Below are 55,426 nucleotides of genomic sequence, written 5' to 3'. Positions count from 1 at the left end.
ACTCCTGAAGTCTTCAACCACTGCTGCGCCCAGAAGGACAGGTCGCGGCCCGAGGCCTCCTCCAAGTGGCGCAGCAGATCCCCGAACGTGGCGTTCGACCACTGGTGCTCCTGGAAGTGGCGGCGCACCCCGGCGAAGAAGTTCTCACGGCCCACGTAGGCCTGCAGCTGCTTGAGCACCGAGGCCCCCTTGGCGTAGGTGATGCCGTCGAAGTTCTGCTCCACGGTCTCAATATCGGAGGCATCCGTGGAAATCGGGTGCGTGGTGGGCAGCTGATCCTGCTGGTAGGCCCAGGCTTTCTCCACGTTGGCAAAGGTCACCCACGCGGTGTCGTACTGGGTTTCCTCCGCCTGGGAAATCGCCGCCGACCAGGTAGCAAAGGACTCGTTGAGCCACAGGTCATCCCACCATTGCATGGTCACCAAGTCGCCGAACCACATGTGCGCCAGCTCGTGCAGGATGGTGTCTGCACGGCGCTCATACTTGTAGTGCGAGGCTTGCGACGTAAAGACGTATTCATCGCGAATGGTCACGCAGCCGGCGTTCTCCATCGCGCCGGCGTTGAATTCCGGCACGAAAATCTGGTCATACTTGCCAAAGGGGTAGGCAAAGCCGAAGTTGCGGTGGTAGAAATCAAAGCCCTGCTTGGTCTCCGTGAACAAGCGCTCGGCGTCGAGCGATTCCAGTAGCGAGGGGCGGCAGTAAATGCCCAGCGGCACCTCCACGGACTTAGCCGGTGAGCCCTCCGGGTGCTCCGCCAAGGTGCCGGTCCACGTATCCGTCACGCCCACATACGGGCCCGCACACAGGGCAATCAGGTAGGTCGACAGCGGGTAATCCACCGCCGCGCGCACGGTATTGCCTGAACGCGTGATGGGGGAGTTCGTAATCACCGTCCAGTGCTCTGGGACCTCGAAGGTCAGCGAGTACGTCGCCTTCAAATCCGGCTGGTCAAAGCAGGCGAAGACACGCTTGGCGTCGGCAGTCTCGAACTGGGTGTAGAGGTAAGCCTCGCCGTCGACCGGATCGACGAAGCGGTGCAGGCCCTCGCCCGTGCGTGAATAGCGGATTTTCGCCACGACCTTCAGCTCATACTCTGCCACCTGCAAACCCGATAGCGGGATCCCGTACGTCGGGTCATAAGCACTGGTGGGCAGGGGAGCGCCGTTGAGGCGGACCTCGAGAAGCTCGTCACCGCGCAAGTCAATAAACGTAGAACCGGCCTTCTTAACTCGGAACTTCACCACCGTGGTGGAGGTGAAATACTCCTCTCCGGTGAGGTCCAAGGCGACGTCGTAGTGGCTTACCTCCACCATGTCGGAGCGCTGCTGGGCTTCCTCGCGGGTGAGGTTAATCGAGGTCATAAGGTGCATCTCCTCTTTCTCTGTACCTAAAGTCTCTGCACCAGCGTAGTCACCCGCCTAGGGTGGGGTGCCAAAGACCACACAAACAAAGGAGATTTACTATGGCTCAACAAGTTACGTTCTGGTTCGACTGCTCATGCCCCTTCGCATGGCTAACCTCGCGCTGGATTAAGGAGGTGGAGAAGGTCCGCGATATCGAGGTTACCTTCCAGCCGATGTCCCTGTCCGTGCTCAACAAGGGCCGCGACCTGGATCCGGAGTACATGAAGATGATGGAAGCCAACTGGGGTCCTGCCCGCGTGGCGGCCAAGATTGCCGTGGAGGCCCCGGAGAAGGTCGATGCCTTCTACACCGCGATGGGCACCCGCATCCACACGGAGGGCCAGGGCGGCAAGAAGGGTTACGGCGCCTACGACGACATCATCAAGCAGGCGCTTGACGACGTCTCCCTCCCCGCCGACTTCGCCTCCGTGGCCAACACCGAAGAGATGGATGAAAAGCTCACCGAGTTCCACAACCGCGGCATCTCCGAGGTCGGTGATGAGGTCGGCACCCCGGTGGTGAAGTTCGGTGATACTGCCTTCTTCGGCCCGGTCATCACGCGCGTTCCCACCGGTGAAGAAGCCGGCGAGCTTTTCGACGCCTCCGTGCGCCTCGCCCAGTTCCCCTACTTCTTCGAGCTCAAGCGCTCCCGCACCGAATCCCCGCAGGTTTAGTGCGTGGGATGGCCCACAGGCCGGTAGGATGTGGGCCATGCGCGTTTATTTAGGAGCAGACCACGCAGGGTTCGAGACGAAGAACGTCATTGCCGAACACCTGAAAAAGCAGGGCCACGACGTCATTGACTGCGGTGCCCACGAGTACGACGCCGAGGATGATTACCCGGCATTTTGCATCGAGGCCGCGCTGCGGACCGTCAACGATCCGGGCTCACTCGGCATCGTGTTGGGCGGTTCCGGCAACGGTGAGCAGATTGCCGCGAATAAGGTGAAGGGCGCGCGCTGCGCCCTGGCGTGGTCCCCCGAGACCGCCCGCTTGGCTCGTGAGCACAACAATGCCCAGCTCATCGGCATCGGTGGCCGCATGCACTCCGAGGAGGAGGCACTCGCCATCGTGGATGCCTTCCTTGATCAGGAATGGTCCCGTGCTGAGCGCCACCAGCGTCGCATCGACATTCTTGCCGAGTACGAGCGCACCAACATTCCGCCGGAGCTTCCGGAGGCTTAGTTCATTTCCTTGGGGTGAGTGCCGCCACGGCCCTCTTCCCCAAGGTCAAGATCAGTAATCGCAGCCATCTCGGAATCATCCAGCTCGAAACCGAAGACATCGAAGTTCTGCGCGATGCGCTCCGGGTTTTCGGACTTCGGGAACACGATGACGCCATTTTGTAGGTGCCAGCGGATGATCACCTGAGCGGGGGAAACGCCATATTTCTCGGCGGGCTCGGTGATTTCCGGCTGCTCGAAGAGATCCGTCTTACCCTGACCTAGTGGACCCCAGGCCTCGATGTGCACCTGGTGGGCGCGGAAGGCATCGAGCTCGCGCCAGCGCTGCAGGTAAGGGTGCAGCTCTACCTGGTTGACCACGGGGGTTTCATCAGTCTGGGTTTCCAGCTGGTCCAGGTGCTCTAATTCGAAGTTGGAGACGCCGATGGACTTGGCCTTGCCGGCCTTCTTTAGCTCAATGAGCTGCTTCCATGCGTCGACGTACGTGCCATTGTCCGGGCAGGGCCAGTGGATGAGGTAGAGGTCCACATAGTCCAGTCCTAGCTTTTCCAAAGACTCGTCGAGAGCAGCGGCGGCATCAGTCTGGCGGTCATTCCACAGCTTCGTGGTGATGAACAGTTCCTCGCGTGGGATGCCAGACTTAGCTATCGCGCGGCCCACGCCTTCCTCGTTGCCGTAGATGGCGGCGGTATCGATGTGGCGGTAGCCCACCTTGAGGGCTTCGAGGACCAGCTCCTCGGTTTTATTGGGGTCAACCTTAAAGACGCCGTAGCCGAGCTGGGGGATGGTGTTGCCGTCGTTGAGTTCAATATTCGGTACTGTCATGCGGCCCACTCTACGCAGAGCTTGGTCACCCGCGCAGAAAAGGAAAGTTATGGGCTACGCGAATCACCGGAGTGCTCCGAGTGTGGAGTAGCGCCACAGAATCAAAAACGACTAAAGCCGCACCGGCTAGCTAAAATAGGTGCTCAGTGCAGCTTTTGTGGAGGGAATGACGGGAATCGAACCCGCGTCTTCAGCTTGGAAGGCTGAGGTATTAGCCACTATACGACATTCCCACAACCGACGATCTCCAGCTTTCAAAGCCTCGACTTTGAAAGCCATTGTTTCGGCGTGCGCACTACTTTAGCGCATACGGGCGCTGAAAAGAAAATGGGAACTAGAAAGGGGTAAAGGACGTTATTTTGGATAGGTACATAATCCCAACAACACACAATTCGACTCTTTAGTGAAAGTGGTGCTTTCGTGAGCTCGTTATTGCTCCTTATCCTCATCGTCGGCGGCGGCGCCTGGTTCCTTTCTTCGCGCAACGGGAAGAAACAGCAAGAGCTGCGAGAATCCCAGCGTTTTGAGGATGCGATGGCGGATGCGCGCCGCTGGACTGAGCGTTTGGGTGGCCAGGTGATGAACTTGAGCGGTACGGATACCGCCTCCCAGCAGGCTATGGCGGATGCCTCTGAGCGTTTTACCGCGGCCAATTCGGCAATTTCCCGCGCCACAACCGTCAAGCAAGCGCACCTAGCGCGCGAGTCCGCACTGGAGGGGCTCTATTATGTGGCGGCCGCGCGTGAGATTATGGGCATGGATCCGGGCCCGGAGCTGCCACCGCTGGAGGGCCAGCGCCAGGCCGGCAAGGTGACGGAGACCCGCACGGTGGAGGCCAACGGGGAGACGCTGACGGCGTCGCCAAGCGCATCTGCAGAAACCCCCAACTACTACCCGGGTGGTGTTGTCGCAGGACGCCCGGTCCCGGCCGGCTGGTACTCGCGCCCGTGGTGGGCTGATGCATTGACCACCGGCGTGTGGATGGTGGGCTACTCCATGATGTTTAACGCCATGTTCGCCGGTATGGCGGGAGTGGGCTACTCCGCCGCAGCCGCTGAAAGCGGCGACTGGGGCGGAGACATGGGCGGCGCCGAGGGTATGGACGGCGGCGCCATGGATGGTGCCGGTGACGCCGGGGGAGGCGAGGAGGGCGGCTTTTTCGACGGCCTGTTTGGTGGCGACGGGGGCGATGGCGGAATGTTTGATTTCGACTTCGACTTCTAGCGCTAAAGCTGCCCCTGACGTGGGGAAACAAAGTTTAATTGGGGCCGGTGTTGGGATAGTCAAGCAGCTATCGGTACACTAGCCCCAGTATGAAGCGCAGCTGCGTGCGGAACTTCCGGGCGCAGAGGCTTTCCATACGGGGCGTGGCGCAGCTTGGTAGCGCACCTGCTTTGGGAGCAGGGGGTCGCAGGTTCAAATCCTGTCGCCCCGACGTATGGGGGCCTGGACACTCATCCAGGCCCCCTAATTTCATCTTTGAACGATCACAATCAGGAGAGTTTCTCGTGAAGACCACCGTAGACAAGCTGAGCGATACCCGCGTCAAGCTCACCGTCAACGTTCCGTTTGCTGAGCTGGACAAGGAAATCGATCAGGCCTACGCGGCGATCGCGCAGCAGGTTTCCATCCCGGGTTTCCGTAAGGGCAAGGCTCCGCGCCAGCTTATCGACGCCCGCTTTGGTCGTGGCCCCATCCTCGAGCAGGTCGTCAACGACATGCTGCCGTCCCGCTACGAGCAGGCCGTTGAAGAAAACGATCTCAAGGTTATTGGTCAGCCGGAGATTGACATTGCCAAGCTGGAGGACAACGACTTCGTCGAGTTCACCGCTGAGGTAGACGTTCGTCCCGAGTTTGAGGTGCCGGACTTCTCCAAGATTTCCGTCAAGGTGCCGGCGCTGGAGACTTCCGAAGAGGACGTCGACAAGGCGCTCGAGGACCTGGCTTCCCGCTTCGGTGAGCTCAAGGACACCAAGCGCAAGATGAAGACCGGTGATTTCGCTATCGTCGACATCACCACCGAAGTTGATGGCACCAAGCTAGATGAGGCTTCCCACGAGGGTATGACCTACCGCATCGGTGACGACAACCTGATTAAGGGTCTCGATACCGCACTGCGTGGCATGAAGACCGATGAGGACAACGAGTTCACCACCACCATCCAGTCCGGTGAGCACGAGGGCGAAGAGGCCACCGTGAAGGTCCACGTCCAGCAGACCAAGGAGCGCAAGCTGCCGGATCTCGACGACGAGTTCGCGCAGATGGCCTCCGAGTTCGACACCATCGACGAGCTGCGAGAGGACACCAAGTCCCGCGTCGAAGAGTCCAAGAAGTCCGAGCAGGCTGCTGCCATCCGCGATGAGGTCCTGAAGGCCGCTCTGGCAGAGGTTTCCTTCGAGCTGCCGTCCTCCATCGTTGATGAGCAGGTTCACGCTCAGCTGCACCAGGTCATGGGCCAGCTGGCTCACGACGAGAAGGCTCTGGCCCAGCTGCTTGAGGCACAGGGCACGACCCGCGAGGAGTTCGACGCTGATGCTCGCAAGTCCGCTGAGGAATCCGTCCGCACCCAGCTCTTCCTCGACGCCCTGGCTGAGATCGAGGAGCCGGAGGTGTCCCAGCAGGAGCTGACCGACCACATCCTGTTCACCGCGCAGTCTTACGGCATGGACCCGAACCAGTTCATCCAGCAGCTGCAGTCCAGCAACCAGCTGGGTAACCTGTTCTCTGACGTTCGCCGTGGCAAGGCCCTGGCAATGGCCATCTGCCGTGCCGAGGTCACCGATGAAGAGGGCAACAAGGTTGACGTTGACCAGTACTTCGGTGAAATCGAAGAAGCGGACGCTGCTGAAGCTTCCGAGGAGAAGTAATCTCCCGCTTGTAACGCGCTGCTGCCACATGTGTGGTGGCGAGCGCGCATGAAACCCCGGATTCAGGTAACTCAAGGATGAGCCTGAATCCGGGGTTTGTGTCATTGTGAACGCCCTCTAGGAGTCTTTGAGTACTTCGTAGAGGGCGCGATGGGTGTTGGCTGGGGATACCGCTAGCCGTTCGTGGCTCTAAAGGCCTCGTCGGTCAACTGCAGGAAGCGCATAACGTAATCCTTGACAAAGTCTGCGGTGCGTTGATTGAGATGTCCGGACTCTTCGAAAAGGGTGGGGGATTGGCCCAGAAATACTTCGGGCTGACCAGGGAGCGGCATATCGAAGTAGGACAGGGCGAGGCGAAGGTTCTTCTGTGAACTGTAGCCGCCCATGCGGCCTACAGAGTGGCTAATGATACCTGCGGGAAGGTTCTTCCACGCCACATCTGAGTTGGGCTTAGAGCCGATGTCCACTGCGTTCTTGAGGCAGGCAGGGATAGTGCGGTTGTTCTCTGGCGTAATGAAGAGGATCCCGCTCGAGTTCTTGATGGTCTCGCGAAAGGTGGTGTACTCAGCCGGAGTGGGCTTGTCCGTGACGGCGGGGTCATCGTAGTCGAAGTCATAGAGCGGCAAGTCACGGATTTCCACGATGTTTGCCTCGTAGTCTTCAGGGATCATCGTGAGCACCTCGTGTGCAATCTTGCGTGCAAATGACTCTCGGCGCAGGCTGCCGACGATAACGCTGATACGTGGGGTGGTCATGGTAAACCTTCTTTCTTAGTTGGGTGTAGGGAGACGTGGTCAAGGGAGAAAAGGCTTGCAGCCAAAGGCCGGTGGTGGGCCGGCAGCGTGGGCGGCGGTGAGGAAGCCATCTACTTTGTCTCCTTCTTCATGGCGGAAGTACAGTTCGATGAGCCCTAGAAGACCCCCGAGGACGGCCTCTCGTGCGGCGGATGTATTCAACAGCCGCATGGCTGCGGGTTGGTTTCCTTCGCGGATGGCTTCAAACAGCGCGATGGTCTCAAGCCAGCTTCCTTGGTCCGGTCGCGGAAAAGGTTTAGAAATCCCAGTCATCATCACTCGTTTCTTCAGCAGTACCAATGACATAGGAGGAACCAGATCCGGAGAAGAAGTCATGGTTCTCATCTGCTCCGGGGGCTAGGGCCGCGAGGATTTCTGGGTTCACTTCCGTTTCTTCGGGCGGGAAATAGTCCGGGTAGCCCAAATTCATGAGTGCCTTATTGGCGTTATAGCGAACGAACACGGCTACATCATCCATGAGTCCCAAAGGCTCATATAGCTCGCCGGAATAGTCCAGCTCTAGTGCATAAAGCTCTTCGAGCAAAGAAATGGTGAAATCATGCATTTCCTTCTGCCGTAGCGGGGTCGTGGATTCCAAACCGCGCTGATACTTGTAGCCCGAGTAGTAGCCGTGCACTGCCTTGTCACGCAGAATGAGGCGAATCATGTCTGCCGTATTTGTCAGGGTGGCGTGGACAGAAAAGTGCAAGGGAAGATAGAAACCCGCGTAGAGAAGCAATGAGGAAAGGAGCGTCGATGACACCTTGCGTTTGAGTGGATCCGGCCCAAAATAGTGCGCGAGCACTTTCTTGGCGCGTGCCTGGAGAAGGTCGTTATTCACCGCCCAGCGGTATGCTTCATCAATTTCCTTTGTACTGCTCAGGGTAGAAAACACTGAAGAGTATGAACGGGCATGGACTGACTGCATGAAGGCGATGTTGGTATACACGGCCTCCTCGTGTTCGGTGCGGGCATCTTGAATCTGACAGATTTCTCCCACAGTGGCCTGGACAGTATCCAGGGTGGTGAGTCCCGTGAACACCCGCATGGTGAGGTTGCGTTCCTCGGGCGTCATCTTCTGCCACGCCGGGAGATCATTAGAAAGCGGGACCTTCTCTGGCAACCAAAAATTGGCGGTGAGACGGTTCCACACTTCAAGATCCTTGTCATCGCTCACCCGGTTCCAATTGATGGCGCGGATGCGGGCTGAAGGATCATGCCGGTAGCTCGGCGGGGTAACTGAAATGCTGGTTAGTTCAGCACTGTTCGATGTTGAAGACATAGCTTCCTTCTTTCTGAGTGAATGGTTGTAGACAAGGGGAGGACCGTGCTCCTACAAAGCACAGGAGACGCAGCCTTCGACCTCGGTTCCTTGGAGCGCGGATTGGCGTAAACGGATGTAGTAGAGGGTCTTGATTCCGGCTTTCCAGGCATAGATTTGTGCCTTGTTGATGTCTCGCGTGGTCGTATCAGCGGTAAAGAACAAGGTCAGGGAAAGTCCTTGGTCCACGTGTTGGGTGGCCATGGCGTAGGTGTCGATGATTTTTTTGTATCCCACGGCGTAGGAGTCATCGAAATACTCCAGGTTGTCGTTGGTCATTTCCGGCGCGGGGTAGTACACGCGCCCCAAGCGGCCTTCCTTGCGTATTTCAATTTTGGAGGCAATCGGGTGGATGGACGCGGTGGAGTCATTGATGTAGGAAATTGATCCAGTGGGTGGAACTGCCTGCAAGTAGGCGTTGTAGATGCCGTCTTGCATCACTTGTTTCTTGAGCCGTAGCCAATCCTCGCGTTGAGGAATCTGCACGCCTGCTTCATGGAAGAGCTGTTTTACGTGTTCAGTGGCTGGCACCCAGTCTTGGTCGATGTATTTGTCAAAGTAGGCGCCAGTGGCATAGGTGGATTCTTCGAAGCCTGTGAATCGTTGACCTTTTTCAACCGCGAGTGCATGGGATGCGCGGAGCGCATGGTAGGTCACCGTGAGGAAATAGATATTTGTAAAGTCCAGTGCCTCGGCGCAGCCATAAGGAATACGCTGTGAAGCAAGGAAGCCGTGGAGATTCATTTGGCCCAGACCAATGGCATGCATGGAGGCATTTCCGTGAGCGATGGAAGGAACAGCTTCGATATTCGTCAGGTCTGAAACCTTCGTGAGGGCACGTACTGCGGTTTCGACGGTCTCCCCAAAGTCCGGTGATTCAAAAGCCTTCGCAATGTTGAGCGAACCTAGATTGCAGGAAATATCCTGGCCGACGGTGGTGTAGTCACCCGAAGCTCCGTAGGTCGATGGCGTGTTGACCTGGAGGATTTCACTACACAGGTTGGACATATTGATATGTCCTTTGAGGGGATTAGCGCGGTTGACCGTATCCTCAAAGAGGATGTAGGGGTATCCGGATTCAAACTGAAGCTCAGCCAGCGTGGTGAAAAACTCGCGGGCCTTAATGGTCGTGTGAGAAATTCGCGGATTGGCAACCAACTCGTCGTAGCACTCGGTGATGGACATGTCAGACATGGCTACGCCGTACTCGCGAGCGATGTCATACGGGCTAAAAAGATGCATATCCTTGTTCTCTTTGGCCAGCCGGAAGGTTATATCTGGAATAACAACCCCCAGCGAAAGAGTCTTGATGCGGACTTTCTCATCGGCATTTTCCCGCTTGGTATCCAGGAAGCGAAGAATATCTGGATGGTGCGCATGCAGGTAGACGGCTCCAGCGCCCTGCCGGGCGCCCAATTGGTTGGCATAGCTGAAGCTATCTTCGAGAATCTTCATGACTGGGACTACGCCGGAAGCCTGGTTCTCTATCTTTTTGATTGGGGCTCCGGATTCGCGCAGGTTGCTCAGCAACAAGGCCACTCCACCACCGCGCTTTGATAGTTGCAGTGCAGAGTTCACGCTGCGACCAATGCTCTCCAAATTGTCTTCGATTCGCAGGAGGAAGCAGGAGACCATTTCGCCGCGCTGGGCTTTGCCTGCGTTGAGAAAAGTAGGGGTGGCGGGCTGGAATCGTCCTGTCATGATGTCATCCACCAGCTTTTCTGCGAGCTCTTCGTCGCCCTGTGCAAGGTATAAAGCTGTGGTGGCGACGCGTTCTTCGTAGCCTTCTAGGAATCGGGAGCCATCAAAGGTTTTCAGTGCATATGAAGTAAAGAACTTAAATGCGCCGAGGAAGGTGCGGAACTGGTGCTTAGCTCGATGAGCTCTGTCATACATGGCGCACAGAAAGGCGTCATCATAAAGCTCAAGGAAATCCCGCTCGTAGTACTCGTTATCAACCAACCATTCCAAGCGTTGCTTGGTGGAATCGAACTGATGCATGCGGGGAGCGACATGGTGCGTGACATAGTCTTGTGCTGCCTGAATGTCCTTGTCAAACTGGATTTTTCCAGAAGCGTCGAACAAGTTCAGCTGCGCGTTGAGTGCGTGGTAGCTCTTGCGCTTGCCGACACCGCCGGCATTGTTTGCTGAAGCGGTGCGGAGCGTAGTGCCATGAGGTTGTGTGGGGGTGGCATCGAGAGGCCACATTGTGTCTTCCAATCTGTGTGATGCGGATGGGTTCTTCATCTTGCGGGGGATTAATGGGGTGTCATCGTTAGCTGCTTTTGCTGCTCCCAAAACTTTTGAAGGCCCTGCTTTACGGCGGCAATGTCCTTCTGGGTGCCGAGAAGCTCGAAGTGATACAGCTCCGGTACGTGGCACTTGGCGGAAATGATGCGTCCGGCGACGCAGTAAGCACTTCCGAAGTTGGTATTCCCTGAGGTAATAACGCCCCGGATAAAGGAGCGGTTGATTGGGTCATTGAGGAAGTCGATGACCTGTTTGGGGACTGCGCGTTTGAGCGAGCCTCCGCCGTAGGTGGGAACGATGAGTACGTACGGGTGTGAAACCTGGATCATCCCGGTTTTCTTGGGGCGCAGTGGAATGCGCACCGCGGGTCTATCTAAGCGTTCGACGAATCTTTTTGTATTTTCTGAAACGCTAGAAAAATACACCAAATCTGGTGAGTCTGACATAGCAATCCTGCTCATCCTGGCCTTAGCCATAAGTGGGATAGGTGATATTCGAAAAGACTAACTACGCAATGGCGTAGTTGCAACTACGGCCCAACGTAGTTTTGAAAAGGGCAGGTGAGAGTAGGATTAATGCAAAGGGGAAGGTCTAACGGCTGTGGTGTGCTACAAACACTGCGTCGGTAGCTGGGCGTCCAAGCACTACCCACTGAGTGCTGCCGGCCACCTGTATTTCGAGAGAATCTGAAAAGGGCGCTCCCTCGCGCGTGCTAAGAACAGCCCCTGTGACAATGCCGCGCTCTTCAAGGAACTTCAGCAGTTGTGGGTCGGAATCAGAAATGCGTTCCACGGTCACTTGCGGTTGCGCACCGCTGTCGGTGAGACGGTGCGCACTGGGGATTGTGATCTGTCCATCAACCGTAGGGATAGGATCGCCGTGCGGATCCCTAGTGGGGTAATTAAGGAACTTATCTACACGTTCTATGAGCATGTCGGACACCGCGTGTTCGAGATTTTCGGCTTCATTATGGACTTCGTCCCACGTGTAGTCCAATGCTTGAACCAAAAAAGACTCAAGCAATCGGTGGCGGCGCACCATGACCAATGCGTACTGCCTGCCAAGTTCGGTTAACTCCACAGAGCCATAGGGCGTGTGTGACACGAGCCCTTGCTTCGACATTTTGCGCACTGCATCGGAAACCGAGGAGAGCTTGAGTCCCAACTGTTTCGCTATAAGTGTGGCGGTAACGGGCTCGGACGACCATTCCTTTAGCCCCCAGATTGCTTTCAAATAGTTCTGGGTACTGGTGGATAGCTCGGAAACAGACATGAGCAAATGTTAACCCAGCTTCCGTATGCGCCTTTGGTGCTGCGCCCCAACGCTCATAGCGAACAGAGGCCAAGTTTGAGAGGAATGCCGGTAAGGTGGGGCCAGTTAAAGCATTCTTCACTTGAAGGAGAACCATTAATGTCTGAGAAGATTTCAATGAACTCGTCGTCTACGGGTATGAATCTGAGCGATAGCGTGTATGAGCGCCTGCTGCGCGAGCGCATTATTTTCCTGGGAACCCAGGTGGATGATGAGATTGCCAACAAACTGTGCGCCCAGATCCTCCTGCTGTCCGCAGAGGACCCCACGCGCGATATTTCGCTTTATATTAATTCGCCGGGTGGCTCGGTCACCGCGGGCATGGCCATCTACGACACGATGAAGTACTCGCCGTGCGATGTGGCTACGTATGGCATGGGCCTGGCCGCTTCGATGGGCCAGTTCCTGCTCTCCGGCGGCACCAAGGGCAAGCGCTACGCCCTGCCGCACGCACGCATCATGATGCACCAGCCTTCCGCTGGTGTGGGTGGTACCGCCGCAGATATCGCCATCCAGGCCGAGCAGTTCGCGCAGACCAAGCGCGAGATGGCTGAGCTCATCGCTGAGCACACCGGCCAGACCTTCGAGCAAATCACCAAGGATTCGGACCGCGACCGCTGGTTCACCGCCCAGCAGGCCAAGGAATACGGCATCGTCGACCACGTCATCGAGTCCGTCAACGGTCCTATCACCAACTAGGGAACAAGGAGCTTTATCACTATGTCTAACCTTCAGATGCCTTCTTCCCGCTACGTTCTGCCGGAGTTCATTGAGCAGAACGCACAGGGATCGAAGACCACCAACCCGTATTCCAAGCTCTTTGAAGAGCGCATCATCTTCCTGGGCACCCAGGTCGATGACACCTCCGCCAACGACATCATGGCGCAGCTGCTGGTCCTCGAGTCCCAGGACCCGGACCGCGATATCACGATGTACATCAACTCCCCGGGTGGCTCGTTTACTGCGCTGATGGCTATCTACGACACCATGCGCTACGTCCGCCCGGACGTGCAGACCGTGTGCCTGGGCCAGGCGGCATCCGCAGCGGCTGTTCTGTTGGCCGCCGGTGCTCCGGGCAAGCGCGCTGCGCTGCCGAACTCTCGTGTGCTGATTCACCAGCCGCGTACGCAGGGCACGCAGGGCCAGGTGTCGGACCTTGAGATCGAGGCCAACGAGATCGAGCGCATGCGCCGCCTCATGGAGGAGACCCTGGCTGAGCACACCGGCCGCACTGCGGAGCAGGTGCGCATCGATACTGACCGCGACAAGATTCTTACCGCGCAGGAAGCCGTTGACTACGGTCTCATCGATACCGTCTTTGATTACCGCAAGCTCAACGCCTAAGTAATCAAGCTTAAAGCCCCGCTGTCTAGTAGATAGCGGGGCTTCGGCCATGCTTAGGCTTCGTAGGGCGGCAGGATGGCCTCGGGGGACTCGGGGAGGATCTGGCCGCCGTCAATGATGATGGTCTGGCCCGTTATGTAGCCTGCTTCGCGGGAGGCGAGGAAGGCCGCGGCGTTGCCGATATCGCGCGGGGAACCTAAGCGGTGCATAGGGACGGAGCGTGCCATTTGGTCGAGGTACTCCTGACCCTGGCCCTCCAAACCCTCGGTGAGGATGTTGCCTGGCAGAACACCATTGATGGTGATGCCATCACGGGCAACTTCCAGTGCCGCGGAGCGCATGAAGCCTTGTTGTGCGGCCTTCGAAGCGCCGTAGTGCGCCCAGCCTGGGTAGCCGGTGTGCGAGCCGGTGATAGACGTCGTGATGACGATGCGCCCGTAGCCCGCTTTCTTCATGTAGGGCAGTGCTTCCTGCACCACGGTGAACGTGCCGTGCGTGTTGATGGCGAACATGGCGTCCCATTGCTCGTCGGTTATGTCCTCGAGCGGGCAGTTGGGGAAGACACCGGCGTTGGAACAGACGATGTCGATGCGGCCATAGCGCTTGACGACGTCCCTGTAGAGGTTGCGGACGGAGTCGCGCGAGGTGACGTCGACAAGCAGGGCGTCCGCCCCGAGTTCTTCGGCAGTCTTCTGCGCGGCCTCGAGGTTGAGGTCAGCGATGACGACGGTCGCGCCGGCTTCGCGTAGAGCGCTGACGATGCCGCGGCCGATTCCGGCGGCGCCGCCGGTGACGATGGCAACGTGGTCCTGAAGATTAAACATGTACTGCTCCTAAGCGGTTGGGGCTGTGTGCCCCTCCAGCCTAGGCCGCCACGGTCTGGGGTGCTGTCTGCTTGGTGGTTGCCGTGTAGGCGCGCACACCGATGAGGGAGATTGCGGCCAACACAGCGGTAGCGCCGGCGAGGGTGTAGAGCCCCGTTGGGGTCCAGCCGCTTTCGAGCAGATAGCCCGCCAGGATGGGAGCGAGGGTAGCGCCCACGCGAGCGATGCCGATGGCAGCGCCCGTACCCGTGGTGCGCAGCGCCGAAGGGTAAGCCTCCGGGGTGACGGTGTAAAGGCCGGAGATGCAGGCGTTGAGGGTAAGGCCTACGCCGACTCCGAGGGCAAACATGAGGGAAGGCACGGCGGTGGAGTTAATGAAGCCGACGAGGACGACGGAGGAGATAAGACAGAAGACGATGAGCAGGGGGCGGGCGTCGATGCGCGTGGTGAACAGGCCGAAGAGGATGGCGCCGATAGCACCGCCGAAGGAAAGCATGATGCCGCCGATGATGCCCTGCTGGGCGGTAAGGCCCTCGGCGGTAAGAAGCTTCGGGGTCCACTGCGAGGTGAAGTTGTAGGCAAACATGATGAAGCTGAAGGCCAGCCAGAGCTTGATGGAGGTGCGCAGGAACTGCGGCGAGACGAGGTCCTTGTAGGAGGCCTTGTGGCTGGTGCGCGGGCGGACGCTGACCTCTCCCGTGAGGCCGAGTTTGGCGGTGATGGTGCGCACCGTGTCCATGCGGCCACGGGCGGCGAGGAAGTCTGCGGACTCGGGGACGAAAGTAACCGTGAGGATAAGGGCGGCAACTGTGAGTGCTGCGCCAACCCAGAATATGGGCTGCCAGGTATCGAAGGAGGAGGCGACAACGCCGCAGAAGGAGGCACCGAGGCCATAGCCGGAGGCGTAGATGGCGACGGCCAGGCCGCGGAAGCGCAAGTTGGAGTACTCGCTGACGAGCACGGTGACACAGACAAGGACGCCGCCGACGCCAATGCCGGTGATGAGGCGGCACAGCAACAGCAGGCTAAATGTAGGCGCGAGGGCGGTGAGCACGAGGCCGACGAGGTCAATGACGAGCGAGACCGTGATGAGGGTGGTGCGTCCAAGGCGGTCAGCCAACGGGGCGAGGAAGAGCGAGCCAAGGCCGATACCGATGAGAGCGGAGGACAGGAGCCAGCCAAGGGAAGAATCGGACAGCGCGAACTCTTCGCTGACGGTGCCGGCGCCGAAGGCCATGGCCACCATGTCATAGCCGTCGAGGGCATTGAGGAAGAGGGCAATGGCGATGATGAGCCATTGGCGTGAGCCCATGGGGGAGCGGTCGATGAGTTCGCGGATGTCCATGAGAATCTTTCTGCTGATAGAGCGGTTTCGATGTAAGTTAGTGAACCGCTCTGTCTATGTCTACTAACTGCCGTTTTAAATTCAAGGGCGCGCCGCTGAGTGAGGAATAGCGCTCGAGTCTGAGTGGTTTACTAGAGTGGAACAAACTGCGGTAAAATCGCCCCACCATAACCCCAGAGAAAAGAGTTGAAAGGCCTTCATGGCACGTATGCAAGAAAGCGCTGACCTGCTCAAGTGTTCCTTCTGTGGAAAGAGTCAGAAGCAGGTGAAGAAGCTTATCGCCGGCGGCGGCGTCTACATCTGTGACGAGTGCATCGAGCTCTGCAACGAAATCATCGAGGAGGAGCTCGGCGCGGCTCAGGCCGAGGCGGACGAAGAGAAGGAGATGCGCCTTCCGCGTCCTTCGGAGATTTCGGCTTTTCTGGATAAGTACGTCATTGGCCAGGACCAGGCCAAGCGCGTGTTGTCGGTGGCTGTGTACAACCACTACAAGCGCATCAAGGCTGAGGAGGCCGCGGGCCTGGAGGGCCGCCGGAAGAAGGCGCAGGATGAAGAAGTTGAGATTTCTAAGTCCAACATCCTGATGCTGGGCCCGACGGGATCCGGTAAAACCTACTTGGCGCAGACCTTGGCGCGTTTGTTGGACGTCCCCTTCGCCATCGCGGATGCCACGAGCCTGACCGAGGCTGGCTACGTGGGCGAGGACGTCGAGAACATCCTGCTCAAGCTGCTGCAGGCAGCGGACTTTGATGTGGAGCGCGCGCAGCACGGCATCATCTACGTCGATGAGGTGGACAAGATCTCCCGCAAGTCGGAGAATCCATCGATTACCCGCGATGTGTCCGGTGAAGGCGTCCAGCAGGCGCTGCTGAAGATCCTTGAAGGAACCGTGGCGGCGATCCCGCCGCAGGGTGGGCGCAAGCACCCGAATCAGGAATTCATCCAGTTGGATACGACGAACATCCTTTTCATCGTGGCCGGTGCTTTTGCGGGCTTGGATAAGGTGATTTCGGAGCGCGTGGGCAAGAAGGGCGTGGGCTTTGGCGCCAAGCTGGAAACTAAGGATGAGAAGGAATCAGTCGACTTCTTCTCCCAGGTGCGTCCGGAGGACCTGGTGAAGTTCGGCCTCATCCCCGAGTTCATCGGCCGCCTGCCGGTGGTTGCCACGGTGGATAACCTGGACCGCGAATCGCTAGTTAAGGTGCTCGTGGAGCCGAAGAACTCGCTGGTCAAGCAATACCAGCGCCTGTTCAGCATGGATGGTGCGGAGCTGCACTTCGAGGATGAGGCGCTGGAGGCAATCGCCGAGCTCGCGCTCGAGCGCAAGACCGGTGCCCGCGGCCTGCGTGCCATCATGGAGGAGCTGCTCGTGCCCATCATGTATGACCTCCCAGACCGCGAGGACATCGCCAGCGTCCACATCACGCAGGACTGCGTGACTGACGGCGGCGAGCCGGAGTTCGTGTACTCGGACGAGGCGAAGGAATCCGCCTAAACGGCATCTCTTAAAAGGCATCTTCAAGGCTGAAGATGCCTTTTGTGCTGTCTACATGGCGTTTTCAGGTCTAAAAACGCCTTCTGTCAGATGCCATCTGCCTGTTGGGGCAAAGGAACCAGATGAATGGGACCATGTAGCTGTGGAGTGAAATTGTGACCTGGGCTTGTGCTCAGGCCGGCGCGCAGATGGTTCCTTTACTTTGGTTTCTTTGCTCGCGCGGTGCTGGGGAGAGGGCTCTAACCGTAGAGTCCCCGCCGGCGCGTCATTCGTAGAGGCTCGCTGACGCGTCGCCCTCGTCCTCGGTGGAGTAGACATCCAAGGGCGCGGACTCAGCATCGAGCTCGGTTTCGTTCTGGGTGAGGTAGGACTCGAAGCCGATGTCCGGGATGTTCGCCGTAAGGAAAGCCAGCACAGCATCGACCGCCATGCGGTGCAGCCCCTCAGTGTTGTTGTGGGTGTACATGTTGATGTCGAGCAGGTTGCTCATCATCGCGTGATTCGTCACCCGGTACATCGAGAGCGCAGAAATCAGCGTGAAAATATCGTTGGCGGAAATTCCCGGGCGGAACGCGCCGGAATCTTGGCCCAGCATGAGCAGCCTGTCGAGGTGGAGGGAGATCTCGGACACGTCGACAAGCGCCTGCGAGGACTCCAGCACACTGTGGGAGGATTCCATCGTTAGCATCCGGATGGCTTCGGGGTTATTCACATGTTGGCGGAACAACCAATCCACCAAGGTGCGCACGCCCTCGACTGGGACAGCAGAATTGATCTCGAGGCTGCCCTCTGGCGGGTTGAGGCGCCGCGCTGCCGCTGCCAAGGCTTGCTGGTAGAGCCCCTTCTTATCCCCGAAGTAGTAGTGGATCATGCGCTTGGACATCCCAGACAGCTTCGATACGGTCTCGAGCTTGGTTTCGGCATAACCATGCTCCGAAAACTCCGATATCGCAACATCGATCACGTGCTCAACAGAGCCGGAGTCGACCGATGAAGTCTCAGTGCTCATGGAAGGTCCCGTCTAGTCGATGGATATGCGTACAGTTGTCCACTATGCCGAAAAAAGACGGCCGTGGAGCTCAAGTACAAAGAACTCGCATCTTTCGGGGGTAAAATCACACCCCACGGGGGCGAAAAACGGGACTAGGGTGGGAAGGTGAATACCCAGCCGAAAGGACTCGCACATGACTGCATCGAAACCCGTCAAGATCACCGTGACCGGCGCCGCCGGCAACATCGCCTACTCTCTGCTGTGGCGCATCGCTGCGGGCGATGTCTATGGCAAGGACACCCCGGTGGAGCTGGCTTTGCTGGAAATCCCGGACGCCGTGGGCGCCGCTGAAGGCGTGGCCATGGAGCTTAATGACTCTGCTTTCCCCCTCCTGCGCGGCATTACCGTCACCGATGATCCGAACGTGGCCTTCAAGGACACCAAGGCTGCTTTCCTCGTCGGTTCCCGCCCGCGCAGCAAGGGCATGGAGCGCGCCGACCTGCTGGAAGCCAACGGTGCCATTTTCACGGTCCAGGGCAAGGCGCTGAACGACGTCGCTGCGCGCGATGTCCGCGTCCTCGTCGTGGGTAACCCGGCCAACACCAATGCTTATATCGCTGCCAACAGCGCACCGGACCTGGACCCGAGCCAGTTCACCGCGCTCATGCGCCTGGACCACAACCGCACCCAGAGCCAAGTCTCCCTCAAGACGGGCGTGCCTACCGCGGAGCTGACCAAGGTTGCCGTGTGGGGCAATCACTCTGCCTCCCAGTTTCCGGACCTGACCTTCTCCAACGCCGAGGTTGATGAGACCTGGTACAAGGAAGAGATGATTCCGAAGGTGGCCAAGCGCGGCGCTGAGATCATCGCCGTGCGCGGTAAGTCTTCAGCTGCCTCCGCAGCCTCTGCCGCGGTGGATCACATGCACGATTGGATCCATGGCACCGAGGACTGGCGTACCGCAGCCGTCGTCTCCGATGGCTCCTATGGCGTGGACGAGGGCCTCGTCGCAGGTTTCCCCACCGTCGCCCGCGACGGCAAGTGGGAAATCGTGCAAGGCCTCGAGCTCAACGATTTCCAGAAGGAACGCATCGAGGCCTCGGTTCAAGAGCTGCGTGAGGAGCGCGAGGCCGTAGCCCACCTGCTCAAGGACTAAGACTCAAGCACTAAGTTATCGATGAGCCGCACTGGCCCCACCTGCGCTGCAACGAGCGCCAGGGCGGGCCGGTGTTGTGCATCAACGGGCTCGAGCGTGGCTGGATCCACCACGGTGAGGTAGTCCACCGTCACGCCGGGGGAGGAAGCAAGCTGGGCTTCAGCCTCCTTGAGGGATGCACCATCCCGCAGTGCGAAGAGCGCCTGGGACAGCGCCACGGCCTGCTCGCGCTCGGCAGGGCTCAAGCGAGCGTTGCGGCTGGACTCGGCCACGCCGTCCGCCGCGCGGACGATGGGCGCGCTGACGATGTCGAGTGGCAGGTCGAGGTCCGCCACCAAGCGCCGAATAATGGCTACCTGCTGGGCATCCTTCTGCCCGAAGTAGGCGCGGTCGGGGCGCACGAGAGTGAATAGCTTGCTCACCACAGTGGCCACGCCGTCGAAGTGACCGGGGCGCGAAGCGCCTTCCAAGACCGAGCCCATCTCACCCGTGCGCACCCACACCCGCGGGGTGCCACCCGGGTACATCTCCTCCACGGTGGGAGCGAAAACCGCATCCACGCCTAGAGAATCGAGCAGTGCTGCATCCGCGTCGAGGTCGCGCGGGTAGGCGCGGTAGTCCTCGCAATCGCCGAGGTCGGTGAATTGGAGGGGATTGACAAAGACCGAGCACACCACGGTGTCATTCTCCTCGCGGGCGCGGCGCACGAGTGAAGCGTGGCCTTCGTGAAGCGCGCCCATCGTGGGCACCAATCCCACGGTGCCGGATGCGGCCGCGCGGAAGGCGCGGAGTTCAGATTTAGTTGTAAGGATCTGCATGGCCCAAACTTTAGTCCTCGAAGGATTCCTCGGCGTTGGGGAAGGAGCGCTCGCCCACATCGGCCACGTAATTCTTCGCACCCTTCAGCAGCGCGCCGCGCAGGTCTGCGTAGCGGCGCACGAAGCGCGGCGCCTTGGGTCCGCCCAGCCCGAAGGCATCGGTCCACACCAGGATCTGGCCGTCGGTCTGCGCGCCGGCACCGATGCCGATGGTGGGGATGGGCAGTTCCTTGGTCACCTCCTCAGCCAACGCAGCTGGGACCATCTCCAGTACCACGGCGAAGGCGCCGGCGTCGGCAAGCGCGCGGGCGTCCTCGTGCAGCTTCTCCGCACCGGCACCGCGGCCCTGGACCACGAAGCCGCCCAAGGCGTGAACCTGTTGGGGCGTGAATCCGATGTGGGCGCAGACGGGGATGCCTGCGGCGGCAAGCGCGGCGACGATGGGCGCGCGCTCCGCACCGCCCTCGAGCTTCACGGCCTGCGCGCCGGTTTCCTTCATGACGCGCACGGCAGACTCCAGTGCCTGGGCGGGGCCGGCCTCATAGGAACCGAAGGGCAAGTCCACCACCACGAAGGCGCGGGAGGTGGATGAGACCACCGCGCGGGCGAGCGGAATGATTTCATCGAGCGTGAGGGAGAGTGTGGTTTCGCGGCCCAGGACCACGTTGGCCAGAGAATCGCCGACGAGCAGGAGATCTACCCCGGCTTCATCGAAGATCTCGGCGGTCATGCAGTCATAGCTTGTCAGGCACGCAAAGGGCTGAGAGTCGTCTTTGGCTTGGGCGAAGTAACGGGTGCGGAGGCGGGCGCGGCGGCCAGGGTTGTGAGACATGCCCTTACTCTAGACACGGCGCTGGTGCCAGTTGACGCACAGGGTAGAGTTGGCCAGGTGACTGATCAGAATAAAGAGCAACTCGTTGGCACCAACCGCGCGGACCAGCTTCCCAAGTCCTGGGAGCCGCAGGCAGTAGAGAAAGACCTCTACGAAGGCTGGGTGAACGCCGGTTACTTCACCCCGGACGCGTCCTCGGAGGCGGAGCCCTACTCCATCGTGCTGCCGCCGCCGAACGTCACCGGCCAGCTGCACATGGGCCACGCCCTGGACCACACTCTGATCGACTCCATCATTCGCCGCAAGCGCATGCAGGGCTATGCCACCCTGTGGCTGCCGGGCGCTGACCACGCGGGCATCGCCACCCAGACCAAGGTGGAGGCTCGCCTGCGTGAGCAGGAGGGCAAGAAGCGCTGGGATTATGAGCGCGAGGAATTCATCAACAAGGTCTGGGAGTGGAAGGAAGAATTCGGCGGCACCATCCAGAACCAGATGCGCGCCATCGGTGACTCGGTGGATTGGTCCCGCGAGCGCTTCACCTTGGATGATGGCCTCTCTCGCGCCGTGCAGACCATCTTCAAGACCCTCTACGACGAGGGCATGATCTACCAGGCCAACCGCCTGGTCAACTGGTCCCCGGTGCTGGAGACCGCCGTCTCCGACATCGAGGTCGTGTACAAGGACGTCGAGGGCGAGCTCGTGTCGATCCGCTATGGCTCGCTGAACGACGACGAGCCGCACCTCATCGTGGCTACCACCCGTGTCGAGACGATGCTGGGTGACGTCGCCATCGCCGTCCACCCGGATGACGAGCGCTACGCCCACCTGGTGGGTAAGGAGCTGCCGCACCCCTTCCGCGATGATTTGAGCCTGAAGATCATCGCCGATGATTACGTGGACATGGAATTCGGCACCGGTGCGGTGAAGATCACCCCGGCGCACGATCCGAATGACTACGCCATGGGCCTGCGCCACGACTTGGACATGCCGACCATCATGGACACCACCGGACACATCGCGAACACCGGCACGAAGTTTGACGGCCTGACCCGCGAGGAGGCACGCGTGGAGATCCGTGAGGCGCTGCGCGAGCAGGGCCGCATTGTCAAGGAGATCCGCCCCTACGTCCACTCCGTGGGCCACTCGGAGCGCTCCGGCGAGCCCATCGAGCCGCGCTTGAGCCTGCAGTGGTTCGTGGCCGTGGAGAAGATGGCGAAGATGTCCGGTGACGCCGTCCGCGAGGGGGACACCACCATCCACCCGAAGTCCCTGGAGCCGCGCTACTTCGAGTGGGTCGATGACATGCACGACTGGTGCATTTCCCGCCAGCTGTGGTGGGGCCACCGCATTCCAATCTGGTACGGCCCGGAGGGAGAGGACGGCCAGCGAGATATCGTCTGCCTCGGCCCCGACGAGGAAGCACCGGAAGGCTACGTCCAGGATCCGGACGTTCTGGACACCTGGTTCTCCTCTGCGCTGTGGCCTTTCTCCACGATGGGCTGGCCGGAGAAGACCGCCGATCTGGAGAAGTTCTTCCCCACGAACGTGCTGGTTACTGCCTATGACATCCTCTTCTTCTGGGTCGCGCGCATGATGATGTTCGGCACCTTCGCTGGCGCCCACACCCCGGAGCTGCTCGGTGAGGGCAAGGATGGCCGCCCGCAGGTTCCGTTCACCGATATCTACCTCCACGGCTTGGTGCGCGATGAGCAGGGACGCAAGATGTCGAAGTCCCTGGGCAATGGCATCGACCCGATGGATTGGGTGCGCGACTATGGTGCGGACGCCCTGCGTTTCACCCTGGCTCGCGGCGCGAACCCGGGCGTGGACCTGCCGCTGGCTGTCGACGCTGCCGCCGCCGGTCGCAACTTCGCCACCAAGCTCTTCAACGCCACCAAGTTCGCGCTCATGAACGGCGCGGGCGTGGCTGAGCTGCCGGCACGCGACGCGCTGACCGACGCCGACCGTTGGATCCTCGACCGTTCCGAAGAGGTCCGCGCCAAGGTGGATTCCTACCTGGATGATTACCAGTTTGCCAAGGCCAACGAGCTGCTCTACCACTTCGTGTGGGATGAGCTGTGTGACTGGTACCTGGAGATTGCCAAGACCCAGATCCCGCGAGACTTCGATGCGGCGAGCGCCGAGGAGCAGGCAACCGGATGCACGACCCAGATCGTGTTGGGCCGCGTGCTCGACCTGGTTCTGCGCCTGCTGCACCCGACCATGCCGTTCGTCACCGAGGTCCTGTGGAAGGCCCTGACCGGTGGGGAGACCATCGTCACCGCCTCGTGGCCTACCCAGGAGCACACCAACGGCGGCGCCGAGAAGGACGAGGTCGCCGCCCGCCGCATTCAGGACGCCGACAAGCTCATCACCGAGCTGCGCCGCTTCCGCTCAGATCAGGGCGTCAAGCCTTCGCAGAAGGTCCCGGGCCGCCTCGACTTCGCCGCTGCCGACCTGCAGGAGCAAGAGGGACTCATCCGCAACTTGGCCAACACCACCGAGCCGGGTGAGGACTTCACCGCGTCCGCCTCCATCGAGGTGCGCCTATCCCAGGCGACCGTCGAGGTCACCCTGGACACCTCCGGCGCCGTCGACGTCGCCGCAGAGCGCAAGCGCCTGGAGAAGGATTTGGCCAAGGCCCAGAAGGAGCTGGACCAGACCGGCAAGAAGCTGGGCAACGAGGCCTTCCTGTCCAAAGCACCGGAGGCAGTTGTGGAGAAGATCCGCGTTCGCCAGCAGGTGGCTAAGGAAGAAGTCGAGCGCATCACCGCACGTCTGGAGGGCCTCAAGTAGTGGCGGAGGAGAAAGACCGCGAGGAATTCGAGGTCGTCGATGCCCTCGCGGAGGGCACCGATGGCGGGCCGGTCGAAATCACCGATTCTGGCCTAACCCTCAACCTCGGCGGCGAGGATGACTACGAGGAGGCAGCGCCTGAGCAGGCCACGCCAGAGGAGCTAGCGGAGCTGGCTCAGGTGACGGCGGAGCTTAACGCCCGCGCCCCCGAAACCATCATTGAGCCCAGCCTCGAGCGCATCGAGATGCTCATGGATCTCCTGGGTAATCCGGAGCGTTCCTTCCACGTCATCCAGGTCGCCGGCACCAACGGCAAGTCCTCGACCGCGCGCATGATCGATTCGCTGCTGCGCTCCTTCCATCGGCGGGTAGGCCTCGTCACCAGCCCCCACCTGCAGCTGGTGACCGAGCGCATTGGCATCGACGGCCACCCCATCCACCCGCGCGACTTCGTGCGCATTTGGCGCGAAATCAAGCCTTATGTGGAAATGGTGGATTCCCGCTCCGACATCCCCATGTCCACCTTCGAGGTGCTGGTCGGTATTTCCTACGCAGCCTTCGCCGATGCCCCCATCGACGTCGCCGTCGTCGAGGTCGGCCTCGGCGGCACGTGGGATGCCACCAACGTGGTCAACGCAGAGGTGGCCGTGGTCATGCCGGTGGGTCTCGACCACACGGATTACCTCGGTGACACCATCACCGAGATCGCCGGTGAAAAGGCCGGCATCATCAAAGCCCGCGAGCACGATGCCGACGACGTGCTCACGCCGGGGGAGAACATCGCCATTGTGGCCGAGCAAGACCCCGAGGCAATGCGGGTTATCCTGCAGCGCACCGTGGACGTCGGTGCGGGCGTGGCCCGCGCCGGTTCTGAGTTCGCCGCGCTGGAATCCCGCATTGCCGTCGGCGGCCAGCAGCTCACCATCCAGGGCCTGGGTGGGATGTACGAAGACATCTTCCTGCCGCTGCACGGCGAGCACCAAGCCAAGAACGCGGCCGTCGCTTTGGCTGCGGTGGAGGCTTTCTTCGGGGCGTCGGCAGGCAATCAGCTCGACATCGCCTCCGTGCGCACCGGCTTTGCCAAGGCCGTTTCACCCGGCCGTTTGGAGCGCGTGCGCACCAGCCCCACGACCTTCCTGGATGCTTGCCACAACCCGCACGGGGCCAAGGCCCTGGCCGCAGCGCTCGACCGCGATTTCGATTTCGCGCGCCTCATCGGCGTGGTGTCCATCTTCACGGACAAGGACGCCGCCGGCATCCTCACTGCCCTCGAGTCGGTCCTCACGGAAGTCGTGATCACGCAGAACACCTCGCCGCGCGCCCGCGATGCCTACGAGCTAGCGGAGCTCGCCCGCGACATCTTCGGTGAGGAGCGCGTGTATGTCGAACCCGAGCTGCCCAGCGCCTATACCCAAGCCGTGGAATTGGCGGAGGAGGCCGATGTGCAGTCCGGTTCCGGCATCGTGATTACTGGCTCGGTGGTCACGGCAGGTGACGCCCGCGCACTCTTTGGAAAGGAACCCGCATGAGCCCCCGCAAACCCGTCCCCGAGGAGGAGATCGGCCCGCTCGGACTAGGCCAAGCGCCGGCCAAGGATCCCCTCAAGCAATTCGGCGGCATGGTGGTGGCCAGCTCCCTCACACTGGAACTCATCACCTTTGTCTTGGCGCTGCCGATGCTGTACAAGCTCTATGACGGCACCCTGTGGACCCCGTTCAACTATGGCGTGGTGATCGGTTTTATGGTGCTGCTCCTGGCGTCCTTCCCCTTCATGAATAAGCCGTGGATCGTTGGAGTGCAGATTGTCCTCCACGTCATCGGTATCGTTCTCGGCTTTATGGTCCACTGGTCCGTGGCGACCATCTTCATCATCTTCGCCCTGCTCTGGGCACTCGCGGCCTATATGCGCTCGGTGATCGTCGCCCGCATGGAGCGCGGCTACCTCACCACGCAGCACCTGACTGAGAAGTAGGTCGCTGCGGTGTATATCCGGCCCGAGCTGCGCGCGGGAGCGGTATTCATGTCTTTGTGGGATCCGACCAACCCGCTGATCCGCCGCGCCGGGCGCATCATGCCAGCGCTGTGGCCCGCGCCCTTAATCCAGGGCGTGCGCACGCGGCGGGTGAAGAACGCCGAAATCCACGCGACTATCTATAGCCCGGAGAAACCGCGCGGCGCTGTGTTGTGGATCCACGGTGGCGGGCTGCTCATGGGGCATCCGCGCCAGGACGTCAAACACCTCAAGGAGACGGCCGCGGAGGTTGGAGTCGCCGTTGTCGCGCCACGCTACCGCTTCGCCCCGGAGAACCCTTATCCGGCCGCGCTTGACGACGTCCACTCGGCCCACCACTGGCTCCTCACGCATGCGGAAGAGCTGGGAATCAGCCAGGATCGGATTGTTATCGGCGGGCAGAGCGCCGGGGGAGGGCTCGCCGCGGCACTGTGCCAACGCCTCCACGATGAAGGCGGGGTTCAACCAGCAGGGCAGTGGTTGTTCTGCCCGATGCTCGATGACCGCACAGCCTCCACCGACCGCAACCCCATCTGGGACGCGGACTCCAACGCACAGGCTTGGCGCTACTACGTCAACGGCAACCCGGACGCCCCCTATGCCGTGCCCGGCCGCCGCGCGGATCTGTCTGGCCTACCGCCGGCGTGGCTGTACGCGGGCAGCAGCGAGCTTTTCTACGGCGAAATCGTGGATTACGCCGAGCGCCTGAAAGCTGCTGGCGTGCCTACACAGTGCGAGGTCATCGACGGCGGGGTGCATGCCTTCGAGCTGTGGGCTCCCCATACTGCGGCGGCAAAGCGCCTGCTCATGAGCTCTCGTGTCTGGCTGCAGTCGATTCTCAACGCGCTAGACTAACGGGCATGCTCTTTCTGCTCTACGGTCTTTCCGCACTGCTGTGCATCGCCGCACTCGTGGCCAAACTGTACTTTGGTGGCTTCGCGTTTCCGCTCGCATTGCTGATTCCGGCTTTCGTCTTCCTTGTTGTTGGCATGCTCAAGCAGCAGCGCGATGAGCGGCCGGTGGAGTTTGCGGATCTGGAAGAGTGGCATCGCGAGGAGCTGAAAAGCCTGCTAGACAGCGGCCAGTACGGCACGGCGGTGCGCCAAGTGCAGTTGTGGTTTCGTGGCACGAGCCATGAGCGCGCGGAGGAAATCGTGCAACATCTCACGTAGCGCTTAATTATTGGCCCACTGTCGGGACGAGGGAGCACCTGTTCTGTACTATGTGCCCTATGACTGAACGTACACTCATTCTCATCAAGCCGGATGGCGTCAAGAACGGCCACGTGGGCGAGATCATCTCCCGCATCGAGCGCAAGGGCCTGAAGCTCGTCGCCATGGATCTGCGCGTCGCCGACGAGGAGACCGCCAAGAAGCACTACGCCGAGCACGAGGACAAGCCTTTCTTCGGCGAGCTCGTTGACTTCATCACCTCTGCGCCGCTGGTTGCTGGCATCGTCGAGGGCGAGTCCGCTATTGCCGCATGGCGTCAGCTGGCCGGTGGCACCCACCCGGTTGAGAAGGCCACCCCGGGCACCATCCGCGGTGACTTCGCTCTGACCGTTGGCGAGAACGTTGTCCACGGTTCCGACTCCCCGGAGTCCGCTGAGCGCGAGATCTCCATCTGGTTCCCGAACCTCTAAGAAGTTCATCGCACCTAGCGCGCAATAAGGCCCGAGCATAGCGCTCGGGCCTTTGTTATTTCTGCCCCTTACCCCGAACCCGTCCTGTGTGCTCGAGCGCAGATCCGATCAGGTACCGGTTAGTCGAACGACAGCAGCGTGCGCAAGGCCGCAAAAGCGTCTTTGTGCACCTGATGGGTGACGGTGCGGCCGCATTGCTGTCTGGATAGCAAGCCGGCTTCCCGCAGGCGCGCTAGGTGGTGCGAGACCGTGGGCTGACTCAGCGCAGTGAGCTCGGTGAGTTCCGTGACACTCATGGGCCCACAGCCTTCATCACACAGGATGGACAAAAGACGCAGGCGGGCAGGGTCTGCCAGCACTTTGAATTGCTGCGAAAAATGCCTCGCCTCGGCGTCGCTGAGCGGGCCTGTGCTTAAGGAGCAACACTCAGTGCTGGGCGCGCTGGTTTCGGGCGTGGAAGAGGAAGCCATGCGATCAGTATAGGGGTTATCCTTGCACCCTACGTTATATTGACGTGTATCAATACGTGCTGTACATTGCATGTTCGTATCGTGCTCTGTTCAACCTTGAAGGAGGGAGAGGCATGGCCGTGTCGCAGCGCCCGACGTTGTCTTTTCTTGACCGATTTTTACCCATGTGGATCATTCTGGCGATGGCTGCCGGACTGCTCATTGGCCACTTCATTCCCGGGATTGGCCAAGCCTTGGGCGCCGTTGAAATCGGCGGGATTTCCATTCCGATCGCCATTGGTCTCCTCGTCATGATGTACCCACCCTTGGCCAAGGTTCGCTACGAGAAGACCAAGGAAATTGCCACGGATGTCCGCCTCATGGCGGTATCGCTCGTCCTCAACTGGCTGGTGGGGCCGGCGTTTATGTTTACCCTGGCGTGGCTGTTCTTGGCGGACCAGCCGGAGCTGCGCACCGGCCTCATCATCGTGGGCCTTGCTCGCTGTATCGCCATGGTGCTTGTGTGGTCGGACCTCTCATGCGCTGACCGCGAGGCAACGGCTGTGCTTGTCGCCCTGAACTCCATCTTCCAGGTCGCTATGTTTGGTGTTCTGGGCTGGTTCTACCTGCGCGTCCTCCCCGGATGGCTGGGACTGGACACGACGAGCGCTGACTTTTCCTTCTGGGCCATCGTCAAGGCCGTACTCGTCTTCTTGGGCATACCGTTCCTGTTGGGTGCGCTGTCTCGCGTGTGGGGCGAAAAGGTAAAAGGACGGGAATGGTTTGAGAACCGCTTCCTCCCAGCCGTATCGCCCCTGGCCATGATTGGTCTGCTGTACACAATTGTGTTGCTCTTTTCCCTGCAGGGCGAGCACATTGTGGAGCAGCCAGCAACGGTAGTGCGCGTGGCCGTGCCGCTGGTTATCTACTTCGTGGGCATGTTTGTGCTGTCGCTGGGCGTAGCAAAGGCCGTTGGCATGAATTACGCGCAGTCTGCCAGCGTGGCGTTCACTGCAGCAGGAAATAACTTTGAGCTTGCTATTGCGGTATCCATCGGCACCTTCGGAGCGATGTCTGCTCAAGCCCTTGCCGGAACGATTGGTCCCCTTGTTGAGATCCCAGTCCTCGTTGGTTTGGTCTATTTCATGCTGTGGATTGGTCCGAAACTCTTCCCAGGAGATGACACTCTTCCGCGCTAGCGCGTGCGTGCAGCGTCCATGCTGCGCACGCCGGATTCGGTCAGAGTGATGTTAAAGGTCCGCTCACCACTCCACTTGATGAAACCAGGCAGCTTCACCACGCCGGCTGCTTCGAGTTCACGGAGTTCTTCTTCGAGCCCCTCCTCGTAGCCGATCAGCCGCCCCAGCTCAGAGATGGAGGTGGTATTGCCAGTGACTGCGCCGGCGGCGACCAGCCCGCTGAGGACTTCCGGGTGAGTTTCTACCGCGGCGATGCTCGCTTGAGTGACGCCTTCGAGGCTTCCTTGTTCGGTGATCGCCTTGATGCGGCGCCTGCCCACTCGGTAGGAGGTTGTGCCGAACGCACGGCCGCCGAAGATGAACGCGGGGATGGAGAAGGCAGTAAGTCCAGCGGCGATAAGGATGGGGTTGGGTGAGATATCGCCGATAATCCCGGTGGACTTAATTCCCTCAGTGATGAGAGGGGAGAAGATAGCAAGCACCGGTAGAAAGTAGGCGAGAAGAGGGTAATCGCCCGCCCGGTACTCTTCTTGCGCAGCTTGGACGAACTTTGGCTCGCTGCGAATGATGCGGAAGGCTCCGTAGAGCATCACCATGATGAGCACCCCGTAGACCGGAACCGCGTAGGGATAAGGGAAGTCAACGACGCGAAGGCCGGAGGCGATGCCCGCGGGCACGGCCACGGTGACAATATCCTGTAGCGCAATCTCGTTCCGGGCGCGCGCCTGGGCCACAGTACGTGGTGCCGGTTCAGGCAATTTCCGCTCTGCCGGTGTGTTTGTGGGCGCGCTATCGGGCATAGCGGCGATACTAACATGTGAGCCTCGTTCGAGCTCTGTGCCAGAATGGAAGGCGCTGACAACTTAATAAAGACGAAGAGAATTTTTTCAAAGACTCACTACCGTGTGGCGGCAACCTGCGCCCGGGGTGAGCACAACCTCAGGAGATTAGCCACTGATGGCATCCAAGAAGAAAACAGAAGAAGTACGCACTGAATCGACGCTGGCCGCAGCTGTAGCGGGGATTGACCGCGAGGCGCTCGCACCCAAGACCCGCCTTTATGCTTTGGCAAAGCAGCTGGGTGTGGCCTCCAAGGAGTTGGTGGCTCAGTTTGCGGAGATGGGAATCAAGAAGTCCGCGCAGTCTTCGCTGACACCGCAAGAGGTGGGCCAGCTTATCGACGCCCTCGCGCCCGCCACCGAAGCCCCCGAGCAGGCCGCAGCCGAGGACGCCGACCAGTCGGCAGCTCAGGTCGACGATGCTGACCAGCCGGAGGTTCCGGCAGAGGACAAGCCAGAGAAGACCGTCAAGAAGAAGCGGACCAAGCGTGCGGTCAAGCGCGTGAGCAAGGCAGGCAAGAAGGCTGAGTCGAAGGAGCAGGCAGAGGAACCTGCACCGGAAGAGTCTGCGGCGCAACCGGATGGCGCGGGGGAGTCCCGGGAAGTCACGCCGGTACAGACTGCGGAGCCGGAGCAGCTGAGCGAGGAAGAAGAGAAGCTGCGCGAGCGCGTTCGTAAGAACGTTGATAACGAGATTTCGCAGATCGTCGACAAGGTCGATGCAGAAATGCTGCACGAGGCGCTCGCTGAGGCCGGCGAAAGCGACGAGGAAGATGACCTCACCCCGCTGATTACCCCGATGGCGGAGGAAGACCCGGACGTGTACGACTTTGCGCCAGTCTTCATGGCGCCGAAGATCACGCCGCCAGCCAAGCGCCAGAAGCCGGAAGTACGCGAGGAAGAGACCGAAGAGGATGCAGCGCCGCTAAGCCAGCCGCGCGGTCGCCGGCGTGGCAGCCGCGGCACCTCCCGTGGCCGCGGGGCAGAAGGCCGTGGGCCCGCCCGTGAGGAAGTCGAGCACATCGAAGAGCCGAAGGCGATTAAGGGCTCGACCCGTATCGAGGCACAGCGCCGTCGCCGCGCGGAGTTGCGGGAGAAGGGCCGCGAGCGCCAGCACATCGTCTCCCAAGCGGAGTTTTTGGCGCGCCGCGAATCTGTAGAGCGCACCATGGTGGTGCGCGATAAGCAGCGCACCGACGGCGCGGGCATCATCACCCAGGTCGGTGTGCTGGAGGATGATCTCCTAGTCGAGCACTTCGTCACGACCGAAACGCACCCTTCACAGATCGGCAATATCTACTTGGGCCGCGTGCAAAACGTGCTGCCCTCGATGGAGGCGGCCTTCGTCGATATCGGACAGGGCCGAAACGGCGTGCTGTACGCGGGAGACATCGACTGGCGTGCCTTGGGGATTGGCGGGCGCAGCCGCAAGGTAGAAAACGCCTTGAAGTCTGGTGATCAGGTTCTCGTCCAGGTGGCTAAGGACCCCATCGGTCATAAGGGCGCACGTTTGACCACCCAAATTTCTCTGGCCGGCCGCTTCCTGGTGTACGTGCCGGGCGGGCGCAGCGCGGGAATCTCCCGCAAGCTGCCGGCACCGGAGCGCAAGCGCCTCAAGGGAATCCTGGAGCGCGTCATCCCAGGAGATGGCGGCGCCATCATCCGCACGGCCGCGGAAAACGTGTCGGAGGAGGACATTGCCTCCGACGTCAACCGCCTGCACTCCCTGTGGGAGGACATCAGCGCCCGCGCCGCGCATGAAAAGGCAACGAAGGGCGCCAAGCCGGTCACCCTGTATGAAGAGCCGGATTTGCTCATCAAGGTGGTGCGCGACCTCTTTAATGAGGACTTCAGTACCTTGGTGGTGGATGGTAAGCGTTCCTACAACACGGTCAGCGCCTACGTGGATTCCATGGCGCATGACTTGGCCGACCGCGTGGTGCGCTATGACGCGCGCGAGCACGATGGTGAGGATGCCTTCAGCTCCTACCGCATCGATGAGCAGCTGCAGAAGGCTCTCGGCCGCAAGGTCTGGTTGCCGTCGGGCGGCACGCTCGTTATTGACCGTACGGAGGCTATGACGGTCATCGACGTCAATACCGGCAAGTTCACCGGCTCCGGTGGCAACCTCGAGGAGACGGTGACGCGCAATAACCTCGAAGCAGCCGAGGAGATCGTGCGTCAGATGCGCCTGCGCGATATCGGTGGCATGATCGTCGTGGACTTCATCGATATGGTCCTGCCGGAGAACCAAGACTTGGTGCTGCGCCGCCTCAAGGAAGCATTGGGGCGTGACCGGACTCGCCACCAGGTTTCCGAGGTGACCTCACTGGGCTTGGTGCAGATGACGCGCAAGCGCGTGGGCACCGGCCTCATCGAGACTTTCTCCACCGAGTGCGAGGCCTGCCACGGCCGAGGAATCATCATCCACGACTACCCGGTTGATGAGGACACCGAGGAAGAGAACTCGAAGCCGCAGCGCCATGCTCGGAAGGAACGCCGCGCACCGCAGCGGGATCCAAAGAAACACCCGGCAGCCGTCCGCATGCACCGCCATGACGAGGACACACCGTCTGAGCACGAGGTTTCCCAGGCTGATAACGAAGAAGCGGCGCGTGACGAGGAATCCTCACTGGAAGAGCTCGTGGCCAGCGTGGTCGTTGTCGATGAAGATGACACGGATACGCCGGATAGCGCGTCCATTGGTTATGCCGTAGCGGAAAGCCTGGAAGCACAGCGTTCGAGGCCGAAGTCAAAGCAGAAGCGCTCGCGCAAGCCGCGCCGGGCAACGCGTACCTTCCAGGAACCGCAGCGCGAGGAAATAAGCGAAGACCCACGCGCACAGCAGGAGAAGCAGGATAGGAACGCTAACAACGCTGAAGCGGAAAAATCCTCCGCGCAGCGCTCGGAGCAGACCTACGAGGAGGCCGTAGCGGCCTTCGAGAACTCACCGCGTCGCAAGCGCCGCACACGCGGAAACTCCCGCTCGGATATTCGCCCGAAGCGCGAAGACTTCGCACAGGAGGAGGCTCCGGCTAAGGATGCCCAGCTGGCTACCTCTAAGAAGGAGGGCAAGGCTGAGCGAAAGAACGCGGACTCCGGTGTAAGCACAAACGCGCGTACTTCCCGCGGACGGGGCCGCCGCCGAGTGGTGCGCAAGATGGCGCAGAGCCACTCCGCCCAAACTCCGAATGAACGTGGCACGCACGTGGAGCGCAGCACCGAGGCGAAGGAGCGCGAGGGCGCCGCACGGACCGGCGCGCCGACGACACGTAGGGGTGGGCGCGGGAGGCGTCGTGTGACACGGCGCAGGTCGCGCTAGAAAAGGCGTTTTGCCTTTTCGCCCCCTCACGGGGTAGTCTTTGACAGTCGCTGTTTAGACCATGAATGCGCTGGATGGGACGAACGCGGTTTTCGCGCGTCTCTCGCGGCTTATGATCTGAACGCAATTGTCCAATGTCCATTCGCTAGCGGCACCACCCAGCTGCTAGCGAGCCGAGTTTAGATAAGGGGTAGCCCTCTATGTACGCGATCGTCAAGACCGGCGGAAAGCAGTACAAGGTTGCTGAAGGTGACCTCGTCAAGGTCGAGAAGATCGAGGGTGAGCCGGGTTCCTCCGTTGCTCTCACCCCGGTTCTGCTCGTCGATGGCGCAACCGTCAAGTCGAAGGCTGCAGACCTGGAGAAGGTCTCCGTCTCCGCTGAAATTGTCGAGCAGGGCAAGGGCCCGAAGATCGACATCCTCAAGTACAAGAACAAGACTGGTTACAAGCGTCGCCTCGGTCACCGTCAGCCGGTGACCACGCTGAAGATTACCGGTATCAAGTAAGCCTTAACCGGCACTAATTCATCCCTGAAGGAGGGGAAACCACATGGCACACAAGAAGGGTGCTTCCAGCTCCAGCAACGGTCGCGATTCCGAGTCCAAGCGTCTCGGCGTCAAGCGCTTCGGTGGTCAGCAGGTTAAGGCCGGCGAGATCATCGTGCGTCAGCGCGGCACCAAGTTCCACCCGGGTGAGAACGTTGGTCGCGGCGGCGACGATACCCTGTTCGCTCTCGCTGCAGGTTCTGTTGAGTTCGGCGTCAAGCGTGGACGTCGTCTGGTCAACATTGTTCCGGCTGAAGAGGCCGCTGCAGAAGCTACTGCCTAAGAGCTTCATGGCTTAATCCCGAGCTTTTTGCTCGGGATTTTGTCGTTTTCACGCGTCCGGCGTGGTGGGGGAGCGTGGAGAAAACTAAAGGGGCGTTGCTTCAGATCCCCGGCAGCATTCAACTAGGACGGTATGCCAGGAACCGTTAGACTAGCGGGCATGGCACGATTCATTGACCGAGTGGTTTTGCACCTGCAGGCAGGCGACGGCGGACATGGCTGCGCCTCCGTTCACCGCGAAAAGTTCAAGCCGCTCGGCGGGCCCGATGGCGGCAACGGCGGCCACGGTGGAGACATCCTGCTGGAGGTCTCAACCCAGATCCACACACTGATGGACTTTCACTACCGCCCGCACATCAAGTCCGAGCGCGGCGGCAACGGTGCTGGCGACTGGCGTAACGGTGCGCGCGGCAAGGACCTCATTCTGGAGGTGCCGGCAGGCACCGTGGTCTATACCGAGGATGGGGAGATGCTCGCGGACCTCACGGTCCCGGGAACCCGCTTCGTGGCCGCGGAGGGCGGCTTCGGTGGACTCGGCAACGCAGCACTGGCCTCCGCAGCCCGCAAGGCCCCGGGCTTCGCCCTCCAGGGCGAGCCGGGCGAGGCGCGCGATCTCATCCTGGAGCTGAAGTCCATGGCGGACGTCGGCCTCGTCGGCTTTCCTTCCGCGGGTAAGTCCTCGCTCATTTCGGTCCTCTCGGCGGCCAAGCCAAAGATTGGCGACTATCCTTTCACCACCCTCCAACCCAATCTGGGCGTGGTGGACATGGGCCATGAGTCCTTCACCATGGCGGATGTTCCGGGTCTGATCCCCGGTGCCGCCGAGGGCAAGGGTTTGGGACTCGACTTCCTGCGCCACATCGAGCGCACCGCCGTGCTCGCGCACGTGGTAGATACCGCCTCCATCGAGCCCGGCCGCGATCCGCTCTCGGATATCGAGGCTCTTGAAACCGAGCTGGCCAAGTACCAAGAACTGCTCGAGCAGGACACCGGCCTGGGTGATCTGCGCGAGCGCCCACGCGTCATCATCCTCAACAAGGCAGATATCCCCGAAGCCGAAGAGCTGGCGGAGTTCGTCAAGGAGGACCTCGAGGAGAAGTACGGCTGGCCGGTTTTCATCATCTCCGCCGTCGCGCGCAAGGGCCTCGACCCACTCAAATACAAGCTCATGGAGATGGTCAACGAGCACCGCAAGTCCCAGCCCAAGGTCGCCGCGGACAAGAACCACACCATCATTCAGCCCAAGTCCGTGGGCAAGAAAAAGAAGGGCAGGTTCGCCGACTTCACCGTCACCCCAGACCCCGAGGTGGAGGGCGGATTCATCGTCGAGGGCGACAAGATCGACCGCTGGATTCGCCAGACCGACTTCGAAAACGACGAGGCCGTGGGCTACCTCGCAGACCGTCTGGCGAAGGCCGGCGTCGAAGAGGAACTGCACCGCCAGGGCGCGGAGGAAGGCTGCCCGGTGACCATCGGGGACATCACCTTCGAGTATGAGCCCATGGCTGGTGGCCGCGCGACTGATGCTGGCCGCGGACAGGATGGCCGCCTCATGAGCACCGAGCGAGTCTCGGCTGCCGAGCGTAAACGCGCTTCCCAGGCACGCCGCGGTCTCGTCGACGAGTTTGACTTTGGTACCGATGGGGAGGTTACGCGCGAGTCCGCAAACCGCGATCGCTGGCAGGGCTAGCCCGGTATACTGAGCCGGTATGTCATCCGAACACGACAACCAGATCGACTATCCTCTTCCCCTCGAACCCTTTGAGGGGCCAACCCCGGATATGGACTATCCGGAAACGACCACGCTGTCGGAAAAATCCAGCGGCTTCTCCTCACCCCTGCGTGAGGAGATCTCCAAAGCCAAGCGCATCGTCATCAAGATCGGCTCCTCCTCGCTGACGCGCGATGACTTCGTGACCTCGACGGAGAAGATTGACAAGATCGTCGATGCCGTGTGCGCCCGCATGAATGTCTCGGACATCATTATCGTCTCCTCTGGTGCGGTGGCTGCGGGCATGGGCCCGCTGGGCCTGACCACGCGCCCCACCGACTTGGCTACCAAGCAGGCAGCCGCCGCGGTGGGCCAGGTCCACCTCGCCTACGAGTGGGGCGTGTCCTTTGCTCGCTATAACCGCACCATTGGGCAGGTGCTGCTGACTGCGTCGGACGTCGGCAAGCGCGATCGCGCACGCAATGCCCAGCGCACCATTGACCGCCTGCGCCAGATGCGCACGGTGCCCATCGTCAACGAGAACGACACCGTCGCGACCTCCGAGATGCACTTCGGTGACAACGACCGCCTGTCTGCGCTCGTGGCCAACTTGGTCGGCGCGGATGCTCTCTTCCTCTTCTCCGACGTGGACGGTCTCTATGACAAGAACCCGGCGGAGCCCGATGCCAAGTTCGTGGAGGAGGTGCGCACCGGCAAGGACCTCAAGGCGGTCGTTGCCGGCGATGGCGGCAAGGTCGGCACCGGCGGCATGGCCACGAAGGTCTCGGCTGCCCGCCTGGCCACGCGCGGCGGCATTCCCGTGCTGCTGACCTCGGCCGATAACATCGGGCAGGCGCTTGACGACGCCTCCGTCGGCACCGTTTTCCACACCCGCGAGGAGCGCCGCCTGTCCGCATGGAAGTTCTGGGCGCTCTACTGCGCGGATACCGGCGGCTCCTTGCGCCTCGACGAGGGCGCCATGGAGGCCGTGGTTCGCGGCGGAAACTCCCTGCTGGCCGTGGGCATCACGGATATCAAGGGTGAGTTCAGCGCCGGAGAGATCGTGGACATTTTGGGACCCAAGGGGCAGGTCATCGGCCGCGGTGAGGTGGGCTATGACTCCGCCACGCTGCGCAACCTTCTGGGCAAGCACACCGAGGAGCTCCCGGAGGACATGCGCCGTCCCGTTGTCCACGCTGATTACCTGTCCAATTTCGCCTCCCGAATTTGATGCGTTATTTCATGGGCCCCGATGTGTGGGCAGCGACCGTGGCAGATATCGACGCTGCTGGGCACGAGCGCGTCGGCAGTTTGGAGGAGGCGGAGGTCTTTGTGAACACCGCCTCCGATCCGGCGCAGACCCCGGAGATTCCGGAGAACATCCAGTGGGTGCAATACTGCTTCACTGGGGTGAACCGCCATATCGAGGCCGGGCTCATCCGGCGCGATGGCCTGCCGTGGTGCAACTCCGCGGGCGCTTTTGCCAAACCCGTGGCGGAATCCGCGCTGGGGTTGATGCTCTCCCAGGCGCACCACCACAAGGCTTTCGCGCTGGCGAAGTCGTGGTCGGTGGCGCGTCAGCTCGATGAATCCCAGGCTTGGCTCTATGACCAACAGGGGCCTACGCGAGTGCTCATCGTGGGCGCGGGAGGAATCGGCACGCAGCTCATGGCCTACCTCGCGCCCTTCGGCGCGCATATCACTGCGGTGAACCGCTCGGGCCGCCCAGTGGATGGCGCAGACGTGACGCTGCCCATCGAGCGCGTCGACGAGGCCTGGTCTGAAGCGGATTTCGTGGTGAGCATCCTGCCGGCGACGAGCGCCACGGAAGCCTTCTTCGACGCAGCCGTGTTCCGCGCCATGAAGCGCTCGGCGGTGTTTATCAACGTCGGCCGCGGCAGCACCGTAGTCACTGATGATCTCGTGGACGCACTGCGCACGGGCGAGATCGCGGGAGCGGGCCTCGAGGTCATGGACCCGGAGCCGCTTCCGGATGGCCACCCGCTCTACGATCTGCCCAACGCCACCCTGACGCCGCACATGGCGGCCTCGGATCACGTGGCCCAGTACCACCTGGGTGCTATCTTCAATGCCAACGCCGCCGCGTGGGAGCGCGGCGAAGAAATGCCCACGCGCGTCGACTCGGACGCCGGCTACTAAAAGGAGGATGTGCATGAAGTACGCCATCGAACCACACCCCTGGGAGGAAACCATCGAGGTGCTCGACGCCGCGGGCTTTGAGCGCGCCCCGCTTGATGAGGCCTCCTTCCTCATCTACACCGGCAACGGCACTGATTTCCCGGACCCGCTGCTGGAGAACATCGGTTTTGTGCAGATTCCCTCGGCGGGCGTGGATCACGTGCTCGACGCAATGAAGGGGAGCAGCGTGCCGTGGTCAAACGCCGCCGGGGTCTATGACAACACGGTGGCGGAATCCACTATCGCGCTGCTCCTGGCGCAGCTGCATGCGCACCGCCGAGTCAACGGCACGTTCGATTCCTATGCGGACATGGAGGCCCACACCTCCTACCTCTACGACGATAAGACGGTGGCCATTATTGGTGCCGGTGGCATTGGCAAGCGTCTGATTAGCATGCTGTCTGGTTTCGGGCCGCGCATCATTGCGGTCAACCGCTCCGGCAACCCGGTTGAGGGGGCGGAGGAGACTTACCCGATTTCCCAGGTGGACAAGGTGTGGCCGCAAGCGGACTACTTCGTGCTTATCGCCCCGCTGACCCCGGAGACCCGCTACATGGTGGATGCGGAGGCTTTTAAGCAGATGCCGGAGCATGCCGTGGTGGTCAACGTGGGCCGCGGCCCGCTCATCAAGACCGAGGACCTCGTTGCGGCCCTGGAAGCAGGGGAGATTGCGGGTGCGGCACTCGACGTCACCGACCCTGAGCCGCTGCCGGAGGACCACCCGCTGTGGCAGGATAAGCGCGTGGTCATTACCCCACACATTGCTAACACGCAGCGCTCCGTGCGCGAGAAGATTGGCGCGCACACCATCAAGGTGGCCAAGGCTTTCGCGGCGGGGGAGGAGCTGCCTACTCTGGTTGACCCGAAGGCAGGCTACTAATGGAGAATCCCGAAATCCGCGTCGGTGATGCCGAGCGCTCCGCGGCCCTGGAGCAGTTGAGCCAGCACTTCGTCAACGGCGCGTTAGGCCCCGATGAGTTTGAGCAGCGCACCGGCGAGGCCGCCGCGGCGCGCACGCGCGGGGACGTCGAAAAGCTCTTCGCGGACCTGCCAGAGCTTTCCACCCCCAGCGCCACAACACCCGCACGCCGCCACGAGGCGGAGTTGGAGGACATGCTCTCCCGCGGACGCAAGGTGCAGATAGCGGATTCCGTCATTTGGTCCGTAGCGATGATTGCGCTCTTCCTGGGCCTCTTCGTCTTCGACTGGAGCTACTTCTGGATCTCGCCCGTCATCGCGTTCTTCGCTTCCTGGGCTGCGCGCGGGGTGTTGAAGTTCAGCGAATCGGATGAAGAGCTCTTCGATGAGCTTTCCGAAGGGGAAAAGAAAAAGCGCGCTGAGCGCCTGCGTGCCGCTGCCGAGCGCCGCCGCGAGCTCGAGGCCTAACCAAAATCCAATCAGCGCCTATAGCTGCACAAAAACCCTGACAAGCGGGCAGACCTTCCGTACGCTGGTATGGCATGAGCAACACCGAACGTGAAGAAGTTCTGTCCAAAGCCCGCGCCGCCAAGGCGGTGGCGCCACAGTTCGCGCAGCTGCCCACCCCGCGCAAGAATGAAATCCTCAACCGCGCTGCCGAGAACCTCATCGCGCACACTGAGGATATCCTTGCTGCTAACCAGCTTGATATCGAGGCCGGCCGCGCCAACGGTATGTCCGAGTCCCTCATCGACCGCCTGTCGCTGGACGCCGACCGCATCGAAGGCATTGCCGGCGGCCTGCGCCAGGTAGCTTCCCTCCAGGACCCGGTGGGGGAGATCCTGCAGGGCCGCACCATGGATAACGGCATTCAGATGAAGCAGGTTCGTGTGCCACTCGGTGTAATGGGCATGGTCTACGAGGCCCGCCCGAACGTCACCGTCGATGCCTTCGGCTTGGCCCTCAAGTCCGGCAACGTGCCGCTGCTGCGCGGTTCCAAGTCCGCGAAGAACTCCAACGCCAAGCTCGTGGAGCTCCTCCAGGACACCCTCGTGGAGTTCGATCTGCCGCGCGAAGGCGTGCAGCTTCTGCCCTGTGAGACCCACGATTCTGTGCAGGACCTCATCACCGCCCGCGGCCTGGTGGACCTGGTCATCCCGCGTGGCGGCGCGCGCCTTATCAACGCCGTCGTGGAAAACGCCACCGTCCCCGCCATCGAGACCGGTACCGGCAACTGCCACTTCTATGTTGATGCCTCCGCCGACCTGGACAAGGCCATCGACATGGTCATCAATGGCAAGACCCGCCGCACTTCGGTGTGCAATGCCACGGAGGGCGTTCTGATCGACGCCGCGCTGGACGACGCCTCCAAGCTCCGCATCATCACCTCCCTTCAGGAGGCAGGGGTTACCATCCACGGCGATGTGAAGGAGCTTGAGGCCTTCGGTGTCAAGGACGCCGTGGAGGCAACCGACGAGGAGTGGTGCGAAGAATTCCTCTCCATGGATATCTGCGCCAAGGTGGTCGATGGTGTCAACGGCGCCATCGCGCACATTGCCGAGTACACCACCGGCCACACCGAAGCCATTGCCGCCCAAGATGCTGACGTGCTGCTGACCTTTGCTAACGAGGTGGATGCCGCAGCGGTCATGCTCAACGCCTCCACCGCGTTTACCGATGGCGAGGTCTACGGCATGGGCGCTGAAATCGGCATCTCCACCCAGAAGCTGCACGCGCGCGGCCCGATGGCGCTGCCGGAGCTAACGTCCACCAAGTGGGTGCTGCAGGGCACCGGCCAGACCCGCCCTTAGAGGCAGCTAGAAAAGCTACTCGAAAGCTACTCGAAAAGAATTTTTCGAGGTTGACCTGCGCAAAACAATAAACAATCTACTCGAAAACTTTTCGAGTAGATTGTTTGCCTTGCGCGAGGTTCGTGCTGCACGCCGGGGGAGCACTGGGTCCTCTAACCCGACTTAGGACATAGGTGGGTGAGCAACGTCATTCTTGATACTACTACTTGGTGCTGTTCGGCGGTGGGGTGGGATTGTTCCGCACTACATTGCCCTCAGTCAGGAGGGCGTCTCGCAAAAGGCATCTGGCAGAAGGCATCTTTGGGTCCAAAAACGCCATCTGCAATGAGTAAAAGGCGTTTTTAGCCGTGAAAACGCCTTATGGCAGATGCCTTTTGCCAGATGTCTCCAGCATGTCGATGGAGGCATGCAGACGTTGCGCGTTGCGAGGGGAGCAAAGAAGGTAATTCATCTCGCGAAGATACGTGCAGTGTTTTACAGAAACGGTCGTTGTGACCTGACTTAAGTCTTGGATGGGTGGGCAACGTGACTCTTGACACTGTTACCTGGTGGTTTTCGGTGGTGGGGTGGGATTGTTACACGCTACATTGGCCTAAATCAGGTGACGTCTACCAAGTGGGTGCTCTAATGCACTGGCCAGACGCGCCGCTGGAGGCTACTCGAAAGCTACTCGAAAGGAATTTTTCGAGCCTGACCTGCGCAAAACATCCTACTCGAAAACTTTTCGAGTAGATTGTTCGCCTTGTGTGGGGTTCGTGCTGCGCGGCGGGACAGGACTGGGTACTCTAAAGCGCGGTAATAACAAAGAACTGATTGGTGCCTTCCTCTCATGCTGTCCCGCATTGCTTCCTCCGTCGCCGCCGCCGTCGTGGCCGCAGCCGCCCTCATCGTCCCCCACACCATTTCCGCCCCCGCCGCGCATGCCGACGAACAGTGCCCCGCTGTGGTCGTCGTCGCCGCGCGCGGTTCCGGCCAGAACGGCCAGATCTACCCCACGCAGTACTCCAACCAGGGTGGCCGAGCCTCCAACGGGTGGGAAGGAGAATCCATCCGCGCCATGCTTCAGGGTGCTGAAGCACGCTATCAGGCCACACACGGTGGCAACTCGCTGATGAAGGACGTCTACGTGTTGGGGCTGGAGCCGCAATACTACCCGGCGACCTACCCGGAATACTCTGTTCCGAACGAGTCGGTTCCGAACACCGCGGCTGACCTCGTGCGCCTGGCCACGCAGTACGCCAACCCGGTCATCAACACCGCGGTCTCCGCCATCAACCAGTTCATGTACTCCGTGCAGACCGGCAATCGTGGCGCGACCAGCGCGATCAACAGCTATGAAGCCGCCACCGGTTGCCACCCGCAATACATCCTGTCTGGCTACTCCCAGGGCGCCATGATCCTGTCCAACCACGAGGTGGAACTGGCCCACCGCGGTCAGCTCGCAGGCGTCGTGACCTTTGGCAACCCGCTGACCCGCGCAGGGGACCCGGCCGTCGTCGGCGCAACCCAGGGCGCGGGTGGCCCGATGGGCTACTTCCCACAGATGCGCGCCAACGTCAGCCGCGTAGACTACTGCCTGCCGCTCGACGCAGTGTGCGACCTCTCCGCCCAGACCCTCTACGCCGCTAAGCCCACCGGCGGCTCCCATAGCCAGTACTTCTTCACCAACCACCAGTGGGATAATCAGGTCTACGATTCCATCGGCCGCATGGTAGATGGCGTCCGTTTCCGCTAAACAGAAAGAATGAAGTCTCTTTCTTTTCGTGTTTCCTGTGTAGCTGCCGCCTTTGGCACGGCGGCGTCCCTTCTCAGCGCGCCGGTGGCGTCGGCGAGCGGCGTTGAAGCCTGCCCCGATACCGTGGTGCTCGTCGCCCGCGGTTCGGACCAAAACGAAGAGCAAGGCGAGTACGTGGGCCCGCAGCGCTACTCCGAGCGCGCACCAGAGTCTACGGGCTTTGAAGGGCGCAACTTTGCTGCCCTGTTCCACAAGGTAGAGCAGCGTCATCCGGGCACTATGGAAGGCGTGTACGTGCTGGCGCTGGATTCGGAGGCCTATCCGGCCGCCATGAACCTGCCGCCTTTGGCGCAGGAGGGCGAGGACTTAAGCCCACTTCAGCTGATGCAGCGGGCATTCGGGATTCTCCAGCAGCACTCCCTCGGGGAAATGGCATATTCGGTCACGTTCGGGGCCATCGATAGTTTGCGTACCGGTGCCCGCAACGCACCGAAGGTGGTGGACAACTATGAGACCACCACCGGTTGCCACCCGAGGTGGGTAGCCGCCGGCTACTCGCAGGGAGCGCTCGTCGCAACGAGCGTGGAGGGCTATTTGGCCGAGACCGGGCGCCTGCACGCCATGCTCACCTTCGGCAACCCGCTTCACCAGGTCCCGTGGGCTAAAAACCGCGCCGGGCTCCCTGGGAACCGCTCTGTCGATTACTGCCTCGACGGTGATTTCGTATGCGATTTTTCCCTCGGCGCCGCCAACCGCGCTCTAGCCACCAAGGCGGAGCGTCACGCCTCCTATTTCTTGGGGGAGTCTTCCGAGCAGGACGTGCAGGTCATTGACGCAGTGGCCGGTATACTCACCAGCCATGACTAGTCCACAACGCATTGGCATCATGGGTGGCACCTTCGACCCCATCCATAATGGTCACCTCGTCGCCGCCAGCGAGGTAGCTCACCGCTTCCGCCTCGACACGGTGGTCTTCGTCCCCACCGGTCAGCCCTGGCAAAAAGCCGATAAGCAGGTCACCGCCGCCGAGCACCGCTACCTGATGACCATGGTGGCTACGGCGTCGAATCCGCGCTTTACCGTCTCGCGTGTGGACATTGACCGTGAGGGGCCCACCTACACCATCGATACGTTGCGTGATTTGCGCGGAATTTTCCCGGACGCCGAACTCTTCTTCATTACTGGTGCCGACTCGGTGGCCTCCATCATGAGCTGGCGCAACTGGGAAGAGATGCTGGAAATGGCCCATTTTGTTGGTGTGACCCGCCCCGGCTATGAGCTGCGCAAAGACATGCTGCCGGAGGATTCCCAGGATGATATCGAGCTGATTGAGATTCCCGCCATGGCCATTTCCTCCACCGATTGCCGCGCTCGCGCCCAGCAGGGCCAGCCGGTGTGGTACCTCGTACCGGATGGGGTAGTGCAATACATTGCCAAGAATCACCTTTATAGCCCGCACCCGGAAAAGCCCCTGTAGCCTCCGCGCATTCTCGGGGGAATTCGACTAGGAAAATGAGCCTTGTCGTGTAACACTAGAGATCTTAAGAAAACGTACTTGTGTAGGGATTGTCATGTCGATTACTGATGAAGCACGCCAGATGGCGGAAACCGCCGCCTTGGCTGCGGATGAAAAGTTGGCCACCAACATCGCCGCTATTGACGTTTCCGACGTGCTGGCGATTACCGAGGTCTTCGTCTTGGCCTCCGCCGATACCGAGCGCCAGGTGGGGTCCATCGTGGAGGAAGTCGAAGACGAGCTGACCAAGAAGGGCTTTGAACCCAAGCGCCGCGAAGGCAATCGCGAGAACCGGTGGGTCCTGCTGGACTATGGCCCCATCGTGGTCCACGTTCAGCGCAATGATCAGCGCGAGTTCTACGGTCTGGACCGCCTGTACCACGACTGCCCGCTTCTCGACATCCCCGGCGTGGACACCCCGGAACGCCCCGGCGAGTGGTCTAATGAAGTCAACCCGCGCGACGTGGACTCGATCGATGAGATTCCCCTGGCCCAGCCAGAGCCGGAAGACGACGAATTATGACCCGCCGCCTCCTCCTCATCCGCCACGGCCAGACCACCTACAACGCCACCGGCCGGATGCAGGGGCACTTGGACACCGAGCTGTCGGACGTAGGCTACTCGCAGGCGCGCGCCGCCGCCGACCTGCTGGAGGGCAAAGACATCACCGCGATCGTCTCCTCGGATCTCATCCGTGCGCGCGATACCGCCGAGATTATTGCTCGGCGCTTGGGGCTTGAGGTGTCCGTCGATAAGCGCCTGCGCGAAACCCACCTGGGTGAGTGGCAGGGGATGACCTCGGCTGAAGTGGATGAGCAATTTCCCGGGGCGCGTGCGTTGTGGCGCCACGACCCCACTTGGGCGCCGCCGCAGGGCGAGAGCCGCGTCGACGTGGCTAACCGCGCGCGCCCCGTTATTGATGAGCTCATGCAGAAGCATCCGCAGTGGGATGAGGGCGCGGTGCTCGTCGTCGCGCACGGCGGTGCTATTTCCGCGCTGACCTGCCACCTTTTGGGTCTTGAGCACCATCAGTATGGAATCCTCTCCGGTTTGAAGAACACCCACTGGTCGCAGCTGACCGCGCGGCCCGAGTTCGATGCGGCTCGTCCGCTCTCCCCGCTGGAATTCACCCCGGAGAACGTCAGCCGTGCCCAGTGGTACTTCGACGGCTGGAACATGGGTGGCGCTGTCGTTGGTGGTGCAGGGGCGGACGTCTAGTGATTCGCGTCGTCACCGATTCCGTCGCGGGCTTGCCGGCGGATATCGTCGAGGAGCTCGACATTTGTGTTGTCGATCTGCACGTCATGGAAAGCCACGGCAAGGACGGCGCGGAGCTGTCCACCTCGGGTCTGACTGCCCTCGAGCTGGCTGCGTTGTATGGCCGTCAGATGGAGCGCTCCGGCGATGATGGGGTGCTGGCCATCCACCTGTCGAAGGAGCTGTCCTCGACGTGGTCAGCGGCGGTGACTGCCTCTGGCGTTTTCCCGGACACCGTGCGTGTTATCGATTCTGGCACCGCCGGCATGGCGATGGGCGCGGCCGCCATGGCGGCGGCCAAGCTTGCCCAGGAAGGCGCCTCACTCGACGAATGCTATGCCGCAGCCATCAACACCCTTGAGCGCGGGCACACCTGGGTCTATCTCAACTCAACGGAGGAGCTTCGCCGTTCCGGGCGCATGTCTGCGGCCACGGCGATGCTGTCCACCGCCCTGCTGGCCACCAAACCCATCATGGCTATCCAAGGCGGCAAGCTGGAGATGGTGGGCAAGACCCGCACCCAAACCAAGGCCTTTACCAAGCTCGTGGACCTGGTGGCCTCCCGTGCGGAGGGCAATCCGGCGTTCATTGCGGTGCAGTACAACGAGGATAAGGTCTCGGCCCGCCGGCTGGAGGACCTGCTGCGCTTGGCGCTGCCGGATTCCTCTTTCATGCTGGTGCCGCTTACCGACGTCCTCTCCGTCCACGTCGGCCCCGGAGCCATCGGCGTCTCCGCGGTCTTTAGCTGACGTTGTTGATGCCTTCAACAAGTTATCCACAGGCTGCGGCTTGAGCCCTCGACGGGGGTGAAGGCGCTTACGTAGCGTCGCGGGCATGAATGCCATTGCTGATCGCCTCCGTGACCTCACCCGCCCGACAGGCGAAGAAGAACTGCTCAACGTCGATTTCCCGCGCGTGCGCGTGCCACCCTGGCTGGCGCTTGTCGCGGCGGGCGTGGCCGGCGTCGCGCTCCTGGCCTGGCTGGGGATGAGCCGTAGCGCGGAGAACCCCTATGAGGTGGCCGCGCCGAGCAGCGAGGTAGCGGCCGATATCGTGGTCTCGGTCGTAGGTGAGGTAGAGCAGCCCGGGCTGGTGACCTTGGCGCCGGGCGCGCGCATCAACGACGCCCTCGAGGTGGCGCGCCCGCGCGTGCCCACCGATAACCTCAACCTGGCGCAGAAGCTTAACGACGGCGAGCAGATCACCGTCGGCGGCCCACCCAACGCCCCAGAAACCGCGGGGGAGGGGCTGGTGTCCCTCAACTCTGCCAGCGAGGAGGAGTTGACGGAGCTGCCCGGCATAGGGCCGGCCACGGCTGCGGCGATTATTGCGCACCGCGAGGAGGTCGGCAGCTTCACCACCGTGGAGCAGCTCATGGACGTCTCCGGTATTGGTCCGGCGAAGTTTGCGCAGCTGAAGGATAAGGTCCGTCCGTGAGGGAACTGCGGCTCGTGCCCGCCGCGGTGGTGGCGTGGTTGGCCACGCTCGCCGTGCTTTTCGGGCATCCGTGGATCTTGTGCGGGCTCGTTCTTTTCCTGCTGCTACGCGGTCAGTGGCGCGGGCAGGGCATCTTGTGCGCGGCGAGCGGAGTCATCTTTGCCACCCTGGCTTTTGTGCGCTCAATGCGCGCCGGGGCGTTCCATTTCGGTTCGGAAGTGACGGGAAAGCTGGCTGCTGATCCTCTGCAGACGGCATCCGGGTGGATGGTGCGCCTGCGCGTGCCGGGCTACCCGGCGCAGCTGCCGGTCTTCCTCAAAGAAAAACCGGAGGCCTTCGGTGGCTCGCTGGTGACGGTGCACGGCCACCCCGGCCCCTCGGAGCAGGTCGGGGTAGGCACAACTGTCTTCAGCGGCGAGCTCACCGCACACTCTCATAGCTGGACGGCGGCGGTGGCTGAAAACTTCCGCGCCGTGTGCGATAACGGGCTGATCCCCGGCATGGTGCTGGGCGATACTAGCCTGCAAAGCCCCGAGGATCAGCAGCTCTACATCGACACCGGGCTATCGCATTTGAGCGCTGTGTCCGGCTCCAACGTTGCCATCGTGTGCACCGCGGCGGCGTTGGTGGTGTCGGGGCAGCGGGTGCGGGTGGGGGCGTCGGCAAGCGCGTTGGCGTTATTCGTAGCGCTGGTGGGGTGGGAGCCCTCCGTCCAACGCGCCACCGTCGCCGGGCTGGCGGGGCTGGTGGCGGTGCTGAACTCTTCGAGGATGGAGCCGCTGCACGCGTTGTCCCTCGGGGTGCTCTTCCTGCTGGCGGCGGATAGCGACCTAGCCGTCAGCTTCGGCTTCGCGCTCTCCGTGGCGGCCACCGCCGGCATCGTGGTGCTTAGCCCCCTGTTGCTGCGGGTGCTGGGGACTGGCATCGTTGCGCGTGCCTTCGCCGTGGCCATTGCCGCGGATATCGTGACCATGCCGCTCATCGCGTTGATGACCGGGCGTGTCTCGGTGGTCTCTGTCATCGCCAACGTGCTGGTGGCGCCCGTCGTGCCGGTCATCACCGTCGTGGGGCTCATCGCCGCCGCGCTTGCACAAGTGGGGCTGGGCAGGCCGCTGGTTATCCTCATTGAACCGCTGGCGGACTGGATCCACTTCGTCGCCGCGGCCATGCCGGTGACCACCGTGGCGGCGGGGCCCATTGCGATGCTCCTGCTTGGCGGGTGGGTCATTGCGGCGTTGCTAAGATGACAGGCATGTCTTCAGCCCCCGTGCACCTCATCCTCGGCGATGATGAATTCCTGGCCGAGCGCGCCCGCCTGAGTATCCAACACGGCGAGGTAACCAAGCTCAAGGCCTCCGAGGTGAGCGAAGGCGAAATCCTGGAAGCGACGAGCCCTTCGTTGTTCGGGGAAGACCGCGTCATCGTCATCAGTGACGTGGAGAGGGCTGGCAAAGAGGTAACCAAGATCCTTCTCGACGCCTGCGCCAACCCCATGCCCGGCATCACGCTCATCCTGATGTACTCGGTGACGGCGAAGACGCTGAAGAAAAAGAAGAAGCCGCCGGAGCTCATCGCGGCGCTGCGCAAGACGGCCGAGGTGCATGAGGTCTTTTCGCTATACCCGAACGAGCTCGCGCAGTGGGCTACCCGTGAGTTCGCCTCGCACGGGGTGCGGCCTACACCGGATGTGGTGCAGGCGCTTCTCGACGGTGTTGGCTCCGACCTCCGCGAACTGGCCTCCGCCATCTCGCAGCTGGTCTTCGACACAGGCGGCAAGGTGACCCGTGAGGCGGTGCACGCGTACTACGTGGGCGTGGCCGAGGTGGCCAACTGGGATATCGCAGATGCTGCTGTGGCTGGCCGCGTGGAGGCGGCGGTTTCCACGTGCCGCCGAGCGCTGCAGTTGGGGGCGAGCCCGGTGGCCATCGCCTCGGCATTGGCTAACAAGGTGGGCAATATCGCGCGGCTCTACTCTGCGCGCGGGGATCAGTATTCGCTGGCCTCCCAGACCGGCATGGCGCCCTATGCGGTAAAGCTCACGCAGCCCGTGGCGCGGCGCTGGTCGGGGGAGAATATCACCAAGGCCGTCATCCTCATGGCGGAGCTGGATGCCGCGGTCAAGGGGCAGGGGGGCGACGAGTCCTTCGCCATCGAGGCGGCCGTTAAACGGGTGGCGGAGCTGGCGCGCTAGACTAACCCTCCATGGATGATATCCAGAACTTTGCCACCAAGCTTTTTGATTTTGCCCGCAACGGCGATGCCACGCTGCTCGAGTACATCCAGCAGGGCGTCAACGTGGACATGGTGAACCAGGACGGGCAGTCCTTCATCATGCTCGCCGCCTACCACGGCCACGCGGAGCTGGTGCGCCAGCTCGCTGCGGCGGGGGCCGACGTCAACCTCCTCAACGATCGCGGCCAGTCGCCCTTGGCTGGGGCGATTTTTAAGAAGGAAGACGCGGTGATCGACGCCCTTCTCGACGCCGGCGCCGACCCCTCCGCCGGCCAGCCTAATGCCCTCGACTCGGCCCGCATGTTTGGACGCGAGGACCTTCTCGAGCGCCTGTCATGAGCTGGTCCGCGTTCGCGGCCATTCTCCTGATGAACCTCGTCGGTGCGGCAGCGCCCGGCCCCGACATCGTCTTGGTGACGCGCTATGCCACGCGCTCGCGCCGCCACGCCATTGCTGCGGCGACGGGCATCCAGGTGGGCGTGCTGTTTTGGTGCACGTTGACCGTGTTCGGCGCGGCCGCCCTGCTCACCGCCTTCCCTGGCGTCCTCTCGCTGATTCAGGTGATCGGTGGCTGTTTCCTGGTGTTCATGGGCGTGCTCTCCATTCGCTCCGGGTTGGAGCTGCGTAAGCAGCCGCCGGTGGATGAGGAGGAGGCCGCCGCGCGCTTGGGCTCGGTGGGCAAGGTCTTCCGCACGGGGTTGGCCACCAACCTGTCCAACCCCAAGATCGTGCTCTTCCTCGCCGCCATGGTCGCCCCGCTGCTGCCGCCGCATCCGCCGGTGTGGATTTCTGTGGCACTGGTGCTGAGCCTGTCGCTGTCGAGCTACCTGCTCTTCGTCTTCCTCTCGACGGTGATTTCCACTCGCGCGATTCGCCGCCGCCTCCTGGCCGTGGGCCCGTGGATTGATATCGCCTCCGGCGTTTTCTTCGTGGTGGCTGGCTGCGCCTTGGCGTGGGCCGGCATTCAAGCCACCTAAGCCTGTGCGAGGAGCTCCGCCAGCCACTGCGACCACGCCGCGACCGTGCCGGAACGGCGGCGCAGGGTCGTGTCATTGAGACCCAGGTTGGCCGCGCGCATGAAGACCATCGCCTCTTCTTTATTCACCGCTCGGCGGCTAGTCACGACGTGTTGCACCATGTCCCGGAGCACCGGTCGGGAAGCCAGCGCCTCGATGAGGGTGAGGTTGCGTTCATCGCGCGTGCCGCTGAGCTTCGTCAGGCCCAAGTAGCGGGCGGCGTTGGTGTAGTAATCAGCCTGGCGCGGGGTAAATCCGAATTTCTCGGGCATCTCCGCTTTGGCCACTGGGTTCTCCAGTAAGCTGATGACCCGCGCAAAGGAATCCGCCTGGGGGAAAGGAACGCGCGTGCCCTCGACCTGTGTGCGCGCCAGCACCGCGCGCACCGTCGCCTCAGTCACGCCAGACTCGCCCAAAACATAGCGCGCCGCGCTGACCAGCTCGATGCTGCGGAAGTCCTCCGGTTGCCTAAACACGTAGCGGTAGAAGTGGAAGATGCCGTTGGAATACACCAGGTACACCGGCACCACCTCTTTGTCCAGAGCCAGCGAGAAGCGGCGGAAAGGGAAGTAGAGCTGGCGGATGTTGAAGTCGGGGGAGAGGTGATTCTTCGCCTCTACGAGCACGAGGTGCTCGGCGGATTCGAAGCCAGCATCGATCTCCATCTGGGCGCGGTCCACCACCACGTCGCGCCCGCCGATACGCATGGGCAGCGTGAGCGTCGACATGCGTCCGCTGACCGTCGGCACCAGCTCACCGCCCAGGAAATCATCGAGCATCCCGCTTAAGCTCGCCGCGGTGAGTGCCGCTGCCTCCGAGGTCAGGTTCTCGAAGTCAATGGATTGGATGTGTCGCGGAACCGGCATCGACTTCAACGGCCCAGCCTGCTCCGGGAAAGGCTGGTACAGGTCAAAGCGGCCAATCAGGTAGGCATCGCGGCGAATCGGCAGCATGGACAACCCGTGCTGGCGAAAGACCTCGGGGCGCGCGGCGGAAAAATCATGCTTAGCCATCAACCGCGGCTCGCGGCCGGAGAGCTCCTTGAGCTTCGCGGCGGGCAACACCGCAAAGCCCTGAGCCGCGATGTCGGCGGCGAGGTGGGGATAGACACGATCCCAGGCGGCGTCGTTAAGCATAATTGCGCACGAGCACCTCATCGACCTTGCCGCGCTTCGACGCCACGGAATTCACCGCGCGCGTAGCCCCCACGATCTCGATGAGGTAGTCCGCGTACAGCTCCTTGATGAAGTCCGTCGCCGAATTCGATAGCAGGAACTTCACCCCGCGGGCGTTGAGGTCGTCGCAGGTTTCCTTCAACCGAATCTGGTCCGCGCGCCCAAAACCACCCGACTGGTAGCCGGTGAAATTACTCGTGGGGTTGACAGGATCATAAGGCGGGTCGAAGTAAACGAAATCCCCCTCGTTGGCCTCCACCGCCGCATAGTCGCCGTTATAAAACGTCACGTCGTGGGTGGACAAATACTCCGAAACCGCGCGCAGATTGGGTTCATCACAAATCTTCGGGTTGGCATAGCGGCCAAATGGGGCATTGAACTGGCCGGCGTTATTCACCCGATAAAGCCCGTTGTAGCAGGTCTTATTCAGATAAATCGTGCGGGCAGCCCGTTCGACGGGGCTCAAGTGCGCAAAACCCGGCTCGCGGTCGCGGGCGCGCATCTCGTAGAAGAAATCCGAATCATTCGGATAGCCCTTTAACAGGGCGATGAGCTCGTCCACGTTATCGCGGACCACCTCGTAGACGGTGATGAGCTCGGTGTTCAGGTCATTGACCCGGGCGCGTTCGGGCGCTAAAGAAAAAAGAACCGCTCCGCCGCCCAAGAAAGGCTCGACATAGGTGTCGAAGCTCTCGGGCAGCACGGAGTGGATAACGGGCAGCAGTTGGCGCTTTCCCCCCACCCACTTCAGGAGCGGTTTCATTTAGGCCATCTTGTTGAAGGCGGTGGCCATGCCGGACTTCTTGTTAGCCGCGGTGTTGCGGTGGAAGACGCCCTTGGACACGGACTTGTCCAGTGCGCGGGAAGCAACGCGCAGCTGCTTCTCAGCGGCAGCCTTGTCGCCAGCGGCGACGGCCTCGCGGAACTTGCGGATCTCGGTACGCACGGCGGAGCGTACGGACTTGTTGCGCTGACGAGACTTCTCGTTGGTCAGGATGCGCTTCTGCTTGGACTTGATGTTTGCCATCGATATACCTCTTAGAGTCGTAGGAATTCTTTACCGAGGAAGGCGGACCCAAGGTCCTGACCGCCAGCGTGCCCCGGCATCCCAAAAAATTTAGCAGGGCGTGGGCTTAATTCCCAAATCACGCCCAGTGATAGCGGGAGCGCAACCTGTTGGCAATGCGCTCGAAGCGGCGCTCCGGGAAGAGCGTGCCCTGTCGGCGGCATTGTTCCTCGGAGATTTCCAGCACGCGGTCCATCCGCACCCAGCACTGCCGGCCAGATTCATCCCATTCGCCGGTGCCGATATCGAGCCATTCTTCCTTGTTCGCGTGGCCCGGGTTGGAGGAGATAAGCAGACCCAGCACGGTGGTGCGCGTGCGCGAAACAATCAGCACGGCGCGCTCACGCGGCGGGGACTGCTTGCCATCCGAGGGCGCCCATACCCACACGACCTCCCCGGAGTCCGCCTGCCCGTCCATGTCGGGGGTGAAGAAAACGCTGCGCGGGTGGGCGTCGGCACACTCGACGCGAATGTCGGCGGCTTTGCGGGGCTCCGTCACGGAATCATTCTGGTTTAGCCCTAGGCCTTCGGTGATGCGCTCGAGACCGACGTCGACAGGCTCGGGGCCTCCGATACCGAGAATGCGTGCCAACCTAGACATGTCGTCTATTCTAAACACATGTCTACAAACTTCGCGGCCACTACGTTTACGGATCCGTCCAAGATCCGAAACTTTTGCATTATCGCCCACATCGACCACGGCAAGTCGACGCTGGCTGATCGCATCCTGCAGTTGTCGCAGGTGGTGGAGGAGCGCGACATGCGGGACCAATACCTCGACAACATGGATATCGAGCGTGAGCGCGGCATCACCATTAAGGCGCAGAACGTGCGCCTGCCCTGGATTCCTCGCTCCGGTGAGTTCGAAGGCCAGGAGATCGTCATGCAGATGATCGACACTCCCGGCCACGTGGACTTCACCTATGAGGTTTCGCGCGCGCTCGAAGCCTGTGAGGGCGCCATCCTGCTTGTCGACGCCGCCCAAGGCATCGAAGCCCAAACCTTGGCCAACCTCTACCTGGCCATGGAAAATGACCTGGAGATCATCCCGGTCCTGAACAAGATTGACCTGCCCGCGGCCGACCCGGAGAAGTACGCCCTGGAGATTGCTCACATCATCGGCTGCGAGCCGGAAGAGGTGCTGCGCGTTTCCGGCAAGACCGGCGAGGGCGTGCCGGAGCTGCTGGATAAGGTGGCGGAGCTCATCCCGGCACCGACGTCCGAGTTCGGCGAGGATGCTCCGGCCCGCGCGATGGTCTTCGATTCCGTCTACGACACCTACCGCGGCGTGGTGACCTATATCCGCATGATGGACGGCAAGCTGACCCCGCGCCAGAAGGTCACCATGATGGCCACGGGTACCAACCACGAGCTGCTGGAGGTAGGCATCGTCAGCCCCACGATGCAGAAGTGTAAGGGCCTGGGGCCGGGCGAGGTGGGCTACCTGATTACCGGCGTGAAGAACGTGCGTGAGACCAAGGTGGGTGACACGATTACGTGGGCGTCGAATGGCGCGAGTGAGCCCCTCAAGGGCTACGCTGACCCGAACCCGATGGTGTACTCCGGCCTGTTCCCAATCTCCCAGGCGGACTTCCCGGACCTGCGTGACGCGCTGGAGAAGCTGCAGCTTAACGATGCCTCCCTCACCTTCGAACCCGAGACCTCCGTCGCCCTGGGCTTCGGCTTCCGCTGTGGCTTCTTGGGTCTGCTGCACATGGAAATCACGCGCGACCGTCTGGAGCGAGAGTTTGGTCTTGACCTGATTTCAACTGCGCCTTCGGTGACCTACCGCGTGGTGGCGGAGGACGGCGAAGAGTCCATGGTGCACAATCCGTCGGACTGGCCTGGCGGCAAGCTCCGTGAGGTCTACGAGCCGATTGTGAAGATGACCATCATCGTGCCGGAGGAATTCGTGGGCTCGACGATGGAGCTGTGCCAGTCCAAGCGCGGTCAGATGGGTGGCATGGACTACCTGTCTGAGGACCGCGTGGAGTTGCGCTACACCATGCCGCTGGGCGAAATCATCTTCGACTTCTTCGACATGTTGAAGTCCCGCACCAAGGGCTATGCTTCCCTCAACTACGAGGAGGCCGGCGAGCAGCTGGCGGACCTGGTGAAGGTGGATATCCTGCTCAACGGTGATCCGGTGGATGCCTTCTCTGCGATTGTGCACCGCGATTCCGCGCAGTGGTATGGCAATAAGATGACGAAGAAGCTCAAGGAGCTCATCCCACGCCAGCAATTCGAGGTGCCCGTTCAGGCGGCGATTGGTTCGAAGATCATCGCGCGTGAAAGCATTCGCGCCATGCGCAAGGACGTGCTGGCCAAGTGCTACGGCGGCGATATCTCGCGTAAGCGCAAGCTGCTGGAGAAACAGAAGGCCGGTAAGAAGCGCATGAAGTCCATCGGCTCTGTTTCGGTGCCGCAGGAGGCATTCGTCGCGGCGCTGTCCACGGACGCTGAATAAGGCGACCGCCGCCAAGCATGGCACTGGGCCTGCAGAACCATCAGCGCGGCCACGGCCGGCACTAAGGGGGCACTGTGTACTGCTGGCGCAGGCCCCACGCCCACGCACTGGCGCAGGTTCACCCCCGCGCCGGCTCACGCTTCGACGGTCCTATGCCGTGGCTGGATTGATCCGCATGATCTAACCCTGTGGAAGGCAGAGCCCAACAGGCTCACTTACCTAGTTTGGTGCTCCGGCTTGGTTACTCGGCATTGAATGAGTAGCTGCCGGTGAGTTGGTTGTGGATTGTCACCGAGTAGTTCTGGCCGTTGGCGTTGGCACCTTCGATCAGCATGGCGAGCTCTTGGGCGTTGTAGTGGCGGCTTAAACCCAAGTACGGGATGAGCAGGAGGAAACCGCCCACGACTGCAATAGCGGTGACAATCTTCCACGCACTTACTGGGTTGGTCACGAATAGCCCTTTCTTGGGTAAGAGTGTTTCCTGCAGTTACAAACACGATAACAAGCGGAACAGCGCGTCTTGTCCCTTAAAGGGGCTGTGGGTGCACCCACAGCATGGGGTCAGTGGAGGCGTTTACCGATATCCGCGTCAACCATCTTCCAATCGTTGGGTGCGCTGTCCCTAGGATCGCCGAGTTCCCCGTCAGTCTGGCCTCGGTTGGCGGGTCTCGTTCTTTAAGAGCTTAAGAGTTCCGGTACTCCCACTGCATTTTGTGGCACATTACCCGTGGTCAGGGATCGCCGAGTTCCCGCGTACCTTGTTGTGGTTTGTGGGTGGTGTTGAACTGAAGGATCGCCGATATGCCCGCGAACCTTCCTTCGGATGGCGGGTGGCGGTGTTGTCGCGGGTGGTGAGCCGTTTTCCTTTCTGCTTGTTCTGCGCTGGGTGGCGGCGGGGGTTAGCTGCTGTCGGGTGGTGGGTCTGGTGGTTGGGTTGGCGGTTTGTCTGGGGTTTGACCCGGTGAGCCTTGGGCTGGCGCTGTGACCTGTGTCTTTGTGATTGTTTTCTCGGTGTTGAGTCTGGTTAGTGCTTCTTGG

General features: G+C 61.4%; 56 protein-coding genes and 2 tRNA genes (1 of these 58 cut by a window edge). 37 read left to right on the top strand and 21 right to left on the bottom strand.

The genetic code is table 11. From position 1 onward, the window contains the following. Nucleotides 1–1,364, bottom strand: partial view of an aminopeptidase N gene (gene pepN / locus HMPREF2743_RS08445; protein WP_070818576.1) — the 5' portion only. It extends 1,177 nt beyond the left edge of the window; only the first 1,364 of its 2,541 coding nucleotides appear in the window; its start codon is at nt 1,362–1,364; the stop codon falls past the left edge of the window. Between the two features lie 101 nt (nt 1,365–1,465). On the opposite strand from pepN, the gene HMPREF2743_RS08440 reads away from it, so the two are divergent. Together HMPREF2743_RS08440 and HMPREF2743_RS08435 are read left to right on the top strand one after the other, a co-directional pair. Beyond that, entirely contained in the window at nt 1,466–2,080 is a 615-nt protein-coding gene (locus tag HMPREF2743_RS08440; RefSeq protein ID WP_070525677.1) for a mycothiol-dependent nitroreductase Rv2466c family protein, read from the top strand. Nucleotides 2,081–2,117: 37 nt separating this feature from the next. Then, nucleotides 2,118–2,591, top strand: coding sequence for a ribose-5-phosphate isomerase (locus HMPREF2743_RS08435; protein ID WP_010191143.1), 474 nt, complete (start codon nt 2,118–2,120; stop codon nt 2,589–2,591). Here HMPREF2743_RS08435 and HMPREF2743_RS08430 read toward each other — a convergent pair. Both HMPREF2743_RS08430 and HMPREF2743_RS08425 read right to left on the bottom strand, forming a co-directional pair. Then, nucleotides 2,588–3,415, bottom strand: coding sequence for an aldo/keto reductase (locus HMPREF2743_RS08430; protein ID WP_070818575.1), 828 nt, complete (start codon nt 3,413–3,415; stop codon nt 2,588–2,590). The genes HMPREF2743_RS08435 and HMPREF2743_RS08430 overlap by 4 nt on opposite strands. A 158-nt stretch (nt 3,416–3,573) precedes the next feature. After that, nucleotides 3,574–3,648 (bottom strand) — tRNA-Gly (locus HMPREF2743_RS08425). A 187-nt stretch (nt 3,649–3,835) separates the two neighbouring features. Here HMPREF2743_RS08425 and HMPREF2743_RS08420 point away from each other — a divergent pair. The 3 genes from HMPREF2743_RS08420 to tig all read left to right on the top strand — a co-directional run bounded on the left by HMPREF2743_RS08420 (nt 3,836) and on the right by tig (nt 6,282). Then, a complete protein-coding gene (locus tag HMPREF2743_RS08420) occupies nt 3,836–4,639 on the top strand; it encodes a hypothetical protein (RefSeq protein ID WP_070818574.1) in 804 nt (267 codons plus the stop codon). Between the two features lie 137 nt (nt 4,640–4,776). Continuing rightward, nucleotides 4,777–4,850, top strand: a tRNA-Pro gene (locus HMPREF2743_RS08415). Between the two features lie 73 nt (nt 4,851–4,923). Next, a complete protein-coding gene (tig, locus tag HMPREF2743_RS08410; protein WP_070711126.1) occupies nt 4,924–6,282 on the top strand; it encodes a trigger factor in 1,359 nt (452 codons plus the stop codon). A 173-nt stretch (nt 6,283–6,455) separates the two neighbouring features. On the opposite strand, the gene HMPREF2743_RS08405 is transcribed toward tig, so the two are convergent. From HMPREF2743_RS08405 to HMPREF2743_RS08380, 6 genes are all read right to left on the bottom strand, one after another. Then, nucleotides 6,456–7,037 (bottom strand): NADPH-dependent FMN reductase, encoded by a 582-nt coding sequence (locus HMPREF2743_RS08405; RefSeq protein ID WP_070447780.1) that lies wholly within the window; start codon nt 7,035–7,037, stop codon nt 6,456–6,458. Between the two features lie 39 nt (nt 7,038–7,076). Continuing rightward, nucleotides 7,077–7,349 (bottom strand): hypothetical protein, encoded by a 273-nt coding sequence (locus HMPREF2743_RS08400; protein WP_034655492.1) that lies wholly within the window; start codon nt 7,347–7,349, stop codon nt 7,077–7,079. Continuing rightward, nucleotides 7,333–8,358: a class 1b ribonucleoside-diphosphate reductase subunit beta gene (nrdF, locus tag HMPREF2743_RS08395; RefSeq protein ID WP_023020918.1), complete on the bottom strand. Its 1,026-nt coding sequence runs from the start codon at nt 8,356–8,358 to the stop codon at nt 7,333–7,335. The genes HMPREF2743_RS08400 and nrdF overlap by 17 nt, the downstream gene beginning before the upstream one ends. Before the next feature lie 51 nt (nt 8,359–8,409). Continuing rightward, the gene (nrdE, locus tag HMPREF2743_RS08390) at nt 8,410–10,605 is read right to left on the bottom strand and encodes a class 1b ribonucleoside-diphosphate reductase subunit alpha (protein ID WP_070525685.1); all 2,196 of its coding nucleotides are present in this window, start codon (nt 10,603–10,605) and stop codon (nt 8,410–8,412) included. A gap of 50 nt (nt 10,606–10,655) precedes the next feature. Further along, entirely contained in the window at nt 10,656–11,123 is a 468-nt protein-coding gene (gene nrdI / locus HMPREF2743_RS08385) for a class Ib ribonucleoside-diphosphate reductase assembly flavoprotein NrdI (RefSeq protein ID WP_005324049.1), read from the bottom strand. Between the two features lie 115 nt (nt 11,124–11,238). Then, nucleotides 11,239–11,919 carry a metal-dependent transcriptional regulator gene (locus HMPREF2743_RS08380; RefSeq protein ID WP_010190918.1) on the bottom strand — a complete coding sequence of 227 codons (681 nt, stop codon included), beginning with the start codon at nt 11,917–11,919 and terminating at the stop codon, nt 11,239–11,241. 138 nt (nt 11,920–12,057) lie between these two features. Here HMPREF2743_RS08380 and HMPREF2743_RS08375 point away from each other — a divergent pair, with 138 nt between their 5' ends. Then, nucleotides 12,058–12,657, top strand: coding sequence for an ATP-dependent Clp protease proteolytic subunit (locus HMPREF2743_RS08375; RefSeq protein WP_010190917.1), 600 nt, complete (start codon nt 12,058–12,060; stop codon nt 12,655–12,657). A gap of 21 nt (nt 12,658–12,678) precedes the next feature. Further along, nucleotides 12,679–13,302 carry an ATP-dependent Clp protease proteolytic subunit gene (locus HMPREF2743_RS08370; protein ID WP_010190916.1) on the top strand — a complete coding sequence of 208 codons (624 nt, stop codon included), beginning with the start codon at nt 12,679–12,681 and terminating at the stop codon, nt 13,300–13,302. Nucleotides 13,303–13,355: 53 nt separating this feature from the next. On the opposite strand, the gene fabG is transcribed toward HMPREF2743_RS08370, so the two are convergent. Both fabG and HMPREF2743_RS08360 read right to left on the bottom strand, forming a co-directional pair. Continuing rightward, a complete protein-coding gene (gene fabG / locus HMPREF2743_RS08365) occupies nt 13,356–14,126 on the bottom strand; it encodes a 3-oxoacyl-ACP reductase FabG (protein WP_070525688.1) in 771 nt (256 codons plus the stop codon). Nucleotides 14,127–14,166: 40 nt separating this feature from the next. After that, the gene (locus tag HMPREF2743_RS08360) at nt 14,167–15,471 is read right to left on the bottom strand and encodes an MFS transporter (protein WP_070645369.1); all 1,305 of its coding nucleotides are present in this window, start codon (nt 15,469–15,471) and stop codon (nt 14,167–14,169) included. A gap of 199 nt (nt 15,472–15,670) precedes the next feature. Here HMPREF2743_RS08360 and clpX point away from each other — a divergent pair, with 199 nt between their 5' ends. Next, nucleotides 15,671–16,966, top strand: coding sequence for an ATP-dependent Clp protease ATP-binding subunit ClpX (gene clpX, locus HMPREF2743_RS08355; RefSeq protein ID WP_010190911.1), 1,296 nt, complete (start codon nt 15,671–15,673; stop codon nt 16,964–16,966). 265 nt (nt 16,967–17,231) lie between these two features. On the opposite strand, the gene HMPREF2743_RS08350 is transcribed toward clpX, so the two are convergent. Further along, nucleotides 17,232–17,975, bottom strand: a complete 744-nt coding sequence (locus HMPREF2743_RS08350) for a TetR/AcrR family transcriptional regulator (RefSeq protein WP_070447801.1) — start codon at nt 17,973–17,975, stop codon at nt 17,232–17,234. Nucleotides 17,976–18,150: 175 nt separating this feature from the next. Here HMPREF2743_RS08350 and HMPREF2743_RS08345 point away from each other — a divergent pair, with 175 nt between their 5' ends. Beyond that, entirely contained in the window at nt 18,151–19,113 is a 963-nt protein-coding gene (locus HMPREF2743_RS08345) for a malate dehydrogenase (RefSeq protein ID WP_070719549.1), read from the top strand. Here HMPREF2743_RS08345 and panC read toward each other — a convergent pair. Both panC and panB read right to left on the bottom strand, forming a co-directional pair. Next, nucleotides 19,110–19,931 (bottom strand): pantoate--beta-alanine ligase, encoded by an 822-nt coding sequence (gene panC, locus HMPREF2743_RS08340; protein ID WP_070645367.1) that lies wholly within the window; start codon nt 19,929–19,931, stop codon nt 19,110–19,112. The two genes, HMPREF2743_RS08345 and panC, sit on opposite strands and share 4 nt — an antisense overlap. Before the next feature lie 10 nt (nt 19,932–19,941). Next, the gene (panB, locus tag HMPREF2743_RS08335) at nt 19,942–20,763 is read right to left on the bottom strand and encodes a 3-methyl-2-oxobutanoate hydroxymethyltransferase (RefSeq protein WP_070818573.1); all 822 of its coding nucleotides are present in this window, start codon (nt 20,761–20,763) and stop codon (nt 19,942–19,944) included. A 57-nt stretch (nt 20,764–20,820) separates the two neighbouring features. On the opposite strand from panB, the gene HMPREF2743_RS08330 reads away from it, so the two are divergent. From HMPREF2743_RS08330 to ndk, 6 genes are read left to right on the top strand one after another with little or no spacing between them, the layout of a single operon-like run. Further along, nucleotides 20,821–23,559: a valine--tRNA ligase gene (locus HMPREF2743_RS08330; RefSeq protein WP_070818572.1), complete on the top strand. Its 2,739-nt coding sequence runs from the start codon at nt 20,821–20,823 to the stop codon at nt 23,557–23,559. Beyond that, nucleotides 23,559–25,088, top strand: a complete 1,530-nt coding sequence (locus HMPREF2743_RS08325) for a bifunctional tetrahydrofolate synthase/dihydrofolate synthase (RefSeq protein WP_070818571.1) — start codon at nt 23,559–23,561, stop codon at nt 25,086–25,088. The genes HMPREF2743_RS08330 and HMPREF2743_RS08325 overlap by 1 nt, the downstream gene beginning before the upstream one ends. Further along, entirely contained in the window at nt 25,085–25,531 is a 447-nt protein-coding gene (locus HMPREF2743_RS08320) for a DUF4233 domain-containing protein (protein WP_070818570.1), read from the top strand. The genes HMPREF2743_RS08325 and HMPREF2743_RS08320 overlap by 4 nt, the downstream gene beginning before the upstream one ends. 48 nt (nt 25,532–25,579) lie before the next feature. Continuing rightward, nucleotides 25,580–26,425 (top strand): alpha/beta hydrolase, encoded by an 846-nt coding sequence (locus HMPREF2743_RS08315; protein ID WP_070525748.1) that lies wholly within the window; start codon nt 25,580–25,582, stop codon nt 26,423–26,425. 5 nt (nt 26,426–26,430) lie between these two features. Then, nucleotides 26,431–26,742 (top strand): hypothetical protein, encoded by a 312-nt coding sequence (locus tag HMPREF2743_RS08310; protein WP_070525709.1) that lies wholly within the window; start codon nt 26,431–26,433, stop codon nt 26,740–26,742. Between the two features lie 59 nt (nt 26,743–26,801). Next, nucleotides 26,802–27,212, top strand: coding sequence for a nucleoside-diphosphate kinase (gene ndk, locus HMPREF2743_RS08305; RefSeq protein WP_039676402.1), 411 nt, complete (start codon nt 26,802–26,804; stop codon nt 27,210–27,212). 119 nt (nt 27,213–27,331) lie between these two features. On the opposite strand, the gene HMPREF2743_RS08300 is transcribed toward ndk, so the two are convergent. Then, nucleotides 27,332–27,682: an ArsR/SmtB family transcription factor gene (locus tag HMPREF2743_RS08300; RefSeq protein WP_046648980.1), complete on the bottom strand. Its 351-nt coding sequence runs from the start codon at nt 27,680–27,682 to the stop codon at nt 27,332–27,334. A 113-nt stretch (nt 27,683–27,795) separates the two neighbouring features. Here HMPREF2743_RS08300 and arsB point away from each other — a divergent pair, with 113 nt between their 5' ends. Further along, a complete protein-coding gene (arsB, locus tag HMPREF2743_RS08295) occupies nt 27,796–28,860 on the top strand; it encodes an ACR3 family arsenite efflux transporter (protein WP_070818569.1) in 1,065 nt (354 codons plus the stop codon). Here arsB and HMPREF2743_RS08290 read toward each other — a convergent pair. Further along, nucleotides 28,857–29,660 (bottom strand): hypothetical protein, encoded by an 804-nt coding sequence (locus HMPREF2743_RS08290; RefSeq protein ID WP_246818757.1) that lies wholly within the window; start codon nt 29,658–29,660, stop codon nt 28,857–28,859. The genes arsB and HMPREF2743_RS08290 overlap by 4 nt on opposite strands. A 157-nt stretch (nt 29,661–29,817) precedes the next feature. On the opposite strand from HMPREF2743_RS08290, the gene HMPREF2743_RS08285 reads away from it, so the two are divergent. From HMPREF2743_RS08285 to HMPREF2743_RS08190, 20 genes are all read left to right on the top strand, one after another. Then, on the top strand, nt 29,818–33,021 hold the full coding sequence (locus tag HMPREF2743_RS08285) for a translation initiation factor IF-2 N-terminal domain-containing protein (RefSeq protein ID WP_070745143.1): 3,204 nt from the start codon (nt 29,818–29,820) through the stop codon (nt 33,019–33,021). Between the two features lie 200 nt (nt 33,022–33,221). Next, nucleotides 33,222–33,527 carry a 50S ribosomal protein L21 gene (rplU, locus tag HMPREF2743_RS08280; RefSeq protein ID WP_010190885.1) on the top strand — a complete coding sequence of 102 codons (306 nt, stop codon included), beginning with the start codon at nt 33,222–33,224 and terminating at the stop codon, nt 33,525–33,527. A gap of 43 nt (nt 33,528–33,570) precedes the next feature. After that, nucleotides 33,571–33,849 carry a 50S ribosomal protein L27 gene (gene rpmA, locus HMPREF2743_RS08275; RefSeq protein ID WP_010190882.1) on the top strand — a complete coding sequence of 93 codons (279 nt, stop codon included), beginning with the start codon at nt 33,571–33,573 and terminating at the stop codon, nt 33,847–33,849. Nucleotides 33,850–34,008: 159 nt separating this feature from the next. Continuing rightward, nucleotides 34,009–35,538, top strand: coding sequence for a GTPase ObgE (gene obgE / locus HMPREF2743_RS08270; RefSeq protein WP_070525715.1), 1,530 nt, complete (start codon nt 34,009–34,011; stop codon nt 35,536–35,538). A gap of 91 nt (nt 35,539–35,629) precedes the next feature. Further along, nucleotides 35,630–36,790 carry a glutamate 5-kinase gene (proB, locus tag HMPREF2743_RS08265; RefSeq protein WP_246820232.1) on the top strand — a complete coding sequence of 387 codons (1,161 nt, stop codon included), beginning with the start codon at nt 35,630–35,632 and terminating at the stop codon, nt 36,788–36,790. After that, complete coding sequence (locus HMPREF2743_RS08260) at nt 36,790–37,719, top strand: D-isomer specific 2-hydroxyacid dehydrogenase family protein (protein ID WP_070818568.1); 930 nt, start codon at nt 36,790–36,792, stop codon at nt 37,717–37,719. Before proB ends, HMPREF2743_RS08260 begins: the two co-directional genes overlap by 1 nt. A 13-nt stretch (nt 37,720–37,732) precedes the next feature. Beyond that, a complete protein-coding gene (locus tag HMPREF2743_RS08255) occupies nt 37,733–38,638 on the top strand; it encodes a D-isomer specific 2-hydroxyacid dehydrogenase family protein (RefSeq protein WP_070818567.1) in 906 nt (301 codons plus the stop codon). After that, complete coding sequence (locus HMPREF2743_RS08250; protein WP_070818566.1) at nt 38,638–39,144, top strand: DUF1707 SHOCT-like domain-containing protein; 507 nt, start codon at nt 38,638–38,640, stop codon at nt 39,142–39,144. The genes HMPREF2743_RS08255 and HMPREF2743_RS08250 overlap by 1 nt, the downstream gene beginning before the upstream one ends. A gap of 74 nt (nt 39,145–39,218) precedes the next feature. Next, complete coding sequence (locus tag HMPREF2743_RS08245; RefSeq protein WP_070525725.1) at nt 39,219–40,487, top strand: glutamate-5-semialdehyde dehydrogenase; 1,269 nt, start codon at nt 39,219–39,221, stop codon at nt 40,485–40,487. A gap of 829 nt (nt 40,488–41,316) precedes the next feature. Beyond that, nucleotides 41,317–42,222, top strand: a complete 906-nt coding sequence (locus HMPREF2743_RS08240) for a cutinase family protein (protein ID WP_070745152.1) — start codon at nt 41,317–41,319, stop codon at nt 42,220–42,222. Nucleotides 42,223–42,231: 9 nt separating this feature from the next. Next, nucleotides 42,232–43,089, top strand: a complete 858-nt coding sequence (locus HMPREF2743_RS08235; protein ID WP_070818565.1) for a cutinase family protein — start codon at nt 42,232–42,234, stop codon at nt 43,087–43,089. Then, complete coding sequence (gene nadD / locus HMPREF2743_RS08230) at nt 43,082–43,699, top strand: nicotinate-nucleotide adenylyltransferase (protein WP_029159020.1); 618 nt, start codon at nt 43,082–43,084, stop codon at nt 43,697–43,699. The genes HMPREF2743_RS08235 and nadD overlap by 8 nt, the downstream gene beginning before the upstream one ends. A 94-nt stretch (nt 43,700–43,793) precedes the next feature. Then, complete coding sequence (rsfS, locus tag HMPREF2743_RS08225) at nt 43,794–44,261, top strand: ribosome silencing factor (RefSeq protein WP_070565180.1); 468 nt, start codon at nt 43,794–43,796, stop codon at nt 44,259–44,261. After that, nucleotides 44,258–44,956, top strand: coding sequence for a histidine phosphatase family protein (locus tag HMPREF2743_RS08220; protein WP_070818564.1), 699 nt, complete (start codon nt 44,258–44,260; stop codon nt 44,954–44,956). Before rsfS ends, HMPREF2743_RS08220 begins: the two co-directional genes overlap by 4 nt. Then, a complete protein-coding gene (locus tag HMPREF2743_RS08215; RefSeq protein ID WP_070818563.1) occupies nt 44,956–45,744 on the top strand; it encodes a DegV family protein in 789 nt (262 codons plus the stop codon). Before HMPREF2743_RS08220 ends, HMPREF2743_RS08215 begins: the two co-directional genes overlap by 1 nt. Nucleotides 45,745–45,829: 85 nt before the next feature. Beyond that, nucleotides 45,830–46,432 (top strand): ComEA family DNA-binding protein, encoded by a 603-nt coding sequence (locus tag HMPREF2743_RS08210; RefSeq protein ID WP_070565183.1) that lies wholly within the window; start codon nt 45,830–45,832, stop codon nt 46,430–46,432. Beyond that, complete coding sequence (locus HMPREF2743_RS08205; RefSeq protein ID WP_070818562.1) at nt 46,429–47,679, top strand: ComEC/Rec2 family competence protein; 1,251 nt, start codon at nt 46,429–46,431, stop codon at nt 47,677–47,679. Before HMPREF2743_RS08210 ends, HMPREF2743_RS08205 begins: the two co-directional genes overlap by 4 nt. Further along, the gene (gene holA / locus HMPREF2743_RS08200) at nt 47,676–48,623 is read left to right on the top strand and encodes a DNA polymerase III subunit delta (protein ID WP_070745158.1); all 948 of its coding nucleotides are present in this window, start codon (nt 47,676–47,678) and stop codon (nt 48,621–48,623) included. Before HMPREF2743_RS08205 ends, holA begins: the two co-directional genes overlap by 4 nt. Nucleotides 48,624–48,634: 11 nt before the next feature. Then, nucleotides 48,635–49,003, top strand: a complete 369-nt coding sequence (locus tag HMPREF2743_RS08195) for an ankyrin repeat domain-containing protein (protein WP_070818561.1) — start codon at nt 48,635–48,637, stop codon at nt 49,001–49,003. After that, nucleotides 49,000–49,641 carry a LysE family translocator gene (locus HMPREF2743_RS08190; RefSeq protein WP_070525741.1) on the top strand — a complete coding sequence of 214 codons (642 nt, stop codon included), beginning with the start codon at nt 49,000–49,002 and terminating at the stop codon, nt 49,639–49,641. The genes HMPREF2743_RS08195 and HMPREF2743_RS08190 overlap by 4 nt, the downstream gene beginning before the upstream one ends. Here the strand turns inward: HMPREF2743_RS08190 and HMPREF2743_RS08185 are convergent. From HMPREF2743_RS08185 to HMPREF2743_RS08170, 4 genes are all read right to left on the bottom strand, one after another. Further along, entirely contained in the window at nt 49,638–50,816 is a 1,179-nt protein-coding gene (locus HMPREF2743_RS08185) for a type II restriction enzyme (protein WP_246824487.1), read from the bottom strand. The two genes, HMPREF2743_RS08190 and HMPREF2743_RS08185, sit on opposite strands and share 4 nt — an antisense overlap. Further along, nucleotides 50,809–51,618 (bottom strand): DNA adenine methylase, encoded by an 810-nt coding sequence (locus tag HMPREF2743_RS08180; RefSeq protein WP_070525744.1) that lies wholly within the window; start codon nt 51,616–51,618, stop codon nt 50,809–50,811. The genes HMPREF2743_RS08185 and HMPREF2743_RS08180 overlap by 8 nt, the downstream gene beginning before the upstream one ends. After that, nucleotides 51,619–51,882, bottom strand: coding sequence for a 30S ribosomal protein S20 (gene rpsT / locus HMPREF2743_RS08175; protein WP_010190855.1), 264 nt, complete (start codon nt 51,880–51,882; stop codon nt 51,619–51,621). A gap of 118 nt (nt 51,883–52,000) precedes the next feature. Beyond that, complete coding sequence (locus HMPREF2743_RS08170; protein ID WP_070447893.1) at nt 52,001–52,522, bottom strand: type II toxin-antitoxin system PemK/MazF family toxin; 522 nt, start codon at nt 52,520–52,522, stop codon at nt 52,001–52,003. Between the two features lie 18 nt (nt 52,523–52,540). Between HMPREF2743_RS08170 and lepA the strand changes: the two genes are divergently transcribed. Then, the gene (lepA, locus tag HMPREF2743_RS08165) at nt 52,541–54,388 is read left to right on the top strand and encodes a translation elongation factor 4 (protein WP_070818559.1); all 1,848 of its coding nucleotides are present in this window, start codon (nt 52,541–52,543) and stop codon (nt 54,386–54,388) included. Nucleotides 54,389–54,629: 241 nt separating this feature from the next. Here the strand turns inward: lepA and HMPREF2743_RS08160 are convergent, their stop codons facing one another. Then, a complete protein-coding gene (locus tag HMPREF2743_RS08160; protein ID WP_070745168.1) occupies nt 54,630–54,839 on the bottom strand; it encodes a hypothetical protein in 210 nt (69 codons plus the stop codon). Between the last annotated feature and the right edge of the window lie 587 nt (nt 54,840–55,426).

It is taken from the genome of Corynebacterium sp. HMSC036D02 (assembly GCF_001836165.1).
Taxonomy (GTDB): Bacteria; Actinomycetota; Actinomycetes; order Mycobacteriales; family Mycobacteriaceae; genus Corynebacterium.
Note: the sequence above shows the minus strand (reverse complement) of the source record. Positions and strands in the feature narration are given on the sequence as shown.

Bases quoted from the DNA above. Each gene is read 5' to 3' on its own strand.
- HMPREF2743_RS08440 (WP_070525677.1), top strand. From the start codon at position 1,466: ATGGCTCAACAAGTTACGTTCTGGTTCGACTGCTCATGCCCCTTCGCA.
- HMPREF2743_RS08435 (WP_010191143.1), top strand. From the start codon at position 2,118: ATGCGCGTTTATTTAGGAGCAGACCACGCAGGGTTCGAGACGAAGAAC.
- HMPREF2743_RS08430 (WP_070818575.1), bottom strand. From the start codon at position 3,415: ATGACAGTACCGAATATTGAACTCAACGACGGCAACACCATCCCCCAG.
- HMPREF2743_RS08405 (WP_070447780.1), bottom strand. From the start codon at position 7,037: ATGACCACCCCACGTATCAGCGTTATCGTCGGCAGCCTGCGCCGAGAG.
- HMPREF2743_RS08400 (WP_034655492.1), bottom strand. From the start codon at position 7,349: ATGACTGGGATTTCTAAACCTTTTCCGCGACCGGACCAAGGAAGCTGG.
- nrdF (WP_023020918.1), bottom strand. From the start codon at position 8,358: ATGTCTTCAACATCGAACAGTGCTGAACTAACCAGCATTTCAGTTACC.
- nrdE (WP_070525685.1), bottom strand. From the start codon at position 10,605: ATGTGGCCTCTCGATGCCACCCCCACACAACCTCATGGCACTACGCTC.
- nrdI (WP_005324049.1), bottom strand. From the start codon at position 11,123: ATGGCTAAGGCCAGGATGAGCAGGATTGCTATGTCAGACTCACCAGAT.
- HMPREF2743_RS08380 (WP_010190918.1), bottom strand. From the start codon at position 11,919: ATGTCTGTTTCCGAGCTATCCACCAGTACCCAGAACTATTTGAAAGCA.
- HMPREF2743_RS08375 (WP_010190917.1), top strand. From the start codon at position 12,058: ATGTCTGAGAAGATTTCAATGAACTCGTCGTCTACGGGTATGAATCTG.
- HMPREF2743_RS08370 (WP_010190916.1), top strand. From the start codon at position 12,679: ATGTCTAACCTTCAGATGCCTTCTTCCCGCTACGTTCTGCCGGAGTTC.
- fabG (WP_070525688.1), bottom strand. From the start codon at position 14,126: ATGTTTAATCTTCAGGACCACGTTGCCATCGTCACCGGCGGCGCCGCC.
- HMPREF2743_RS08360 (WP_070645369.1), bottom strand. From the start codon at position 15,471: ATGGACATCCGCGAACTCATCGACCGCTCCCCCATGGGCTCACGCCAA.
- clpX (WP_010190911.1), top strand. From the start codon at position 15,671: ATGGCACGTATGCAAGAAAGCGCTGACCTGCTCAAGTGTTCCTTCTGT.
- HMPREF2743_RS08350 (WP_070447801.1), bottom strand. From the start codon at position 17,975: ATGAGCACTGAGACTTCATCGGTCGACTCCGGCTCTGTTGAGCACGTG.
- HMPREF2743_RS08345 (WP_070719549.1), top strand. From the start codon at position 18,151: ATGACTGCATCGAAACCCGTCAAGATCACCGTGACCGGCGCCGCCGGC.
- panC (WP_070645367.1), bottom strand. From the start codon at position 19,931: ATGCAGATCCTTACAACTAAATCTGAACTCCGCGCCTTCCGCGCGGCC.
- panB (WP_070818573.1), bottom strand. From the start codon at position 20,763: ATGTCTCACAACCCTGGCCGCCGCGCCCGCCTCCGCACCCGTTACTTC.
- HMPREF2743_RS08320 (WP_070818570.1), top strand. From the start codon at position 25,085: ATGAGCCCCCGCAAACCCGTCCCCGAGGAGGAGATCGGCCCGCTCGGA.
- HMPREF2743_RS08315 (WP_070525748.1), top strand. From the start codon at position 25,580: ATGTCTTTGTGGGATCCGACCAACCCGCTGATCCGCCGCGCCGGGCGC.
- HMPREF2743_RS08310 (WP_070525709.1), top strand. From the start codon at position 26,431: ATGCTCTTTCTGCTCTACGGTCTTTCCGCACTGCTGTGCATCGCCGCA.
- ndk (WP_039676402.1), top strand. From the start codon at position 26,802: ATGACTGAACGTACACTCATTCTCATCAAGCCGGATGGCGTCAAGAAC.
- HMPREF2743_RS08300 (WP_046648980.1), bottom strand. From the start codon at position 27,682: ATGGCTTCCTCTTCCACGCCCGAAACCAGCGCGCCCAGCACTGAGTGT.
- arsB (WP_070818569.1), top strand. From the start codon at position 27,796: ATGGCCGTGTCGCAGCGCCCGACGTTGTCTTTTCTTGACCGATTTTTA.
- HMPREF2743_RS08290 (WP_246818757.1), bottom strand. From the start codon at position 29,660: ATGCCCGATAGCGCGCCCACAAACACACCGGCAGAGCGGAAATTGCCT.
- HMPREF2743_RS08285 (WP_070745143.1), top strand. From the start codon at position 29,818: ATGGCATCCAAGAAGAAAACAGAAGAAGTACGCACTGAATCGACGCTG.
- rplU (WP_010190885.1), top strand. From the start codon at position 33,222: ATGTACGCGATCGTCAAGACCGGCGGAAAGCAGTACAAGGTTGCTGAA.
- rpmA (WP_010190882.1), top strand. From the start codon at position 33,571: ATGGCACACAAGAAGGGTGCTTCCAGCTCCAGCAACGGTCGCGATTCC.
- obgE (WP_070525715.1), top strand. From the start codon at position 34,009: ATGGCACGATTCATTGACCGAGTGGTTTTGCACCTGCAGGCAGGCGAC.
- proB (WP_246820232.1), top strand. From the start codon at position 35,630: ATGGACTATCCGGAAACGACCACGCTGTCGGAAAAATCCAGCGGCTTC.
- HMPREF2743_RS08260 (WP_070818568.1), top strand. From the start codon at position 36,790: ATGCGTTATTTCATGGGCCCCGATGTGTGGGCAGCGACCGTGGCAGAT.
- HMPREF2743_RS08255 (WP_070818567.1), top strand. From the start codon at position 37,733: ATGAAGTACGCCATCGAACCACACCCCTGGGAGGAAACCATCGAGGTG.
- HMPREF2743_RS08250 (WP_070818566.1), top strand. From the start codon at position 38,638: ATGGAGAATCCCGAAATCCGCGTCGGTGATGCCGAGCGCTCCGCGGCC.
- HMPREF2743_RS08245 (WP_070525725.1), top strand. From the start codon at position 39,219: ATGAGCAACACCGAACGTGAAGAAGTTCTGTCCAAAGCCCGCGCCGCC.
- HMPREF2743_RS08240 (WP_070745152.1), top strand. From the start codon at position 41,317: ATGCTGTCCCGCATTGCTTCCTCCGTCGCCGCCGCCGTCGTGGCCGCA.
- HMPREF2743_RS08235 (WP_070818565.1), top strand. From the start codon at position 42,232: ATGAAGTCTCTTTCTTTTCGTGTTTCCTGTGTAGCTGCCGCCTTTGGC.
- nadD (WP_029159020.1), top strand. From the start codon at position 43,082: ATGACTAGTCCACAACGCATTGGCATCATGGGTGGCACCTTCGACCCC.
- rsfS (WP_070565180.1), top strand. From the start codon at position 43,794: ATGTCGATTACTGATGAAGCACGCCAGATGGCGGAAACCGCCGCCTTG.
- HMPREF2743_RS08220 (WP_070818564.1), top strand. From the start codon at position 44,258: ATGACCCGCCGCCTCCTCCTCATCCGCCACGGCCAGACCACCTACAAC.
- HMPREF2743_RS08210 (WP_070565183.1), top strand. From the start codon at position 45,830: ATGAATGCCATTGCTGATCGCCTCCGTGACCTCACCCGCCCGACAGGC.
- holA (WP_070745158.1), top strand. From the start codon at position 47,676: ATGACAGGCATGTCTTCAGCCCCCGTGCACCTCATCCTCGGCGATGAT.
- HMPREF2743_RS08195 (WP_070818561.1), top strand. From the start codon at position 48,635: ATGGATGATATCCAGAACTTTGCCACCAAGCTTTTTGATTTTGCCCGC.
- HMPREF2743_RS08190 (WP_070525741.1), top strand. From the start codon at position 49,000: ATGAGCTGGTCCGCGTTCGCGGCCATTCTCCTGATGAACCTCGTCGGT.
- HMPREF2743_RS08185 (WP_246824487.1), bottom strand. From the start codon at position 50,816: ATGCTTAACGACGCCGCCTGGGATCGTGTCTATCCCCACCTCGCCGCC.
- HMPREF2743_RS08180 (WP_070525744.1), bottom strand. From the start codon at position 51,618: ATGAAACCGCTCCTGAAGTGGGTGGGGGGAAAGCGCCAACTGCTGCCC.
- rpsT (WP_010190855.1), bottom strand. From the start codon at position 51,882: ATGGCAAACATCAAGTCCAAGCAGAAGCGCATCCTGACCAACGAGAAG.
- HMPREF2743_RS08170 (WP_070447893.1), bottom strand. From the start codon at position 52,522: ATGTCTAGGTTGGCACGCATTCTCGGTATCGGAGGCCCCGAGCCTGTC.
- lepA (WP_070818559.1), top strand. From the start codon at position 52,541: ATGTCTACAAACTTCGCGGCCACTACGTTTACGGATCCGTCCAAGATC.